The sequence below is a fragment of the Paenibacillus agilis genome (genome assembly GCF_007786455.1).
Lineage (GTDB): Bacteria > Bacillota > Bacilli > Paenibacillales > Paenibacillaceae > Paenibacillus_B > Paenibacillus_B agilis.
In genome coordinates this window covers 2,573,765-2,631,435 of record NZ_VNJK01000001.1, presented here as the reverse complement: position 1 = coordinate 2,631,435, position 57,671 = coordinate 2,573,765, and the positions used below count along the sequence as shown (strand labels likewise).

At 42.0% G+C, this 57,671-nt stretch carries 46 protein-coding genes (1 of these 46 cut by a window edge); 35 read left to right on the top strand and 11 right to left on the bottom strand.

Annotated elements, in window-relative coordinates; translation table 11 throughout:
* Together FPZ44_RS11685 and FPZ44_RS11680 are read left to right on the top strand one after the other, a co-directional pair.
* Nucleotides 1-542, top strand: partial view of a FecCD family ABC transporter permease gene (locus FPZ44_RS11685; RefSeq protein WP_144991801.1) — the 3' portion only. The gene continues 505 nt to the left of window position 1, outside the view; the window shows 542 of its 1,047 coding nt (coding positions 506-1,047); the start codon falls outside the window, past its left edge; the stop codon is at nucleotides 540-542.
* 62 nt (nucleotides 543-604) lie between these two features.
* Complete coding sequence (locus tag FPZ44_RS11680) at nucleotides 605-1,573, top strand: FecCD family ABC transporter permease (RefSeq protein WP_144991800.1); 969 nt, start codon at nucleotides 605-607, stop codon at nucleotides 1,571-1,573.
* Between the two features lie 240 nt (nucleotides 1,574-1,813).
* Here the strand turns inward: FPZ44_RS11680 and FPZ44_RS11675 are convergent, their stop codons facing one another.
* Nucleotides 1,814-2,413, bottom strand: coding sequence for a DUF2238 domain-containing protein (locus tag FPZ44_RS11675; protein ID WP_144990359.1), 600 nt, complete (start codon nucleotides 2,411-2,413; stop codon nucleotides 1,814-1,816).
* Between the two features lie 263 nt (nucleotides 2,414-2,676).
* Here FPZ44_RS11675 and FPZ44_RS11670 point away from each other — a divergent pair, with 263 nt between their 5' ends.
* The 3 genes from FPZ44_RS11670 to FPZ44_RS11660 are packed head-to-tail and all read left to right on the top strand — an operon-like array spanning nucleotide 2,677 to nucleotide 5,913.
* On the top strand, nucleotides 2,677-3,357 hold the full coding sequence (locus tag FPZ44_RS11670; RefSeq protein ID WP_144990357.1) for a response regulator transcription factor: 681 nt from the start codon (nucleotides 2,677-2,679) through the stop codon (nucleotides 3,355-3,357).
* Nucleotides 3,354-4,799: a HAMP domain-containing sensor histidine kinase gene (locus FPZ44_RS11665; RefSeq protein ID WP_144990355.1), complete on the top strand. Its 1,446-nt coding sequence runs from the start codon at nucleotides 3,354-3,356 to the stop codon at nucleotides 4,797-4,799. The genes FPZ44_RS11670 and FPZ44_RS11665 overlap by 4 nt, the downstream gene beginning before the upstream one ends.
* A gap of 13 nt (nucleotides 4,800-4,812) precedes the next feature.
* Nucleotides 4,813-5,913: an extracellular solute-binding protein gene (locus tag FPZ44_RS11660; protein ID WP_144990353.1), complete on the top strand. Its 1,101-nt coding sequence runs from the start codon at nucleotides 4,813-4,815 to the stop codon at nucleotides 5,911-5,913.
* A gap of 64 nt (nucleotides 5,914-5,977) precedes the next feature.
* Here the strand turns inward: FPZ44_RS11660 and FPZ44_RS11655 are convergent, their stop codons facing one another.
* The gene (locus tag FPZ44_RS11655; protein WP_144990351.1) at nucleotides 5,978-6,271 is read right to left on the bottom strand and encodes an RNA polymerase alpha subunit C-terminal domain-containing protein; all 294 of its coding nucleotides are present in this window, start codon (nucleotides 6,269-6,271) and stop codon (nucleotides 5,978-5,980) included.
* 382 nt (nucleotides 6,272-6,653) lie between these two features.
* Here FPZ44_RS11655 and FPZ44_RS11650 point away from each other — a divergent pair, with 382 nt between their 5' ends.
* The 3 genes from FPZ44_RS11650 to FPZ44_RS11640 are packed head-to-tail and all read left to right on the top strand — an operon-like array spanning nucleotide 6,654 to nucleotide 10,068.
* Nucleotides 6,654-7,748, top strand: a complete 1,095-nt coding sequence (locus tag FPZ44_RS11650) for a Fe(3+) ABC transporter substrate-binding protein (RefSeq protein ID WP_144990348.1) — start codon at nucleotides 6,654-6,656, stop codon at nucleotides 7,746-7,748.
* Nucleotides 7,749-7,750: 2 nt separating this feature from the next.
* Nucleotides 7,751-9,403, top strand: a complete 1,653-nt coding sequence (locus FPZ44_RS11645; protein WP_144990346.1) for an ABC transporter permease — start codon at nucleotides 7,751-7,753, stop codon at nucleotides 9,401-9,403.
* Nucleotides 9,400-10,068: an ABC transporter ATP-binding protein gene (locus FPZ44_RS11640; RefSeq protein WP_144990344.1), complete on the top strand. Its 669-nt coding sequence runs from the start codon at nucleotides 9,400-9,402 to the stop codon at nucleotides 10,066-10,068. The genes FPZ44_RS11645 and FPZ44_RS11640 overlap by 4 nt, the downstream gene beginning before the upstream one ends.
* Nucleotides 10,069-10,274: 206 nt before the next feature.
* Here FPZ44_RS11640 and FPZ44_RS11635 read toward each other — a convergent pair whose 3' ends face one another.
* The gene (locus tag FPZ44_RS11635; protein WP_186786017.1) at nucleotides 10,275-15,155 is read right to left on the bottom strand and encodes a DUF7507 domain-containing protein; all 4,881 of its coding nucleotides are present in this window, start codon (nucleotides 15,153-15,155) and stop codon (nucleotides 10,275-10,277) included.
* A 209-nt stretch (nucleotides 15,156-15,364) separates the two neighbouring features.
* Here FPZ44_RS11635 and FPZ44_RS11630 point away from each other — a divergent pair, with 209 nt between their 5' ends.
* The 10 genes from FPZ44_RS11630 to FPZ44_RS11585 all read left to right on the top strand — a co-directional run bounded on the left by FPZ44_RS11630 (nucleotide 15,365) and on the right by FPZ44_RS11585 (nucleotide 27,690).
* Nucleotides 15,365-16,267, top strand: a complete 903-nt coding sequence (locus FPZ44_RS11630) for a Gfo/Idh/MocA family protein (protein ID WP_186786016.1) — start codon at nucleotides 15,365-15,367, stop codon at nucleotides 16,265-16,267.
* Between the two features lie 156 nt (nucleotides 16,268-16,423).
* Entirely contained in the window at nucleotides 16,424-16,861 is a 438-nt protein-coding gene (locus FPZ44_RS11625; RefSeq protein ID WP_144990338.1) for a GtrA family protein, read from the top strand.
* 139 nt (nucleotides 16,862-17,000) lie between these two features.
* Nucleotides 17,001-17,711, top strand: coding sequence for a lysoplasmalogenase (locus FPZ44_RS11620; RefSeq protein ID WP_186786015.1), 711 nt, complete (start codon nucleotides 17,001-17,003; stop codon nucleotides 17,709-17,711).
* Between the two features lie 419 nt (nucleotides 17,712-18,130).
* Complete coding sequence (locus FPZ44_RS11615; protein WP_144990334.1) at nucleotides 18,131-19,111, top strand: glycosyltransferase family 2 protein; 981 nt, start codon at nucleotides 18,131-18,133, stop codon at nucleotides 19,109-19,111.
* 108 nt (nucleotides 19,112-19,219) lie between these two features.
* The gene (locus FPZ44_RS11610; protein ID WP_144990332.1) at nucleotides 19,220-20,368 is read left to right on the top strand and encodes a hypothetical protein; all 1,149 of its coding nucleotides are present in this window, start codon (nucleotides 19,220-19,222) and stop codon (nucleotides 20,366-20,368) included.
* A gap of 27 nt (nucleotides 20,369-20,395) precedes the next feature.
* Nucleotides 20,396-21,889, top strand: a complete 1,494-nt coding sequence (wsfD, locus tag FPZ44_RS11605) for a glycan biosynthesis hexose transferase WsfD (RefSeq protein ID WP_186786014.1) — start codon at nucleotides 20,396-20,398, stop codon at nucleotides 21,887-21,889.
* Between the two features lie 32 nt (nucleotides 21,890-21,921).
* Complete coding sequence (locus FPZ44_RS11600; protein WP_144990330.1) at nucleotides 21,922-23,475, top strand: hypothetical protein; 1,554 nt, start codon at nucleotides 21,922-21,924, stop codon at nucleotides 23,473-23,475.
* Between the two features lie 10 nt (nucleotides 23,476-23,485).
* A complete protein-coding gene (locus FPZ44_RS11595) occupies nucleotides 23,486-24,736 on the top strand; it encodes a glycosyltransferase family 2 protein (protein ID WP_144990328.1) in 1,251 nt (416 codons plus the stop codon).
* Nucleotides 24,737-24,755: 19 nt separating this feature from the next.
* Nucleotides 24,756-26,846: a cellulose biosynthesis cyclic di-GMP-binding regulatory protein BcsB gene (locus tag FPZ44_RS11590; RefSeq protein WP_186786013.1), complete on the top strand. Its 2,091-nt coding sequence runs from the start codon at nucleotides 24,756-24,758 to the stop codon at nucleotides 26,844-26,846.
* A complete protein-coding gene (locus tag FPZ44_RS11585; RefSeq protein ID WP_144990324.1) occupies nucleotides 26,836-27,690 on the top strand; it encodes a diguanylate cyclase in 855 nt (284 codons plus the stop codon). The genes FPZ44_RS11590 and FPZ44_RS11585 overlap by 11 nt, the downstream gene beginning before the upstream one ends.
* Before the next feature lie 177 nt (nucleotides 27,691-27,867).
* Here the strand turns inward: FPZ44_RS11585 and FPZ44_RS11580 are convergent, their stop codons facing one another.
* A complete protein-coding gene (locus FPZ44_RS11580; protein WP_144990322.1) occupies nucleotides 27,868-29,208 on the bottom strand; it encodes an aminotransferase-like domain-containing protein in 1,341 nt (446 codons plus the stop codon).
* A 281-nt stretch (nucleotides 29,209-29,489) separates the two neighbouring features.
* On the opposite strand from FPZ44_RS11580, the gene FPZ44_RS11575 reads away from it, so the two are divergent.
* Nucleotides 29,490-30,434, top strand: coding sequence for a DMT family transporter (locus tag FPZ44_RS11575; RefSeq protein ID WP_144990320.1), 945 nt, complete (start codon nucleotides 29,490-29,492; stop codon nucleotides 30,432-30,434).
* A gap of 212 nt (nucleotides 30,435-30,646) precedes the next feature.
* On the opposite strand, the gene FPZ44_RS11570 is transcribed toward FPZ44_RS11575, so the two are convergent.
* Nucleotides 30,647-31,474 carry a WYL domain-containing protein gene (locus FPZ44_RS11570; protein ID WP_144991799.1) on the bottom strand — a complete coding sequence of 276 codons (828 nt, stop codon included), beginning with the start codon at nucleotides 31,472-31,474 and terminating at the stop codon, nucleotides 30,647-30,649.
* Nucleotides 31,461-32,774: a helix-turn-helix transcriptional regulator gene (locus FPZ44_RS11565; RefSeq protein ID WP_144990318.1), complete on the bottom strand. Its 1,314-nt coding sequence runs from the start codon at nucleotides 32,772-32,774 to the stop codon at nucleotides 31,461-31,463. The genes FPZ44_RS11570 and FPZ44_RS11565 overlap by 14 nt, the downstream gene beginning before the upstream one ends.
* A gap of 176 nt (nucleotides 32,775-32,950) precedes the next feature.
* Between FPZ44_RS11565 and FPZ44_RS11560 the strand changes: the two genes are divergently transcribed.
* The 3 genes from FPZ44_RS11560 to FPZ44_RS11550 are packed head-to-tail and all read left to right on the top strand — an operon-like array spanning nucleotide 32,951 to nucleotide 37,639.
* Entirely contained in the window at nucleotides 32,951-33,736 is a 786-nt protein-coding gene (locus FPZ44_RS11560) for a nucleotidyltransferase domain-containing protein (RefSeq protein WP_144990316.1), read from the top strand.
* 32 nt (nucleotides 33,737-33,768) lie between these two features.
* Complete coding sequence (locus tag FPZ44_RS11555) at nucleotides 33,769-35,034, top strand: methyltransferase domain-containing protein (protein ID WP_144990315.1); 1,266 nt, start codon at nucleotides 33,769-33,771, stop codon at nucleotides 35,032-35,034.
* A 1-nt stretch (nucleotide 35,035) separates the two neighbouring features.
* Entirely contained in the window at nucleotides 35,036-37,639 is a 2,604-nt protein-coding gene (locus FPZ44_RS11550; RefSeq protein WP_144990313.1) for a metallophosphoesterase, read from the top strand.
* A 1,122-nt stretch (nucleotides 37,640-38,761) separates the two neighbouring features.
* Here the strand turns inward: FPZ44_RS11550 and FPZ44_RS11545 are convergent.
* The 3 genes from FPZ44_RS11545 to FPZ44_RS11535 form a co-directional block, all read right to left on the bottom strand.
* Nucleotides 38,762-39,178 (bottom strand): VOC family protein, encoded by a 417-nt coding sequence (locus FPZ44_RS11545; RefSeq protein WP_144990311.1) that lies wholly within the window; start codon nucleotides 39,176-39,178, stop codon nucleotides 38,762-38,764.
* A 110-nt stretch (nucleotides 39,179-39,288) separates the two neighbouring features.
* Nucleotides 39,289-40,515, bottom strand: coding sequence for an MFS transporter (locus FPZ44_RS11540; protein WP_144990309.1), 1,227 nt, complete (start codon nucleotides 40,513-40,515; stop codon nucleotides 39,289-39,291).
* Between the two features lie 66 nt (nucleotides 40,516-40,581).
* On the bottom strand, nucleotides 40,582-41,454 hold the full coding sequence (locus FPZ44_RS11535) for a LysR family transcriptional regulator (RefSeq protein WP_144990307.1): 873 nt from the start codon (nucleotides 41,452-41,454) through the stop codon (nucleotides 40,582-40,584).
* Nucleotides 41,455-41,823: 369 nt separating this feature from the next.
* Here FPZ44_RS11535 and FPZ44_RS11530 point away from each other — a divergent pair, with 369 nt between their 5' ends.
* From FPZ44_RS11530 to FPZ44_RS11495, 8 genes are all read left to right on the top strand, one after another.
* A complete protein-coding gene (locus FPZ44_RS11530; RefSeq protein WP_144990305.1) occupies nucleotides 41,824-43,140 on the top strand; it encodes a family 8 glycosyl hydrolase in 1,317 nt (438 codons plus the stop codon).
* A gap of 209 nt (nucleotides 43,141-43,349) precedes the next feature.
* Nucleotides 43,350-43,931, top strand: coding sequence for an RNA polymerase sigma factor (locus FPZ44_RS11525; RefSeq protein WP_144990303.1), 582 nt, complete (start codon nucleotides 43,350-43,352; stop codon nucleotides 43,929-43,931).
* On the top strand, nucleotides 43,906-45,084 hold the full coding sequence (locus tag FPZ44_RS11520) for a DUF4179 domain-containing protein (protein WP_144990301.1): 1,179 nt from the start codon (nucleotides 43,906-43,908) through the stop codon (nucleotides 45,082-45,084). The genes FPZ44_RS11525 and FPZ44_RS11520 overlap by 26 nt, the downstream gene beginning before the upstream one ends.
* Nucleotides 45,085-45,119: 35 nt before the next feature.
* Entirely contained in the window at nucleotides 45,120-46,157 is a 1,038-nt protein-coding gene (locus FPZ44_RS11515; RefSeq protein ID WP_144990299.1) for a DUF5643 domain-containing protein, read from the top strand.
* A 220-nt stretch (nucleotides 46,158-46,377) separates the two neighbouring features.
* Entirely contained in the window at nucleotides 46,378-47,160 is a 783-nt protein-coding gene (locus FPZ44_RS11510; protein WP_144990297.1) for a hypothetical protein, read from the top strand.
* Between the two features lie 108 nt (nucleotides 47,161-47,268).
* Nucleotides 47,269-47,949 carry a response regulator transcription factor gene (locus FPZ44_RS11505; RefSeq protein ID WP_144990295.1) on the top strand — a complete coding sequence of 227 codons (681 nt, stop codon included), beginning with the start codon at nucleotides 47,269-47,271 and terminating at the stop codon, nucleotides 47,947-47,949.
* Between the two features lie 62 nt (nucleotides 47,950-48,011).
* Nucleotides 48,012-49,706 carry a sensor histidine kinase gene (locus FPZ44_RS11500; RefSeq protein WP_261378296.1) on the top strand — a complete coding sequence of 565 codons (1,695 nt, stop codon included), beginning with the start codon at nucleotides 48,012-48,014 and terminating at the stop codon, nucleotides 49,704-49,706.
* An 8-nt stretch (nucleotides 49,707-49,714) separates the two neighbouring features.
* Complete coding sequence (locus tag FPZ44_RS11495; RefSeq protein WP_144990291.1) at nucleotides 49,715-50,209, top strand: hypothetical protein; 495 nt, start codon at nucleotides 49,715-49,717, stop codon at nucleotides 50,207-50,209.
* Between the two features lie 86 nt (nucleotides 50,210-50,295).
* On the opposite strand, the gene FPZ44_RS11490 is transcribed toward FPZ44_RS11495, so the two are convergent.
* Entirely contained in the window at nucleotides 50,296-52,302 is a 2,007-nt protein-coding gene (locus FPZ44_RS11490) for a terpene cyclase/mutase family protein (protein ID WP_144990289.1), read from the bottom strand.
* 247 nt (nucleotides 52,303-52,549) lie between these two features.
* On the opposite strand from FPZ44_RS11490, the gene FPZ44_RS11485 reads away from it, so the two are divergent.
* The 4 genes from FPZ44_RS11485 (at nucleotide 52,550) to FPZ44_RS11470 (ending at nucleotide 54,780) form a co-directional block, all read left to right on the top strand.
* Nucleotides 52,550-52,969 (top strand): GNAT family N-acetyltransferase, encoded by a 420-nt coding sequence (locus FPZ44_RS11485; protein ID WP_144990287.1) that lies wholly within the window; start codon nucleotides 52,550-52,552, stop codon nucleotides 52,967-52,969.
* A gap of 192 nt (nucleotides 52,970-53,161) precedes the next feature.
* The gene (locus FPZ44_RS11480; RefSeq protein WP_144990285.1) at nucleotides 53,162-53,587 is read left to right on the top strand and encodes an NUDIX domain-containing protein; all 426 of its coding nucleotides are present in this window, start codon (nucleotides 53,162-53,164) and stop codon (nucleotides 53,585-53,587) included.
* A 58-nt stretch (nucleotides 53,588-53,645) separates the two neighbouring features.
* On the top strand, nucleotides 53,646-54,032 hold the full coding sequence (locus FPZ44_RS11475) for a nuclear transport factor 2 family protein (RefSeq protein ID WP_222429811.1): 387 nt from the start codon (nucleotides 53,646-53,648) through the stop codon (nucleotides 54,030-54,032).
* A gap of 52 nt (nucleotides 54,033-54,084) precedes the next feature.
* Entirely contained in the window at nucleotides 54,085-54,780 is a 696-nt protein-coding gene (locus tag FPZ44_RS11470; RefSeq protein ID WP_144990281.1) for a nuclease-related domain-containing protein, read from the top strand.
* 144 nt (nucleotides 54,781-54,924) lie between these two features.
* Here the strand turns inward: FPZ44_RS11470 and FPZ44_RS11465 are convergent, their stop codons facing one another.
* Nucleotides 54,925-55,806 carry an aminoglycoside 6-adenylyltransferase gene (locus tag FPZ44_RS11465; protein ID WP_144990279.1) on the bottom strand — a complete coding sequence of 294 codons (882 nt, stop codon included), beginning with the start codon at nucleotides 55,804-55,806 and terminating at the stop codon, nucleotides 54,925-54,927.
* 262 nt (nucleotides 55,807-56,068) lie between these two features.
* On the opposite strand from FPZ44_RS11465, the gene FPZ44_RS11460 reads away from it, so the two are divergent.
* Nucleotides 56,069-57,671 (top strand): fibronectin type III domain-containing protein (locus FPZ44_RS11460; protein WP_186786012.1); only part of this gene is annotated, 1,603 nt, incomplete at its 3' end.

Sequence of the window (57,671 nt, the reverse complement as noted above, 5' to 3'; positions counted from 1 at the left end):
CTGGCTCTGCCTTAACCGCATTGCTGTCCGCTGCTAGTGAAGGAATCGCACTGCAATTCGGAATCGGACAAGACTTAGCGTTCTGGTATGCAGGCGGTGTATCGGGTACAGATTGGAATCATCTCAAAATCATGTTTCCATGGGTGTGTGCAGCATTAATCGGTGCTATTATGTTGTCCCGTTCGATAACGATACTAAGCCTCGGCGAAGATGTGGCAAAGGGACTAGGTCATCATGTTCGCACGATTCGAGCAGCTGGGATGCTGATTGTCCTTATTTTAGCGGGGGCAGCAGTATCGGTAGTAGGCGCAGTTGGTTTCGTAGGCTTGATTGTTCCACACCTTACGCGATATTTGGTAGGGGTTGATTATCGTTGGATCATTCCATGTTCGGCTGTGCTTGGCAGTTTGCTTGTGGTCTTTGCTGATTTGGCAGCACGCATGATTCATCCGCCTCATGAGACTCCGGTTGGTGCGCTTATTGCGTTAATTGGGGTACCGTTCTTTCTATACTTAGCTCGTAAAGAGAGGAGGGGGATGTAGGTGTGAATCAGGCATATTTTGAATTAGCAGATCAACAGAAACGTAGACGCTATCGTACCGTTATGGTTGTATTAGCGATTAGCATCGTAGTCATATTTATTATAAGTATGAATACAGGCCATATACGTCTGTCTCCTCTTGAATTGCTGCGAACGGCAGTAGGCGCAGGTACAGACAGGCAGGAATTGATCTTGTTTGAATTCAGACTTCCTCGTATGGTCATGTCGATGTTAATAGGCGCAGGGTTAGCTGTAGCAGGTACAATTATGCAAGCTGTTACTCGCAATGCGCTGGCAGACCCAGGTATTATGGGCATTAATGCTGGATCGGGACTAGCAGTTATGCTGTTTATATCGTTCTATGAAATGAATAGCAAGGCTTCTATTTTCATCATGCCATTAGTTGCATGGGGGGGAGCAGGGCTGGCGGCTGCATTGGTATTTCTATTATCGATTAAAAAACATCAGAGCTTGTCACCGACACGACTGTTATTGACGGGGGTAGCGATAGCAGCAGGTATTAGTTCCGCTATGATTGTACTTACGCTTAAACTCAATCCAGACAATTATCAGTTCGTGGCTACATGGTTGGCAGGTAGTATGAAGCATACGACTTGGAACTATGTATTGGCGTTAGTTCCATTCATTATTGTGATTATGCCGTATGTATTTTACAAATCACGAATGCTGAATGTACTGAATCTAGGGGAGCAGACGGCCACTGGACTTGGTGCTCATGTATCCAAACAACAGCTCGTTATGCTTGCTGCCTCTGTTGGTCTTGCTGGCACCTGTGTAGCGGTAAGCGGCAGCATTGGTTTTGTGGGTCTAATTGGTCCGCATCTAGCTAGACGTCTGATTGGTCCGAAGCATCAATTTCTTCTGCCAACCGCAGCAGCAGCAGGTGCACTGCTAGTTATTGCGGCAGATACAATTAGCCGAAGCTTTTCAACAGATGTGCCTACTGGTATCGTAGTGGCCATAATCGGGGCACCGTATTTCTTATATTTATTGGCTAAATCTAAATCGTAACGCGTAATGGATGTAAAATGGGAATGTGGAATCTAGCCTGATCGTGAGTAGAGCAGTGTACGATAAGGCTAACTATTGTATCACAAGCAAAGAGGCTGTATCGTAGCACTGGATGCTAGGATATCAGCCTCTTTACTTGTTCGAACCAGTCATTTTTTCAAAAAATCTAAACGCAGAGAATCCATAAAAAAACAGTTTCGTTCTTATCTCTATTTCAATGTTGAGTTGTTCATGTAGTTGCTATTTCGAATCAAAGAGAGAATTCGGCTCTCTTTTAACTTTGCACGTAAGATAGATCGCAGCAGCAATCGCACCAACGGTTCCGCATATAATGTCCAGCATCGTATCGTACAAACTTCCATTTTGAGATTTGAATCCTAACAAGCCATCAACGGTGAACTCGTAGATCTCCCATACGCCAGCCATCGCAACTGCGAAGAAAAAGGCAAACCAAATGGCAATGGAAGGAGCAACTTGGCTGTGGTGACGACGTATCATTTTCCCAAGGATGAACAGTCCGACGAAACAAAGGATAACCCCGGAGAGCAGGTGCTCGATCTTGTCCAAATGCGGTATGACACCGTACATATTAAATAAATTAGCGAGCAGCATGGCAAGCGTAATAAAAAACAGAATCGAGAAGCGCAGCGCAAAGGGAAGATCGCTTTTCGTCCATGTAATAAGTCCGCGCAGCAGCAGCAGTACGACAATAATCAAAGCCGATTGAAACACTTTCCCGCCATTTCCAATCACCAAATAATAAACAAATGTTACTAAACAAATCAGGTATAAGCTAAGTTCAAAAAGGTCGTTGAACGTCAGTTTCTTTTTTTGCTTCATATAAGAATCACCTCGTTATTAAATTGTTACCCAATAAAAGGTTGGATATTAGTATGCGGACGGATAACAACAGGTGTGATCCAGTTATTCCGAGCAAACTTGCTCGACTAAAAATGCTTATGTACACAACTAAACGAATGAACATAGATGATAAGGATTCTCAATATAGCAATCCTGATATATACTACAGCATATAGAAGATGATGTCGAATGCTGATGTCAGGTTGTGCATGATGTACACCATGTGAGGAAAGGAATCCATAATGAAAAGAATATTGCTTATTGAAGACGAGAAAAACTTATCACGTTTTATCGAGCTAGAGCTGCAGCATGAATCGTTTTCTGTAGGTACTGCTTCTAATGGTCAAGATGGGCTTCAACTCGCGATGAAGGAGCACTGGGATTTGATCTTGCTGGATCGCATGCTGCCAGGTATAGATGGGCTTGAAGTGTGCCGACAGATTCGTGCGCATAGCAGAACACCAATCATTATGATAACGGCGAAGGATCGTATTGCTGATCGAGTGGAAGGATTGGACAGTGGTGCGGATGATTATATCCCGAAGCCATTTGCCATTGAGGAACTATTAGCCCGTATTCGCGTCGTGTTTCGAAGACTAGAAGATCAGGAAGTAGATCCTCCTTTCGCACAACTAGCATTCAAAGATCTGAGCATTAATCTCGATGCTAGAATTGTGAAGAAAGGCTCTGCTGAAATTGAATTAACGAAACGAGAATATGCACTGCTTGTGGCATTGATGGAAAATAGGAACCGAGTGCTAAGCAGAGAAATGCTGTTGAATAAAGTATGGGGCTATGACGCGGTTGTTGATATGAATGTTGTGGATGGATACGTAAGATATTTGCGTAAAAAAATTGATACGCCTGATCAGGAGAGCTACATTCAGACACTGCGAGGTATCGGTTATGTGATGCGAAAATGAGGCTGAAATCTACGATAAATCTATTTTCACGAATGCCAATCAAGTGGAAGCTAACGATATGGTCATCCTTCATCCTGTTCGTTCTATTTATGGCCTATAATGCGGTTCAATATGTATATATGGAAAAGTGGATGATGAATCAAGAGAAAGTAAAGATTCAAGCGAATATGAACCAGCTACTGAACGAGCTTCTTGAAAATGAGTACGCACTGCAGAATAAGGCGCAAGCGAGCATTCGTCAATTATTTTACAGGATAAATGAACCGAACCAATTGATACGTTTAATGGATCAGCATGGGGAAGCGATCGTTACGGTTTCAAGTCATGTTTCTGATGAATGGGTGAAGCCTCATTCCGTGACGAAGTCGGAGATCGTACTAACGGAAGTAGAAGGACGTTCTTTGCTGGTGATGAGAAGTCCGATCACCGTATTTCAATTTAACGGTACAATTGAAATCGTGAAGAGTATGGATGACTTTACACAGCTAAGTGCTGCATTTACGCAAATGATGCTTATTTTTGGGCTGGTTGCTGTGGTGCTGTGTGGCCTCGGAGGAGGAATATTGGCTTGGCAAATGTTAAAACCTATTCAGTCTATGGCGCTCACGATACGCAAAGTTAAGCAAAAGGGGCTGCAAGAACGGGTTCCGATTCAAAATAAGGGTGACGAGGTTGGCAAGCTCATTGTTTTGTTTAATGAAATGATGGATCAAGTGGAGCAATCTTTTCTTCAGCAAACGCAATTTGTAGAAGATGCATCGCATGAGCTTCGCACACCGATCGCGATTATTGAAGGACATCTAGGACTTCTGCAGCGTTGGGGCAAGAATGAGCCTGCCGTCCTTGAAGAGTCACTGCAAGCGTCTATGCAGGAATTGCTTCGTCTGAAAGGACTTGTTCAAGAGCTTTTGGAGCTGAACCGTGCGGAGCATCTTGACGGAGAACCGTATCGAACGGTATCCAAGCTTGGAGAAGGGATTCAGTCGCTAATTCAGAAGCTCGTTCTCATCCATCCTGCGTTTCAATTTGAAACGGAGGTTGCATCAGTGATGGATACGTCCCTCGCTATAGGAGAGCAGCATTTTGAACAAGTGATGCTTATTGTTTTAGATAATGCCGTTAAGTACTCATTAAGTGAAGCTTCTGTCCATATTAAGGCATTGGCCCACGAGGATACGGTACAGCTTATCATTAAAGATAAAGGAATAGGTATTCCAGAGGAACATCTGCCTTATGTAACAGATCGGTTCTATCGAGTCGAACAAGCGAGAAGCCGTGAACGTGGTGGGAATGGACTCGGGTTGTCCATTGCCAAGCGAATTGTAGAGAAATATGATGGCGAGCTACTGATTCAAAGTGAGTACTCGAAAGGGACAGAAGTGACCATTTCATTACCGATTGCATCACGAAGCAAATCATCAGAACGACTATTAAAAGAATGAAAGGTATGTGCTAATGAATAAGAAAGTTTCCGTCATAACCCTATCATTGGTGGTGCTGATTGTCCTTCTGATAGGCGGTATCAATGTATTAGTGAATCGGACGGGAGAGAACACAAACGATAACATCGCTAACAAGAGAGAACAGGCTGCTGTGAACAAAGGGTCAGTTGTTAATGTATATACATCGCGTCATTATACAGTTGATCGAAAGCTGTTTGAACAATTCACGAAAGCTACGGGCATTAAAGTAAATGAAGTGAAGGGTACCGCTGACGAATTGATCGAACAGTTGAAGCGGGAAGGAGAGGACACTGAAGCAGATTTGTTTATTACTGTGGACGGTGGCTCACTGCAAGCTGCGAAGCAAAATAATATCCTTCAGCCTATACAATCGACAGTACTTGTTGAGCAAGTAGATGAGCGTTGGCGAGATGCGGACGCTCATTGGACAGCTATTTCAGCTCGCGCGCGTGTAATCGTATATGCAAAAGATCGGGTGAAGCCTGAGGAGCTGTCTACGTATGAGGATTTAACAAACGAGAAGTGGAAAGGACGTATATTGGTTCGTTCCTCCTCTAATTTGTACAATCAGTCGCTATTGGCTTCTTTAATCAAGCTTAACGGTATGGAAGAAGCGGGCAAGTGGGCTAGTGGAATCGCAATGAATATGGCACGTGAACCAGAAGGCGGCGATCGAGATCAGGCGTATGCTATCGTTGATAGAGCTGGGGATATCGCATTAATGAACAGTTATTATATAGGGCAGATGCTCAATTCCAACAAGCCTGATGAGGTAGAAGCGGCTAGCGGCCTTGGCGTTTATTTTCCGAATCAGCAAACGACAGGGGTTCACATGAATGTAAGCGGAGTAGGATTGATCAAGCATGCGAAAAACAAAGATAATGCGATTAAGCTTATCGAATATATGACGAGCCAAGCAGGACAAACGTTGTTGTCGAATGAAAGCTATGAGTTCCCTGTGAACGAGTCAGCTGAAATGCCTACTTTATTAAAGAGCTGGGGATCATTTAAGGCGCAGTCTGTTAACTATGCTGAGCTTGGAAATTATCAACATGAGGTAGCGGAGTTGTTTCATAAAGCAGGATGGAAGTAGTTCGAACATAATATTTAAACGAAAGGACCTCAATTCCACGGTATGGGAAAATGAGGTCCTTATTTTAATTTCTAAATGTGAGTCCACTTTCCTGCAAAGCAGCCCGTAGTTTAGGTAATGACGCAGGACCCATGCCATGTAGGCTTAAAATTTCTTTCTCACGATAAGTGGCGAGCTGCTGTACCGTTGTTATGCCATGATGCTCCAATGCTCTTCGTGCAGGTGCAGACAGAAGCGAAAGAAATCCGGTTTCGGGTTTGTTTTCTTGTGCACAAATGGGGCAGGAAGGGCAATCACTGCTTTTATAGTAGTTGTGTCCGTTATCACAAGTTCTTAGCGTTTTGTTTGAAGGTGCCATATTAAAATATCTCCTTTTGCATTGCTGGACGCCATTGCCGCTTCTAACATTCGACTAGCATCGTAACACCGTATTTTTAGACAGCATAATTTCGTACATGTAATCTCCTCTATTATAGAACGTACATTCGCAGTTATCAAACGATATTGTACTTCAGAACATGCTGCATATAAAAAGATGCGTGTATCAAGCAAATTTTTTGATTTTCACATCGTTTTCACATTTTCATTGGTTATAGTAACAATAGAAATTGCAGATGATTATCATTATCAATGAGAATTGAGTGAGAATGATAACGAAATGGTTAGGAACGGTGTGCTGGAACAATCGATCCAGTTTAATCCGATGAGAGTTACATTATAGACTAGGGGGATCACCTAAGATGAAGAAGAGAAACTTCAAAAAATCAATTATGCTGCTTACGATTGTCATGATTATGACGTTGTTGGCAGGTTGTGTTGGCGGTAACAAGTCCACTGCGCCAGATGCTGGACAAGCAGCTAAAGAGCCAGCAACTAAAGCAAGCAATGAAGTAAACATTTATACAGCACGTCATTACGATGTAGATGCTGAATTGTATGCAAAGTTCACAGAACAAACGGGTATTAAAGTAAATGTAATTGAAGGAAAAGCTCCAGAACTTATTGAGCGTTTGAAGCGTGAAGGTGCGAGTACACCAGCTGACTTGTTCATTACAGTAGACGGCGGTATCCTAAATACAGCGAAGACAGCAGATTTGCTGCAGCCTATCCAATCCGCGACAATTGATGCTCAAGTTCCTGCAGATATGCGTGATAAAGACAGCAATTGGGTGGGCTTGTCCACACGTGCACGTGTCATTGTATATGCAAAAGATCGTGTAAATCCAAGCCAATTGTCTACGTATGAAGATTTGGCAACAGATAAGTGGAAAGGCAAGCTGCTCGTTCGTTCTTCAACGAACTTGTACAATCAATCTTTGTTAGCATCTCTTATTTCTCTAAATGGTGAAGCAGAAGCTGAGAAATGGGCAGCAGGCATTGCAGCTAACCTAGCACGTGATCCTGAAGGTGGCGACCGCGATCAAGCGAAAGCAGTTGTAGCAGGTACAGGTGATGTTGCGATTATGAACACGTACTATGTAGGCCGTATGACTGTGTCTGAAGATCCAGAAGAAGTGAAAGTAGCAGAAAAAATTGGGGTGTTCTTCCCGAACCAGCAAACGACAGGTACGCATTTGAACATCAGTGGTGCAGGACTTGTTAAACATAGCAAAAATAAAGACAATGCATTGAAATTGATCGAGTTCTTGACAGCTAAGGAAGCACAAACGGCGGTTTCTAAAGCAAACTTCGAATTCCCGGTAAACAAAGAGGCAGAAATGCCTGAATTGCTGAAGAGCTGGGGAACATTCAAGCATCAAGGTTTGGACTTCGCTGTATATGGTGAATTAAATCCGAAAGCAGCTGAAATTGCGAATAAGGTCGGTTGGAAATAAAAATGAACAAACGACGTCTCTTCATCAATTTGCGAAAAAGAATGAATGTATGGACGATCGTTAGCCTAACAGGGGCAGCAGTTATTCTGCTGCCCATCCTGTATGTATTGTCTGGGTTGATTCGGCCAGCTAACGATAATTGGGAAACCGTAAAACAGTTCCTACTGACTGACTATGTCATAGGCTCTTTGAAACTGGTGCTATTCACCGGTTTTTTTGCTACGTCTATCGGTGTTGTGCTTGCTTGGCTTGTCGTTGGATATACGTTTCCTTTGCGAAAATGGTTTAGATGGGCCTTGATGCTTCCATTAGCAGTACCGCCTTATATCGCAGCATATACCTATGCGACGATGACTAGCTATACAGGCTTTATTCAAGCAACGCTGCGTAATCAATTTGATATTCAGGTCACTCCAGGCACGATTGAGGTCATGTCGACGCGAGGCGCCGTGTTCATTTTAACGTTATTCTTATTCCCATATGTGTTTATGATTGCGAAAATGTTTCTAGAGCGTCAGAGTGCGGTCTATATTGAAAATGCAAGACTATTAGGGCATAAACGACTATCCTTATTTTTCAATGTCGTGCTTCCCATTTCACGTCCTGCTATTATCGCAGGATTAATGTTGGTCGTCTTTGAAGTTTTGAGTGACTATGGCGTTGCGAACTATTTCGGTGTGCAGACGTTGTCAACGGCCATTTTCCAGACATGGTTTAGTATGTATGATGTTGACTCCGCGATGAAGCTAGCGGCATGGCTTATGGTTGTTATTGTTGGGATATTCGTTCTGGAGAGATATTTGCGTCGCAATCAGCAGTACAATACGTCGATGAAGCAGAATAAACCGCTAGCTCCGAAGCCATTAAAGGGAGCGGCAGCATTTGGCGCTACTGCTTTTTGTATGATCATATTTTTGTTATCGTTTGTTATCCCAGTTGTGCAGTTAATCGTATGGGCGACTTGGACGTATGAGAAAATGTGGAGTGCCGATCTGCTCGAGTTGACGCTGAACAGCTTGAGTGGTGCTGCGATTGCTACGTTTGTCATCTTAATCTTTGCCCTGTTGTCTGCAAGAACGGTGAGAACGATGTCTTCATGGCCAGCCTATTTGCTTACTAAATTGATGACAGTAGGATATGCGGTACCTGGTGCTATTATTGCAATAGGAGTGTTAGCTGTCTGTATCCAATTCGATAAATGGTTTTCTCCCATTTACGCTTCACTAGGGATGGGCGAGGGAGTGCTTTGGTTGAGCACATCGCTATTTATGCTTTTGGCAGGCTATGTGATAAGATTCATGGCAGCAGGCTATAATGCGATTGAAACGGGCTATGACAAAATTCCGCGAACCTACTCAGAAGCGGCAAGAACACTTGGCCATGGACCTGCGAGTACCTTTTTCAAGGTTGAGCTTCCATTGTTGAAAGGGTCAATTGTGACGGGCTTTATCCTTACGTTTGTTGAAATTGTAAAAGAGCTTCCGATAACGATGCTGCTGCGGCCGTTTAATTTCGATACGCTGGCGGCACGAACGTACCAATTTGCCATTGATGAACGAATCTATGAAGCAGCGCTGCCATCTTTACTGCTGATTGGAATTAGTCTGATTTCGGTGCTATGCATCCTGAAGATTGAAAAGGAGAAGACGAGATGACGTTTGTATCAATTGAAAATCTAACCTTCCGTTACAACAAAAGGCAGACGCCAATTATCGATAATCTCTCCTTTGCAATTAATAAGGGAGAGATTGTCGGTATTGTGGGGGCAAGCGGCAGTGGAAAGAGCACGTTGCTGCGCATTATTGCAGGATTGGAGCAGCCTGAGCAGGGGAGCATTGAAGTCGATCATAAAATTATGATGGATGATACACGTTGGGTGGAAACGGAGCAGCGTGGTGTAGGTATGGTGTTTCAAGATTATGCGCTGTTTCCACATCTGAATGTGGCCGACAATATCGGATTTGGGCTGCATAAGCTAAAGCGCTCGGAACGCAAGCAGCGGCAGCAAGAAATGTTGGAGCTGGTTCAGATGACGGATTATGCGAAGCGGTATCCGCATGAGCTGAGCGGAGGTCAGCAGCAGCGTGTCGCAATGGCTCGTGCTCTTGCACCGAAGCCGTCTATTTTGCTGATGGACGAGCCATTTAGCAATTTAGATGCGCATCTCAAAGCTAACATTCGCAAGGAACTGCTTCAAATCTTACGAAGAGCTGATATCACATGTTTGTTCGTCTCTCACGATCAAGCAGATATTGAGGCGATTTGTGAGCGGGAGTTTTGTATAGCAGCCAATAGTGGGGGCAATTTTTGCTCGTGTTGAAGATGTTTATGAATGTGTAAATAAGTAAAGCCAATCGAGGGTAAAAACCCCTTCGATTGGCTTTTTTAATTATTGAATCAAGTGATTAAAACCTTTAAGTCATTTCATTCCTTTTCAATGATTAGATTGCTTTATAAAAGAAGCGCCCTATAGAACGAAAGCTCCATGGGACGCTGTTATTAGTTGCAAAAGAAATTTCTATCCTTCTATTCTGAATGCTCCTCTACAGAAACGACTACCGTATTGGACACGACAGAGATTGGCTGAGCAGCGCCTTCCGGTAAGAATGAAACAGTAGCGCTGTTGCGAAGCTTTTTACTAGGCGGCTCGACCTTTTGCTTAACGCAGAAACTAACTACTACAGTCTGACCAGGAGCTATCGCGCCTAGATTAATACCACGTTCTGGATCGGCATCTTTGATGCAATGGCTGCCAATGCGAACACTGCCAGGAATAAACTTGGTACCTGTCTGAAGCAAATCCGTAAGAACGGCACTAGTAACAGGTAATTCGCTTGAATTGGTAACCGTAATCGTGAACGTTAGTTTATCACCGACAAAGACGGTTTTGCAGCTTGCTTGCTTTGTAACGGTAAGTGGGAAGCCCGTAACGCGAATCGCAGCTGTTGCATTTTGAAGAGGTGTCTGATCGGAAGCGACAAGCACAGTATTGACGATTTCGCTTCCAGGTACAGCTGTAGGCGGAACGACAAATGGAACGACTAGTGTTTGAATGGCGCCAACGTCTTGGGACACGACTACGCCGGCTAGACCCAAGAGTGGATCGCTATAGCGGATATTCGTCAGTGGAACATTACCTGTATTAACTCCTTCCAGACGGAAAAAGACGGTTTCACCTGGGAAAGCGGTTGTTGGCTGTACAATTTTGCTAATTGTAAGTTCAGGATCACTGTTTACTGTAACGGAAGCATCTACGGTCACAGGAGCTGTCTCATCCGAAGTTAACGTAGCGCTATTTACAATTACAGTGCCTCCAAGGGCATCTGCAGGAATTGTAAACGTACGTGTCGTTACAATAGAGAAGCCAGCTGGAATGACATCGACTGTTCGATCTATACCGAGTAATTCATCTACGAAATGCAAATTCGTTAACTCTGCATTGGATAAGTTTTGCAGGGTGAAAGTGAAAGTAACCGTATCGCCAGGACCTGCTGTAGTAGGATCTACTGTCTTCGTTAAATTTAATTGGAACTGTGCAAGCACGGTAAAGGATGCGGTGGAAGAGGTTGGTCCTGTCTGGTCAGAGGTTGCTGTAGCTGTGTTTGTAATTACGGTTCCTGCTGGAACAGTTGGAACTTCGAAAGGCAGTGTATACACTTGGGTAGTTCCTGCCGGAAGCACTGGTACAATAGTGCTGAAATTAAGTGTTGGATCCGTTACAGAAACGTTTGTGAGGTCAACATTGCCTGTATTTCTCACCGTAACGGTAGCAGTAACGGTTTGACCAGGTGAAGCTGATGCAGTGTCGAGCGATTTATTAATTTGCAGCCCTGGAGCGGCAATAACGGTAACCGTCGTCGTTGAATCTTCCGGATTAGTCTGGTCCGAAGTGACGACTGCCGTGTTGACGACTGTGGAGCCTGAATCTGTATTAAGGGGAACAACGAATGGGAAGGTGAACGATTGTACAGCACCTGGATCCAAGGTGCCAATTGGCTGAGAAATGCCAAGTATTTCGTCGGTCACAACCACATTTGTTAATGTAACGGTTCCAGCGTTGGTTACGGTAATCGTGTAATTAACGGTCTCCCCTGGAGCAGCTGTTAATCGGTCAGCCGATTTTACGATTGTAATGACAGGCGGCAATGGATTCACAAGCACATGTGCAGTATCTTGGACGGAGTTCGTTTGATCAGATACAGCTGTACTTACGTTTGTAATCACGGTTCCAACAGGCGTTCCAGCAGGGATGATAAAGGTAACTGTAAAGGTTTGTGATTGACCGATGGCAAGTGACGGAATGACCGTATTTAAGCCAAGCAGCTCGTCACTAACACCAACACTTGTTAACGTCTGATTGCCAGTGTTCGTCACTGTAATCGTATACGTAATCGTATCTCCTGGTAGACCATTGTCGACATCAGGTGTTTTCGTGAGCTCGATCGCAGGGGCAGGGTTGACGGTAACGTCAACCGATGCTTGCTTCGGCCCTGTTTCTGTAGGAGTGACAGTTACTGTATTGGTAAATACCGCACCTGCCAGTGCATCTTCTGGGATATCAAAAGGAATCGTTTCTGTTACCGTTGCACCAGGTGCAAGCTGATTAATGGTTTCGAGATAAGATAGCAATGGATCGGAAATGACCACGTTGGTTAAGGTGACATTACCTGTGTTGGTAATCACGAATGTAAAGTTGACAGTATCTCCTGGGTTGGCTTGTGCGCGATCGACCGTTTTCGTTAACGTAAATTCGGGTATGAGTATTTCTAATGAAGCCGAATCGGTGTCAGTCACGATTTGTGGACCGAAGCTGCCAGAGGCAGTGGCAACGTTTATGAATGGAGTAATCGTACTATTTGGAACGACAAATGGGAAGTTAATCGTTCTCGTTTCACCAACAGCTAATGTTCCTAGCGGTTGATCAAGGCCAAGCAGTGGATCGATAAGACTTACGTTTGTTAACGGTGTATTTCCTGTATTGGTAACAACAAACGTGTAGGTCACTGTGCTTCCAGGGGACGCTTCTGTTGGCGAAACGGATTTTGTTAACACGATAGCGGGCTCACCCACAACGGTTACGACAGCATTGGCTTGTTCTGGAGGTGTCTGATTGGATGTCACGGTTGCAGTATTCACAATTACATCGCCCTGTACAGCCGTAATCGGAATAGCAAACGGGGTGACGATCTGGACACTATCCCCTGGATCAAGGGCATCGAAAGTTTGATCGACTCCAATTGTCGGGTCGAGAATCCTAACATTTGTTAATGTTTCATTTCCTGCATTTGTGACCGTAATCGTATAGTTTACGATCTCTCCTGGCGCGGCAGTAGCTTGATCAACTGTTTTGAAAATAATTAAACTAGGTACGGGTGTTACCACAACAGTAGTCTGATCGGATGCTGGAGGGGTTTCGTTGGAGGTGGCTGTAGCTACGTTTGTGAAAGTAGTCCCTGCAGTAGCAGTGGCTGGGATGGTGAATGTTTCTGTGAAGGTTTGAACGGCACCTGCAGCAAGGGTAGGAATCGTTGTTGTGAATCCTGTTAAAGAGTCATTCACGGTAACGTTCGTTAGAGGAGCATTTGAATGGTTCGTTACAGTCAACGTATAAGTGACGACATCTCCTGGTGCGCCTGAGAAACGATCAGGAGTTTTGGTAATCGATAAATTAAAGGACGGTAAGATGAGTACAGTTGCAGTATCTGTTGTAGGGCCCGTTTGATCCGATGTGGCAGTGGCTGTATTGGTTAAATTTCCTGTAGGAAGGAAAGGCAGAACAAAGTCGACATTAAAGACAGAGGCTGCTCCTGGAGCTAAGCTGGAAATCGTATCGATCAATCCGAGCACGTCGTCTACAAGACGTACATTCGTCAGTGTAACCGAGCCTGTATTCGTTACTACGAATGTATAGGTAATGGTATCACCAGGAGCACCAGAGAGCGGTACTGCTGTTTTTGTTAAACTAAGTGATGGCGCTAGAATCGGAACATCTACTTCGTTAGATGGAATATCCCCATCTGTGATGACACCAGGGACACTTTCAAATTGAAAACGTGCAGATGCCTGGTTAGAAATTACTCCGCTTGGCGGTATTGATATGACCGTTACGCTAAATGTAACCTTCACGGATTGTCCTGTTGCAAGTGTTCCAACTGGAATTCCTACGGCAGGGTTTGAACCGGCTGGGGCAGGGGAACCGTTAATTAACACACTGCCAGAAACGAGCTGTGTGTTGTTTGGCAATGGATCCACAACAACCGTTGAGTTTGCTGAAGCTAGCCCCGTATTAGTGACCGTGACGTTGTAAGTTAAGGTATCCCCGACCGCAGCTTGAACCGCATTCACCGTCTTGTTGACATTGATCTGTGGGGCATTAATATCAAAATAAAGCCCTAACGCATAAATCGAATAACCGTCACCCTGTGTACGTAATTCTAGTACGGCAGAGGTTTGACTGTTTCCTAAAATATTAGAAATACTTACATTGGTAATATCCCATCCTTGTCTGCCCGCGACGACGTTGGCCCCTGGGGCTCCTTGGAGCATATTACGCGTGCCGAACGTGCCGGATGTATCCAAATTTCCGCTATCGTTGTTCATTTGCGAGGCGAAAAAGTTGTTCTGGAGGTTATTCGGTCCAGAGAGGAAGGTCAAGCTGGACGTATTAGGCCCGAATAGTACCTGATCCCCCGATTTGTTCGCATCACCATCCCCTGCACATAGCTGAACTCTTCCCGTTACAGGCCCAGTTACTGGAGTGGAGAAACCTGTAATTGGAAAATCAACAGAAGGGGTACTCGCAAACTCAATATCAACAATCCCGACATTTAGGCTTAAGTTACGGAATGGAAGAGTTGGGTCTTTGTACACGACACACAATGTCCATCCACAATGGTTACCTGAAGATGTACTTACGTTTTCAATGTTTCCGACCACACCGCCAACCGTATACGTACCAGCGCCTCCGGCCTGAATAATGGAGGTAACGTTGGCAGAACGGAAGTAGTTAAAGTTACCGTTAATAAACAGTAGTTGGGCTGTTGCAGGATCAGGGGCCACACTTAGTGTTGTATTTTGCGGCGTCGTGATGGAGACGGACTTATCGATAAAGGGAGCAAAGTTAGTAGTTCCATTGGTAACGGCATACGTACCTGCCCAAACAAGCTCCGCATAAAGAACGCTACTTCCTGAGGGTAGTCGAAGAATAGCGCTGGAATTATCTAGATTGAAATCGTTGGTGGTACCCGGTGGAAAGTTTCCTAACTGAAGAGATGTATTTGTTGTGACAAGCGCACCAATAAAATCTTGTGTTCCTGGAACACCATTCAGGCCGGATAACCCAAGCGTATTTCCTGTAAACGTAATAGCACCTACATCATTATCTGAAAAGCGAACAATAAATGGCAATGTGTCTCCTCCTTCATTTGAATCTGAAGTATGAATTAGGGTGCATGTTCCGAACAATTGAGGCTGCACGCCTATTTGTACCATATATATGTTAGGCAGTTAAATCTGTGATGGAGGCTAATGCTGATGAAATGATCTTTATACCAGTTCAAGGCCTGAAAGTGTTATGATGATATTGACTATCACCTCATATGGGAGGCAATTTTATTATGAAAATTGGAGTTATCGGTATTGGGGATATTGCGAAGAAAGCCTATCTGCCTATTTTAGGAACGAGAGCAGATGTGGAGTTATCGATTGCAAGTCGCAATCAAGAGGTTGTCAATCAAGTTGCACAGCAATATCGGGTTGCACATAAGTGTGCTTCGGTACAAGAACTGATAGCTACGAAGACTGACGCTGCTTTCGTCCATGCAGCTACGGAAGCTCATCCGATTATTGTCCGTGAACTTATCGAAGCAGGTGTGCATGTATTTGTCGATAAGCCGATTGCTTATACATTGGGTGAAACCGAACAACTTGTATCGCTAGCTAAACAACGTGGTGTTGGACTTATGGTAGGCTTCAATCGTCGATTTGCCCCGATGTATCGAAATGTAAAGGCAGAAATACATAATCCGGAGACCATTTTGCTGCAGAAAAATAGAACGGGTCCACTATCCGATATTCGTACAACGATATTGGATGATTATATTCATGTAATAGATACTTTGCTTGCTTATGTTGGGGAAGCGAATGTGGATATGCATGTGCAGGCCAAAATAGAAGAAGGATTGTTGCACTATATTATTTTAAACGTAGTCGCAGGTAACACAACGGGGATTGGTATCATGCATCGTCAGACTGGTGTAACAGAAGAACGTCTTGAAATCATGGGGAATCAAAAGAAGTTTGTGGTCAACAACATGGTGCACACGACCGCATTTGTGAATCAGACGGAACAGTACCAGCCTTTTGGCGACTGGACGACAACGTTGTATCGTAGAGGCTTTGTCGATATGATCGACCATTTCATTACTTGTGTTCGAAATGGACAGCCGTTTGAAACAAGCGGAGAACGTTCTTTACGTACACATGAGCTGTGTGAGAAGATCGTATCGGAACTTTCATAGGGAACCAGCAGATCAGTTGATTCAGTTCATGAGGAATGTTGCTAGCGGTGTAGAAGAGTAGGTATGAGCATTATCCGTGTTAATATGAAGGAATCTCTTCTATTATGTTCTATTATGTATATAGAGGTAGTTAATTAACTGGAGAAGATTATAAATATGGTGAAATCCTTTTTTCAGAAGTTTATGTTTGCCAGATTTCTAGTAGTGGGCGTAATCAATACGATAATTGGCCTGACGTCTATCTATGTCTTATTTAACGTCGTATCGTTGAATTACTGGGCTTCTACAGCAATCGGAAATATAATAGGTGGCATTTGCAGCTATATTTTAAATAAAAAATATACGTTTCAAGTGCAGTCATCTACGTCGAATGCTTCAACCGCTATTAAGTTTATTGGAGTTAATATCGTGGCTTACTTCACGGCTTACTATATAGGGTATTGGATTATAAAAATGGCAGAGAGCTTTGAGCAATTTATGTCGCCTTTGCTGTATGAAAATCTATCTATATTAATGGCTTCAGGCTTGTTCACGATATTTAATTATGTTGGCCATAAATATATAACATTTGCGAATCGAGCTGCGAAATTGTAACTATCAATTGCAATTGGTAGTGATGGAAGTTCAATTGGACATACGTTGGATAATGTCATTTATTAGAAATGTTAAAATAACCTTAAATCAGATACGTTTAAAAATGAATCTGATAACATATTGGGAGGTTAAAATCACCTTGAACAATTCAATATGGATAATAGTAGGAATTGCGCAATTATGCACAATTATTACGGCAGCATTTCAAGCTTCACAAGACGTTTCTGGACAACGTAAGTTTCCGAAGATGTTGTGCATGTTATTCAGCAGCTTGCTCGTTGTAACTTCGTGGCTAGTAGCGGCATCGGCAGATTTCGCAACACCTTATGTATGGCTGGCTGCGGGGATGTCTCTTTCTTTTATTGGAGATTTATCGATGGCTGCATTATTGCCCTGGCGTCATCCTATCATTGGCGGCATGATCACATTTGGCCTAGGACACCTATGTTATATGATTTCTTTTACGCAAATTGCTGATTCAAATGGATTAACAATTTATAATGAGGCTTTCATTGCATGTGCAATTGTTCTTATTGTAACGCAATTATACGTATGGAGACGCATCCTAAATGTACCTACACAGCCAAGAGCAATTGTGAACGGAGCAGCGGTTTATGGCTTGCTTGTTGGGTTTACGGCAGTGTATGCTGCGGGCTTGTGGCAGGCAGTAGGAGGTCTGTGGCTGCTTCCACTTGTAGGCGGACTGCTATTTGTATGGTCAGACTTCTTAATAGGATGGTTCGATATCGGTGGAAGAAAAATGAGAAATCCTCGTTTATGGATATGGATTACATACGGGATCGCTCAAATCTGTATCGTATATGCACCACTCGTGCACCTGTTGCAATAACGGGTGCAGCTACTTGCGATTGGTTATCGGTATCTGCTGGAATGATGAACGAAGACTGGAAACATTTATTTTATACCGAGGCTTTCCATCTTCAGTAGAAGTGGAGAGCCTTCATTTTTGATTATGCAACAGAAAAACGGCGCAGCGACAGGCTTGAATTCACGTTACAGGTATTACCTTTTATTTTCTGATTCGAGTTGGACTACAATGGGTACATCATTTTGTTCAGAAATTGTTAAGTCTACAGAACTATAATGATAGGGATGTGCATTATTTATCCTTGATCATTTTCACATAATTGCTGATAATCATAGGTATAAAGTATTATTTTTGTGATTGTGAAGGCGTGACGAAATGCTGAACTTATCCAGGTCGTGAGTCAGGATTCATATTTTTATAAGAATGAGAGGAGTAATAACGTGAAACTTATATCTGTCGTGATACCCGCTTATTACGAAGAGGAAGTTATTGAACATTGTTATGAAACGTTGACGGAAGTAATGAGTCGTACGAACTATGCTTATGAACTTATTTTTGTCAATGATGGAAGCCGTGATCGTACTATAGAAATATTAACTCATATTGCCCATAACGACGGTAACGTGAAGATTATCGATTTCGCAAGAAACTTCGGGCATCAGGCTGCGGTAACTGCAGGAATTTCTAAGGCTAAAGGTGATGCGGTTGTTATTATTGATGCGGACTTGCAAGATCCTCCTGAAGTTATTGTAAGCATGATCGCGAAGTGGGAGGAAGGCTATGATATCGTCTATGGCAAAAGGAAGAAACGCGAAGGGGAAACATGGTTCAAGCTCGTAACAGCAAAGTACTTCTATAAATTTCTCAATTACATGTCCGATGTAGATATTCCAAAAGACACTGGTGACTTCAGACTGATTGATAGCAAAGTGGCTCATATATTCAACCGCATGTCTGAAAAAAATCGGTTTATTCGTGGGATGATCAGCTGGATTGGATTCAAGCAAACGTATGTGGAGTACGATCGGAATGAACGGTTTGCTGGAGAAACCAAATATCCACTTCGAAAAATGATTAGATTTGCCACAGATGGTATTGTTTCATTCTCCTCGAAGCCGCTGAAATATATTATGCGTATTGGTTTCGTTACGGTTATACTGGCGCTCGGCCTATTAATTTATTCCGTATGTGCCAAATTGCTTGGATCTCCAACGGAGCCGGGTTGGACTTCTATTATGGTAGCTATTACATTGTTCAGTGGCGTACAGATGCTTTCCCTAGGTATTATTGGTGAATATATCGCCAGAATATATGACGAAAGTAAGAACAGACCTCTGTATATTGTGCAGAATGAAGTCAATTTTGAGCAAATACAGCCATCCAACAGGTCTAAAGATACGAAGTTTTCCTCGATTATGTAGGAGTATCAGCATCGTATGGAGAAGGTTTACGAATTCATTCTAGATGCAAATGGAAACAATAAGCACTCAATGATTCCTTTTTGAATCACGAAGGTGAGGTTTAATGAGGTGAACAAAAAATTGGTATTGGGTGCAGGGCTTATTTTATCTATTCTATTGCTCACATCCTGTGACCGTTCTGAGCAGGTGGTGAAACCTGTTCAGCCTGACAAGCCTGCAACGATAGCTCCGCTGCTGCCAAGAGAGAGCTATGGGGATGAGCCGCAAACCCAAGCAAATGAAGAGCAGCTTTACCAGTTTGTTTCTAAACAGTTGACGGGAACATATGGAGTGTTTACGAATTTTCATAACACGGATCAGCATGCAGAAGTAGCGACCGGGCATGAAGTGTTGAGTGAGTCAGCGGGGTTGCTCATGCGTTATTATGCCTTAACAGGGCAGAAGCAGGCGTTCGATGCGGAGTGGAATCGTGCTAAGGAGACATTCAACTTGTCAGCAGGATTTAGTTACCGATATAGTCCAGAGCAAAATAAACGCTATCCGTTAAATGCTGCGGTCGATGATCTTCGACTCATACGTGCCTTGCATGAGGCAAGCATTGCTTTTAATGATAATCGTTATTCGAAGGAAGCCGAACAATATGGCAAGCGCTTCTACGAACATAACAGTAAAGACGGACGTCTGTATGATTTTTACGATGAAACGTATAAGATGACAAACGACTTTATTACGTTATGTTATATCGATCTTACGTCATTAGGTCTACTGCCTATTTCAACATCTCAAGCAGCGTCCTTGCAACGGAACATGCTCGACATTATGCACAAAGGTTATTTATCTGACCAATTCCCATTTTATGAAACGAGATACAGCTATAAAACGGAGACGTATCAGTCAGAACGTATTAATACGGTTGAGTCACTCCTAACTATTTTATCGCTTGTTGAAGTGAAGCAACATAATCCAGCGAGTATTACATTTATCAAAGAGCAGGTGCAAGCAGGAACCCTGTTTGGGCAATATACGAAAGAAGGCAAAGCTACGACGGACATCCAGTCTACTGCTATATATGCGATTGCTGCTATGATCGGATCTGAGCTCGGAGATGAAGATTTGTATCAAGCAAGCATTCAACGAATGGAGCAATATCAAGTTCGCAATAGCGGGACGAAGCTTGATGGGGGATATGGGGACGTTGCCTCACAGCAAGCATACTCATTTGATAATTTAATGGCTTTATTGGCCTATGCGCATTAATGGAATTACAGAAAGGGTGAAGAGCTGATGACGGAGAGAGGGAACATACGCGTAAAAAGCATACTCATTTCGCTGAGTCGGTATGTATCTCCGGCTATGCTCGCAGCCGCTGGAGTTTTGCTCGTCACAATAATTGCCTTGTTTGTGCCCCCTTATATCGGGATGGCGGATAACGGAGACTATTCACGGATTATTTATAGCAACGGTTTGTATATTTTGAATCCAGACTATAAGACGCATTTCTTTGGCTATTTCGTTAAAGAGTATGGTATATTTCAGCACTTTAATGAGCATGCAGCTGCTTTATTCTCATCACATTCGTATTTTATTCGCTTAGCTATTTGGTTAAATGAACTATTTTACAGTGATCAACTATTTGATATTCGTTTTCAAACCATTATTTTTCTTGCCATGTACACGATCGCCATTTATCTATTTATCGAGAGTCTAACTTGGAAAATTCCTCGAAAATACGGCTACCCAATTGCCTTGATCGCCATCTTTATATTTGCAGATACGGCGTATACGGCCTTTTTCAATTCCTTCTTCAGTGAAAGCATCATGTTAATTATGACTATGCTTGTGTTCGCTGCGGGTTTGTTAATGTATCGCAATCGCTATAACGATTACGTGCTAATGGCTGTGTTCTTTATTAGCGCACTAATTCTAACAACGAGTAAGCAGCAAAATGCTCCTGTTGGTGTCATTCTTGCGGTTACTGGTGCTGTGCTCGTCTTTATACGTAAGGAGCGATCTTTCCGTATTTGGATGTCATCGATTCTCGTGGCTTTATTTCTTTCGGGAATTGGTACCTATGTGTTAATTCCGAAAGAATTCGTAAATATTAACGCGTATCATGCTATGACCCGTGGTGTTTTGATGGAATCAGAAGACCCTGAAGCTACGTTGAAATCCTTCGGCATTGATCCACAATATGCCGTTCTAAATAAAAGCATCTATTTTGAGCCATTCACAACTGTAGATGTGGATTCCAAAATACTAGAGGATCATTTCTATAGTAAATATGGATTCGGCTCGATATTGGCTTACTACCTTACGAATCCAAGTCAAGCGTTTAAAATGCTGGATATTGCAGCGAAACATGCCTTTACGATAAGGCCGCCTGCGATGGGTAACTACGAACAATCTGCGGGCAGGGAATTTGGAGAGAAAACCACATTCTTCTCGCTTTACAGTAATGTTAAGCATGCATTAGCACCAAAAACGTTCGGCTTCGTCATCCTTTGGGTCATTCTCATTGTTGGTTTATATATGCCATCTTTTATTACAGCTGTGAAGGCCAAGCATATGAGGCATATTCAGCGGTTGCCGCTCATTTTAGGAATGATTTTGCTGGGCTTATCCGGTATTTTCGTTTCCATTATCGGTGCTGGTGATGCGGATTTATCCAAGCATGAGTTTTTATTTACACTCGTGTTTGACTTAGTAACATTTGTCGCAATAGCTGACGCTATGCGTCGATATTTATGGCGCAGTGACGAAGATGCTGCCATTCAGTAGAAATGTATAGGACGAACGAAGGGAGGTAAGGCATGTTGTTTAAAGCAACAAACAAAATACTGCTGCTTCTTATGATTGTGCTGCTTGTCATGATCACCATCGTGCCTGCTCCCGCGGCTCATGCCGAGGCAGATAAGCCTGTTCGCGTACTGCTGCTGTATGATAGCTTGGCTAAGGGCACAACAAAATCAGGCAATGTTGAAGCACTTCAGCATGTATTAGCTGCGTATAGTGTTGCGGTTACGCTACAATCTTATGATAACTACAAGCAAGGTGACTTACAGCAGTATACGAAAGTCATTGGTATTCATAACGTACCTGATATTGCGATAACGAATCAAGATTTCGTGAGAGACTTTACACAATATAGAGGAAGCTACTTACATATTGGAACGAATGTGCCAGCTATGGTCCAAAGCAAGTTGAATTTACAGACGACACAAGTAAATGAAGACACGTTTAAACTGTCGATAGACGATTTCTCACAGCAGGCCATCCAAACGGAGGTACTCACGTATATCACAGCGCACGGGGGCACTCCTTATGGGCTTATCTCGTCTAGAAGCGGACGTCAGTCTCCATTTGGAGTCGGTCATGATGGGATAGCCTATGTTCCTTATTTTGAAAAAGGGAACTTGAGTGAACTTGCGATTGGGTATGTGCTGCGTGATTGGCTTGGATGGACACAGCAAAGCAATACGTATGTAGTGTTTAAAGAAATATACCCGTTCTCTGATTTAGAAAGATTGGAGCAGTTGTCGGACGAGCTGTATGAAGCGGGGATTCCTTTTGTCGTAAGTGTTAGACCTATCTTTATCAATCTCGATTATCCAGCAACGAAGCGTTACTTTGAGACGTTGAAATATGTGCAGTCGCGTAACGGAAACCTAGTGGTAAATGTGCCGGAAATATCAGCGATTTTGAGTCCACTTAAACGCGATTTGAATAACAGCTTTGAAATGTTCATTGATGCAATGGTTAAGCAGGGGGTTGCTCCGCTAGGTTTTGGTGCGGAAATGTACTGGACCTATGATCAGTATTTTACCAACTCTGGACTAGGTCTATTTGATACGGCTATCCTATTTGGAAATGAAGAAATTAAACATAAAGAGCAAGCTTATACGTCGAAGTCGTATCCATCTACTTTATATAGCGTGCAATTAGATTTTTTGGAGCAATTTGAGTATAGGGAAAAAGCGCTCACAGATTTTCCAATGAATACAGCCATCACATTCAACTTCAATGATAACGGGCAGGAATTGAATGAGGCCGTGAAATGGCTCCGCGACAGTTGGGTAACATTCGCTGACTTAAAGTATGGGGATCATAGCGTGGTAACACAAGCGAACAAGATTCGATCTAGTGGAGGCTCGTTATATATCAATGACCAACTGATTGATTTAGCAAGTGCGCGTGAGGAAGTCAGTGAGGAATATGAATACAAGCCTAAAGAACAAAAGAGCTTCGAACGTTGGTTTAATGTCCAAAATAAAGTTTTTATCGTTATCATTTTGGTGACGATCGTAGCGTTTGGCGGCTTCTTCATAATTGGCCACCGATTATACAAACGTAAGTATTTCAAATGAGGAGGCCGCTATGACGATTGCAGATATACTAATGATGATTGCCGTGGTTTGTATTTGGTCCCTCTTGCTAGTCAATGTGGTGCTGATTATTGCAGGCTACTTGTATTACATCGATATTGAAGGCGAAGAGGTGCCTCCAATTAAAGGAGAAGCACCCTTCGTTACCATTATGGTTCCGGCGCATAATGAGGGAATGGTAATTATAAAGACCGTCGAGTCACTATTAGCCCTGGACTATCCGCATCATAAATATGAGATTATCGTCATTAACGATAATTCATCAGACAACAGCAGCGTCCTCTTAGCAGACCTGCAAGATCGCTACCCTGGTCGCAATCTAATCGTTATTAATACAGATAAGATTACCGGGGGCAAAGGAAAATCCAATGCTTTGAACATTGGATTTCAGCGCAGCAAAGGCGAGCTGATTGCTATTTATGATGCAGATAATACACCTGAGAAAACAGCACTTCGTTATTTGGTGGGCGAAATTATGAATGATGATTCGCTCGGCGCTGTTATTGGTAAGTTCCGTACACGAAATCGCGACGCGAGTTTGCTAACACGATTTATTAACATTGAAACGTTATCGTTTCAATGGATGGCGCAGGCAGGGCGATGGAAATTGTTCAAACTATGCACCATTCCTGGCACCAACTTTATTATGCGTCGTCACATCATTGAAGAGATTGGCGGTTGGGATGTCAAAGCAATCGCAGAGGATACGGAGATCAGCTTCCGTATTTACATGATGGGCTACCGGATTAAATTTCAACCTAAGGCCGTTACTTGGGAACAGGAGCCGCAAACGCTCAAAGTGTGGTTCAAGCAGCGCACTCGCTGGGCAAAGGGAAATATTTATGTGATCGTGAAAAACATACCGCTGCTCTTTAACCGTTCAGCCAAAAGGATTCGTTTTGATATTTTATATTTCTTATCGATCTACTTCTTGCTGTTAACGTCATTAGTGATGTCTGATATTTTACTCATCTTACATGCTTTGGGTTATGTTCATACAACGATTGCTGGACTTAGCTTGTTCTTATGGTTGCTTGCGATAACGCTATTCGTTACGGGGACATTTATTACGATCATCACGGAAAAAGGTGAGATGCGCCTCTCCAACTTATGGATCATACTGCTTATGTATGTGTCCTATTGCCAGATGTGGATGGTCGTGGCAGCGTATGGATTATATGCGTATGTAAAGGACCAAATTTTCAAGCGCGAAGTGAAATGGTACAAAACGGAACGTTTTTAAGATAGGAGAGAAGCGTGTGATGAGAAGAAGCCTACTTATCGGCATCACTTGTATATGTATGCTGCTTGTACAGCTTGTTCAGCCGATGGCAGTTACTGCTGCTGAAGTTAGCAATGTAAAGGTGTACGAGACACCGATGACGAATACGAACACGTCGTTGTCGGGTGCGATGACGTCCAAACATTTTCAATTTCAAACAGAGCCTTTTTGGAAAGCAAAAAATGCAACCATTACATTGGATTACAAAGCATCACAGTTAGCGATCAACGATCGATCCAGTGTTACGTTATCGATGAATGGAACCAAGTTCTATTCATTCCGTCCTAAAGTTGCTGATCAAGTGAAACAGCAGTTGGCGGTTGTCGTTCCTGCAGAATTGCTTGTGAAGGGCAACAATACGCTATCAGTGACAGGTAGTATTCAGACGACTATTAATGATCAAATATGTGTTCCGCCAGATCGACACGATAATTGGTTGGAAATTTATAAGACATCTACGGTTGCCGTAAAGTACGATACAGAAGCATTTAGCGGCAGCATACGAGACTTTAATGCGCGATTCACGGGAATGGACACCATTCGTGCCGATTCCAATGTGATTGTGGTACCTGAGCAAAGCAGTTCTTCAGAACTGGAAGCAGCTGTGCATGCATTGTCTGGTTTCGCAAAATCCAATCGACTGAAGAGCGATACAATTCCGATACAAAAATTTGATGCAGCATCAATGGATCATAAAAAATGGATCGTAGCTGTAGCTCTTTATGATCAATTGCCAGCTGTGCTCAAAACATCCTTGGAACAGCAGGATCTGAGCAAGCAAGCGCTTATTCAAGTTGTGAGCTGGTCTGGAAAACCAACGCTTGTTGTTACTTCTCAAGATGCGAATATGCTTGTTAAAGCAGGCCGTTTAATCGCAAATCAAGAGCTCATTATGCAAATGAATGGGTCTTCAAAAATAGTAACTGAGAGCACGGATGTTAATACTGCGGCCGTTAATGTGAGCAAACAAGTAACATTGACTGAGACTGGCGATGAAGTAAAAGGGCCTATGCGTCAAGAGAAAAGTTACTTTATTGCATTGCCGGCTAACCGCTCTATTGCGGATGCAAGCAAAATTAGTCTTGATATGCGCTACGCCAAAAATCTAGACTTCGATCGCTCTATGGTAACGGTTTATGTGAATGATAAGCCAATAGGCAGCAAGAAGCTGACTTCTGAGTTGGCGAATAGTGACACGCTTACATTGACAATACCTAAAAATCTCGATATCTCAGGTAACTTTATGGTTACAGTGGCATTTGATTTGGAAATGAAGCATGGCACATGTATTCGACCACAGGATGAGATGCCATGGGCTTACATTACTAAGGATTCTATGCTGCAATTGAATACGAAGGACAAGACAGAATTGTTATTCAACAATTACCCGAGTCCGTTTTTACGCGATGGCAGCTTCAATCAAGTTGCTGTTGTTATGCCGAAGGAACGAGATAACTATACGTATTTGGCGCTTTCTAATCTATTTAATCTTCTAGGGCAGTATGCAGAAGGCAATACAGGTAATATTCACTTCTATGAGGATACAGTGGCTGGAAGTGAGCTGACGAATTATAATGTCATTGCTATCGGCAGCTATGCAAATAATAAAGTAATCCGTGATCAGAATGCTAAGCTTTATTTCCAGTACGCTGCGGATGGTGCTGGATTCATCTCCAATGAAAAGATGAGCATCGATCAAGATTACGGCAAACGCTTGGGAACGCTGCAGCTCATTGAATCTCCGTATAAAGACGGCCATGGGTTATTAGCGGTTACTGGAGCAAGCTCCGAATATTATTATTTGGCTTCCAAGCTGCTCGGCAGCGAAGAACAGAAGTGGAAAGTATTTGGCGACAGTGTAGCTGCAGATAAAGATGGACAAGTATTTGCCCATCGCTTTAAGCAGCAGGCCGAGCAAAATGAACAATCACTTGTGAGCAATATTATGGAGCGCAGCGATGTGCTTGGCTTTATGGTTGCCGTTATGCTCATCATCGTGCTCATTCTCGTATCGCTTATATTCCTGATTCGCAAATATAGAAAGAAACGGAGGCAGAACGATGAAACGTAATCAAGGTAGTCTGCTGTCCGATGGAGCTTTCTTGCTGTGGATCGTCATCACGTTTGTCAGTATCGTATTCATTGCGGGAGATCCGAACCGCTATATTTTGAATATTATTTTGTTAAATGTGGCTTTGCTCGCTGCGATTATTACGTACTTTACGTCGCTGACCATCGGGCTTATCCTAAATGTTCTGTTTATTTTCGGTTACGGTACATTCACGCTGTATCAAACGATCGTACAGGGCAGTGTCCTGGAAGGGCATCATTATTTCTGGCTGATCATGACACCTGTATTTACGCTTGTTGCGTGGATGATCACGTTTAGCAACCAGAAGATGCAGGCAGAGAATGCTCAGCTGCTTAAGAAAAATCAATCGTTAGCGACAATGGATGAAAATACAGATCTGAAAAATAGTCGATCTTTCCAAAAGGACGCAACGATATTTATGGCGTTATCCAAGCGATATCAAATAGAGCTTACGCTGCTCGTTGTAAAGGTAAGATATTGGGATGAATTGAAGCAGATGGTCACCAGAGAGCAAATGACCGACCTGATTTACGATTTGTCCAAATTGAGTGAGACGAGCATACGTATGAATGACTCCTTGTATATGCTGAATTCCGATGATCCGACATGGGGGCTGCTGCTGTTCACTGATCGTGAAGGGGCTAATATCGTTATCAATCGAATTAAGGATAAAGTCGCTTCATTTAATGCGGTTGAGTCTACAGGCAAATATAAAATTGATTTGGATTTGATTATTGGCGCGATTGAGTACGATGCGGAGACGGTAACGACACCGCTCGACTTTATTGGGCAGGCAAGAAAACAGTTGGAGTATGATGTGTAGTTTCTGATAAAGAACATAATGAATCCCCTTTAGGCCTTGCAGCTGACGCATCGAGATGATGTCGTTGCAGCATGCATGCTTAAAGGGGATTTTTGCGGTAGATGTATGCATCTATTCCGTTACTATGCTTATTTTTGCTGTTACTGCGTTTTTTTGAGTGGGGGATGTCGTTCATAGTTACCCTCGTTGTATTTCTTCCATAATGCCCTTTATACCTTGATCAATATGTTCAAGAGGTGTTCTTGATACGCTCATTCGTAGAAACTTTTCCCGTTTCAGCCAGCTAGACAAGTAGAAGGGGTTCCCAGGTGCAACTGTAATATGCTTTGAGGCGAGTCGCTTTATGAGTTGATCCATATTGATCGTTAGCGGTAATTTGAATTGCGTATACATGCTTGAATGTGTATCTGCAAGCTGTACAAGTCCTTTCTCGTTATAGTGCTTAACTGTCGCATGAAGTGCTTGCATACGGCTGCTGTATTCTTTGCTTAGAAGCTGCTTGTGACGTTGATACATGCCATTTCGGATATATACTTCGAGTGCCGCTTGAGATAAAAGGGAAGTATCACCGTAACTTTTGTACGATTGGAATGTTTCTACCAAATGCTCAGGAAGAACAGCAACGCCGAGTCTTAATCCTGGGAAAATCATTTTAGAGAAGCTCTTCAAATAAATGACGTGTGAACTTTGATTGTACGAATAAATAGGATCAAATTGTCGGTTAACCCCCAGATCTGCCATATAGTCATCTTCGACAATATACACATCGTAGGTGCTGGCAAGCTTGGCTAGCTTGCGTCTTTCTTCGGTGCTGTAAGAGGTGCCGAGCGGGTTTTGGCAGCGTGACATCGTGTAGAAGAACTTGATCTCGCCGCTGCTGAATGCTTCCTCTAGTGCTTGCCAGTCGATTCCTTGTGCCGTGCGTGCAACTCCGCGAACAGGTATTTCTTCTCTTTCTAAGTAGCGTAAAAAAAGATCGTAGCTAGGTTGTTCGACAAGTACGGTGGAGCCTTGATTCGGAAATGGCATTCTTGCTGCAATTTCTAATGCTTGGTGAATGCCAGACGTAACTATAATTTGTTCAGTGCGTGCAAATACTTGATCATCTGCTAAGAGCGATATTAGTGCTTGTTTCAGGGAACAAAGCCCTTGTGGATGGCCATAAGTAAATAAGTTGTATTTATGCGTATCGATTGCTTTGTTTATACAATGCTGGAAGTCTCGATACGGGAATAAATGTAGATCAGGCGAGGCAGATGAAAAGTCAATCCCGTCATTGAAACCGCCTCTGTTAGTTTGATCGGAGCAGAATCGATCTACTACATAGTAACCGCTCTGGGGAATCGTATAAATCACGTGGCGTTGTTCAAGCTCTGTATAGGCCTGCGTGATCGTGCTTTGGCTGCAATGATATATTTGCATGGCTTGGCGAACAGATGGCAGCTTCTGGCCTGATTTGTAATGTCCGTCTCGAATTTTAGATTCGATATCCGCAGTAATAGCTTGATGTTTTTTCATAAATGCTCCTCTATGTATGCCCTTTATCCTTTAGCATTCATTCATGTAAATCCGTATGTGAGGAAAGTGAAAGGTGTTCGCTTTCGTCCTTGTATGTATGTTACCATGTTCATTCCTTTCTGACAGCCATAACCGATATGACTGTATCGATACAGTTGTGCAATTTGTATCTCGGTTGCCAGTCAAACTTATTGTATCGTGAAACATAACGGAAATCGGATGTGTCGTTATGACTCGGTCCTCGTTATTGCTTATATAGAAGACAGAGAGGGAGAAAATGTATGAACAGAACAGAAATCAAGCTTGCTTATATTTTGGCTGTGTTGAATGCCGTTATTATTGGATTTTCGTTTTTATTTGCTAAAGTTACATTGGACTACGCAGCACCGTTAGACACACTGACTTATCGCTTTGCCGCTTCGTTTATTGTGATGTCAATACCAGTAGCATTCGGCTGGATTAAGCTTCAATATCGGGGGAAGGCGCTGTATAAAGCGCTGCTGCTTTCCTTGATGTACCCGTTAGGATTTTTCACTTTGCAAGCATTTGGACTTCAGTACGCTAGCTCGGCAGAAGGTGGAATTCTATATGCTTGCACGCCTGTTGTAACGTTAATACTTGCTTCGATATTTTTGAAAGAAAAAACGTCTTTGCTGCAAAAACTATCGATATTCTTGTCTGTTTTCGGCGTTGTATTTATTTTCGTAATGATGGGCAGCACCATCGACTTCTCGAATGTGACTGGATTGCTTCTATTGTTTATGACATGTGTTGCTTTTGCTGGCTACAGCGTAATGGCGAGATCGCTCTCAAAGCAGTTTAGTCCTGCAGAACTTACTTATCTGATGCTGGGAGTAGGGTTTGTTACGTTCCTAGTCATTTCGATGATTCAGCATATTGGTGCTGGAACAACAGATCGTTTTCTGGCTCCAATCACAAACAGCACATTTATCGTCTCGATTCTATTTCTAGGTATCGTATCTTCACTAGGAACAGCGTTGGCAGCGAACTATATTTTATCGAAAATGGAAGCCTCAAAAATGAGTGTGTTCTCGAATCTATCAACGATCGTTTCGATGGTGGCAGGAGCGATGTTCTTGGGTGAGGAGATAACAGTGTACCATCTTATTGGCTCTGTGCTTATTATTGCAGGCGTAGTAGGAGCGAATTATTTGGGCCGGAAGCAAGGCGTGCAGCAGCAGCTTTTATCCGGCAGCAGTCTTTAAAACAGCTACAGTAGACCCAGGAAAAGAATTTGCATGCTACAAGAAGCTTGGAGATGCTCGCAACATCTAAGTCTAATTTGCTGATCCTTATTCCTCAAAGGAAATGGGAAGTAATTGATGTAGATTAATAAGAAGACCGCTGGCATTAATTGAACCAGCGGCCTTCCTATTTTCTTGAAATTAGCTGAATACTACATTTACTCACAATTTAATCAGGACTCTATCGGTTCTGGCTGCATCGCCTCAATACCATATCGAGCCAAAGTCTTTGTTGAAGCTTCCAGCATTCGTTTCTTCAAATAATCGCCCTTTATCACACGAACACGTTTGCCGAGAAATCGAATCTTGGATAATAGAAACTCATATTCATCTCTAAGCAGACGGATTCTTACATGGTACTTATCTTGTTCCTCGTCATAATCCACGGCCTTCTCAAAGCAGGAAAAGGCGTACATGATTCGGGATAGCTCTTGATTGTAGTCACGTACAACTTCGATGTATACTTCAGTTTTGCGCGCATGTTGAATGAGGGACAACTTTTCTAGTATTTGCTCAGCCGTTTCAGGTGATATTGGCTGTTCGGAAAAAGAAGTAATTTGGTCTATTTTTGTACTCATAAAGGCACGATGTCGCATATGGAACCATAACAAGTACCATTCTCGCTTCACCATAGAGTACTCCAGTTTATAAGGGAATCCTCTTTGCTCTACATTTTTTCGGCCATCCTTGACGATAAAGCTTATCTTCATTCCCTTTCTATCTGAAATGAGCCGACGCAATGGACGAAGAAGTGGGTGATAGACGTGCTTCTCTTGACTTCTTGCTTTCTCAATTAAGTATTCAGAGGTATCCATGAATATATCAGTACTCAGCATTTGTTTCAACTTGAGTAGTGTGTTTGCTGTAAATGCCTCGTTTGCTTCCGGATGTTCTAGCATTGTCTTCAACCATGATCGTTCATGAGCGGTGACGACAAATGTACCCGTGTCTTCTAACCGAGTAAGTAGCTGATAATTAAAAATTTTCTCAAATGGATTCATAATACGCATGAAGCTCCTTCCATTCCTCGATCATTTCATGTCGGAGTTGTCGTGGTTCGAGTACTTCACAGCTGGAACCGAAGCTTCTGAGCCATGGTTTGATCTCATAAATTCCATTTACTGATATTACATAAATAAATGATTCCTCATCTTCTTCGACGATTTCACCCCATTGCCCTTGAAGCAGAACCCGATGCTTGATGAAGTTATGCTGTTCACCGGAACTCGGATTGTAGAAGCGGGCACGAACCTTTATAGGTTTACCGGTATCAATCAACCAACTTGTTTTGAGTTTTTCCATGAGTTCGACTGTCTTTCTCTCATATACTTCTTCTGACACGGCTTCCGCCTCTTCGATATGGGTCATGCCTTCCATACGAAATTTACGAATGCCTTCTCTATCCATACCGAGTAAGTACCAACGTCCGTATTGATGATCGTACACAATCTTCAGCGGGAATGTTTTGAGCTGCTTTCCTGCACCTTGTCGCTCGAAGAGCGGATTCGTCTGCTGTGCCGTATAGCTTTTCTCTGCCTTAGGCGTGAAGTACAAGAACTGTACTCTACGACGATCGCGGATCGCACGAAGCAAGGTGAACAGATGAACTTCATCCAGAATTCGCGAGTGATAGTGATACTTGTATAGAAAAGAATCAACGAATGAATTATCTTCGGGAAGAATGTGCTTCAACTGCTTCTTAAGCCCATCTTGCAGCAAATAACCTTGAACAGAAGGTACTTGCGTATTCGCCATCACATTGACGAAGTCGAATAGATCAGTGAGTTCATCTTCAGATAGTTCACGTAGAAGATCATTATGTAATCGATAACGGTAAGGCCGAGTTGTGCTCTCTTTACGAATAGCGCCTACTGCTTCGAGATATTTAAGATCAGATCGTATCGTTTTCTCATCAGGCATAGACAGCTCCGCAGGCATGACGCTGCTACATACGTCCATGAGTTCAACAGCTGTCATGGTCTGTTCATGCAGCACTTCTAAAATAATCGATATACGTGTAGATTCCGATTCCTTCAAAGACTTTGCTCGAAATAAGAACAACAATATCGGATCGGTTGTTTCGTAATAGGTATGACGTACAGCGTCAAGAAGATCTAAGGCCTCGGCATTGGACTGTGAAGACGTTGCTGCTGCAATGTCTTTCAGTCGGCGCGTTGTTTTGTCAAAGGTATGTACCGAGATGCCAAGTCGTTCTGCGAACTGTTGTCTATTGTAAGCACCGCTCGTGAGCATGAGCATGCGTAGAAATTGTATCTCTTTATCGAAACTCTCCTTTGCCACCCACTTGTATTCCCCTTTGTAGTAAATAGCTGTTTCATTTATTGTATCAGCTGAACATTTGAGAAGATACGGAATTTTTTATAGGTCGTAATACTTTTGCCATGTTCATGAACTGGAAAATAGATAATGATAGATCCAGAACATTCATCCGTGAATATGAAAGGGGAAATGAACAGATGTCAGATGTTCAACATCAAATTTTAGCAGGATTGCAGGAAATTGAGAACGAAGAACGCGTGGAGATTCTATACGCTTGTGAGTCTGGTAGCCGTGCATGGGGCTTCCCATCGAAGGATAGCGATTATGATGTCAGATTTATATATATTAGGCCAGAAAAGGACTATTTGTCCTTATTTGAGAAACGTGACGTGATCGAAAGACCGATCAGTAATATGTTAGATATAAACGGTTGGGACTTAAAAAAGGCATTAGCCTTGTTTCGCAAGTCCAATCCGCCGCTGCTGGAATGGCTTCAATCGCCCATCGTGTATCGAGAGAATCATAAAGTAATCAAGCAAATTCGAGGACTTTCTGCGTTAACGTTCTCACCTAAGTCCTGCATGTATCATTATTTGCACATGGCCAAAGGGAATTATAGGGAATACTTACAAGGGGAACAAGTGAAGATCAAGAAATATTTCTACGTGCTGCGACCGTTATTGGCTTGCCAATGGATAGAACGATACAGAACAATGCCGCCGATCGAATTTCCGAGCTTAATTGAGTACTTGGTTCCAGCGGATAGCGAGCTTTACTCAGACATCCAACAGTTGTTAATGCGGAAAATAGCAGGCGATGAACTAAACATCGAGCCAAGAATATCCGCCATCAATGATTTTTTGGAAGAGGCAATTGCCCACTATGAACAAGTCGCTGCTCAACAGTCTGTGTCTGACGCAGGCAAATATGATATGCAACTAGATGAACTATTTCGTTCAACAATTTCCAATCAAGAATTCTAATTAAAGAAATGAGATAGAGAGGGGACTCTGAAATGGCTATCGTACAACTTACATCTAGCAACCCTCGATTTACGTTCCTCATTCGGAAAAATCCGCATAACGGAATGATTTTGAGAGAAGTCCGCAAAGGAATCGCATACGGCTGGTATAAGGATTTAAGCACATACAACGTCTATTTTAAAGACGCAGATAATGAAATCTCATACAAGCAGCATAAGCACGAAGTGTTTGAATACTTAAATGTATCTCGTTACAATACGCCTTTGTTTCCGTTGAATGCGTTAAACGAATTTTTCTCAGCTCCCTTGAAGGAGAAGGGTGAGCATGATGTGGAGGGCTATGTGCATTCTTTCTCTATCAATATGATTCATATTGATAGATTGCGGTACATTGAATTTTTCCAGAAGCATTTGAGTGACTATACTTTTGAACTGCAACAGCGCGCAGATAAGAGTTATGCATTGAAAGTGACATCGGAAAAAAGCTTATATGAACTGCTGCATGTCGTTAGTGTGCTCTGTTTATTTCTTGCGATGTTCGGCAACGAAAATATCGATATTTCTGACAGCATCATTGAGAAATATATTAAGAGCATGAACATTATTGATGCACCTTACTATATTCGCAGTTTATTTGTTCGCATTTTTCTATCTTCCAAGGATCGTTATCGAAAGTACAAAGCGCAGTTGGAAGCCACAAGCCGCTACCATATTCAGTTCGAGCAAGGCGGTACAGCCATGCAACGAAGAAACTTCATCGGAAATATTTTACCGTTTAACAAATCCATTTTGGATGTTGGCTGTGGCGAAGGATTCTATGCGATTCCTTATGCAGGGAAAGTAGATGCTCACTATTATGCGGTTGATATTAATGAAGATTTGCTTCAAGTTGTGCAACGAAAGGCAAATGCCAAAGAAATAGATAACATCGCGACGTATAGCTCGATAGATCACTTTGTAGAGACGTATAACGGGGAGCAAGTCGACGTTATTTTAACGGAAGTCATTGAACATATGAGTGAGAAAGAAGCCAAGCAGTTAATTCAGTATATTTTCACGCAAATTGACTTTGATCATTTTATTGTGACTACGCCAAATGCTGATTTCAACTCGTTCTATGAACTTTCTGAATTCCGTCATGATGATCATCGATGGGAAATGGGCAAGCATAACTTCGAGGCTTGGTTCGCGGAAGTGGCATCAGCCTATGAATATCCATATGAATTTGCAGCGATCGGAGATCGTGTGAATGATATAGCGACGACACAAGGTGTCATTGTAAAGAAAAGGGGGGATTAACATGGAGATTCGTACAAATATACATACCATTTTCATGATGATCGGCCCGACTGAATGTGGGAAGACGACATTTGCTAAAGAAGTGTTGATCCCACAGTTAAAGGGAGATGCAGCCGATCCTGTACGAACGAATATTCAATATTTGTCTTCTGATGCCATTCGTCAAGAGATTTTAGGGTACGATTATGATAAATATGATCAAGTTATGTTGGAGGCTAGTGCTCAAGCATTTCAGATGCTTTTTGAAAAATTGAAACTCGTCACGTCATTCCCTATTAATGCGGAGTTTGTTATTTTAGATACGACGGGTCTTGCAGAAGATTTTCGCGCGAAAGTAAAAGAGATCGCACACAACAATAACTACCGGGTAGAGGTCATCTTGTTCGATTATCGTAAACGAGATGACTACTATGCTTCAGAACGATCTAAGAGGCTCATCTCGAATCATATGAATCGCTTAAAGAAGGACGTACTGGGATCATTAGCTAGAGAAGGCTATGATAGTGTGCATCGTGTGCGTGCGAAAGACTTTTGCTCGTTCGAATATCAGGCTGTGCAAGTAAATCCAGATTATCGCGTCATTGTTGAAGATCGCAGTGATTATTTGGAGACGTTCCTGCCGAAGGATCAGAATTATATTATCGTCGGAGATGTGCATGAGTGCGTTAACGATCTGCAAGGTCTGCTTCGCAGTTATGGTTACACTATCGAAGCGGGTAAGCATGATATTGGCAAACTCATAGCCACAGAGCGGGTTAAAGAAACGAAGATTGTTCTGCTAGGGGACTGGATTGACAAAGGGAAAGCAACGAAGGAAACGATTGAATTCCTATATGACAATCAGGAGCATTTTCGATTTGTGTTAGGGAACCATGAGAATTTTGTCTATAAATATATGAAGGGCGAAATTAAAGGTGCTGACCCTGAGTTGATTCGCACATACTTTGACTCGATTCAAGTATTGATGAACGATCAAGAGTTGATGGAGAAATTCCGGCATTTGGTGAGTATGTCTAAGCCATTTTACCAGTATCGAAGTTCGGATTCTCCGTCCTATTATGTTACGCATGCTCCTTGTAGGAACAAGTATATTGGGAAGTTGGATACGAATTCCGTTCGACATCAACGTAACTTCCGCATTGATCGAGATGATTCATTTGAGGAACAGTTGAGTTTCTTGTCTGAAGAAGCGGTAAACAATCAACCTTATCATATTTTTGGCCATATTGCGGCTAAGACAGCGTTCCGTATTAAGAATAAGATTCATCTGGATACCGGCAGTGTGCATGGAAACAGACTAACAGCAGTCACTATTTCATTCAAGCCGTTCTTCAAATCACATCCAGCCAAGCAAGCTGTTATTCAGGAAGAGCTGCCAACATTGTTTGAAGTGAAGCGCAAAGTGTCTGTTCAGGAATTAGAATATGAAGAGGTCCGCAGGCTGCATCACTGTTCACAGAATAAAGTGAACTTTATTTCTGGAACAATGTCACCAGCGGATAAAGATTTAGAGGTGCATGAGCTGGAGTCGTTGAAGCGGGGGTTGGCGTATTTTGCAGAGCGTCAAGTTGATAAGGTCGTACTGCAGCCCAAATATATGGGATCAAGATGTAATGTATATCTGTATCGGGATATCGAACAGTGCTTCGCTGTTAGTCGAAATGGATACCGAGTGAATCAAGTAGATTTGACGGATATTTATAAGCAATTGTTGGAGAAATTCAATGCATATATGGATGAGCAGCAAGTATCGATGCTTGTTCTAGATGGGGAACTACTGCCTTGGAAGGCGATGGGGGAAGGGCTGATTCAGCGTCAGTTCAAGCCGATTGCGTCTGCCTTGGAGAGTGAGCTTTCATTTTTAGAGGCTAGTGGCTTCGAAGATGCTTTGACCACCCTCGTAGGATCGTATCAGGAAAGCGGATACGAGAAAGATCAGCATCATATGGCGAAAGCAGCATTAAGTGAGAAGTATGGAAGTCACGTTTATCAAACGTATAAGCATGTTCAACAGGTGCTGAAGTCGTACGTACCTTTGAATGACCACAAGCAAGCTTATGAAACTTATAAGAAGCAATTGGATTTGTATGCAGAGGACAGCAAGTTGGAATACAAGCCATTTGCAGTGCTCAAAGTGGTATATGAATCGGGTGAGGAGAAAATTCCAACAGATAGCACGTCTGATATGTATCGCTTCTTATCGAATGATGAGTTTCTCGTGTTGGATTTGGCACAGCAAGATTGCTATGAACAGGCAGTGCAGTTTTTCTCGATGCTCACGGTAGAGAATCATATGGAAGGTGTCGTCATTAAACCAGAGACTGTCGTGAACAATGCTGTACCTTACATGAAGGTTAGGAATGCGGATTATTTATCCATTATTTACGGTTACGATTACCGTTTCCCGCATAAGTACGACAAGTTAATCAAGCAGAAGAACATTACACAGAAGCTCCGTACATCGTTGAATGAATATCGATTGGGGCAGCAAATGCTAGCTGTCAAGTTCGATGAGATCTCACCTCAGCATGAGGAATATCAAGAAGTAGCAGCTAACTTACTATTTGAAACAGCCAAAGAGAAAGAAATTGATCCGAGGTTGTAACCTGGTGGCTATCGGTAAGGGTGTAATCGACGCGCTAGAGTCCGATTCAGAATTTGTGTATGATGAGGATACGGTTTGGACTTCTCTACCTTTTGTCTCCGCAAAGATCGTGGTTTCTTCAAATGAATATGTTTTTTAATAGAATGACAAAAGACTGCCTTGTGAAACAGAACGATCGATCTGTTGAATCTTTTCATAGGCTCGATCTTGGATGAGAATAAACGCCAAATCTGCAAGTTGTCGATTGCATTTTTGAAGGACAATTTCGAGTGATCTTTTAAAGAGTTGAAAGGTAACCTCTTTAGCTTTCTTTGGAAACGTTGAATAGTTGGTTGGCGAAAGTCCACTCAAAGTGGTACGATTTGCACCATCACGAAAGCCGTTCCATTGTTCGCACGCGGTCTGTGCCCAATATTAAAGTAAGGTGTATTCGGTGCATGTGCGTTCTTTATCATGATGGCTGATTAACTCGATTATCGATTCAATTTCTTCAGATATTAAAGAGTGAAGCTTCACTTGGAACATGGTAGACCATGAGCTGGCTTCTTTCTATTCTGAATCTTTAATAGCACAAATGATTTTACGGAAAAGGCGGCTTTGTTGCTATATATTTTATGTATATTATTGGCTAATCAACAGGTATGGTTTTTATGAAGAATTTAAACATGTTCTTAATGAATCTGTAAGTTCTTGAAGTTCTCACTGGAACACTAATGTTTCTTGAAGATATGTACAACAGACAAGATAGTTCCGAAAATACAAAGAAACATTGAGATAGCTAAAATAAAACCAGAGTCATTATAGACAAACTGCCCAAGTAATAAAATGAATATTGCTAATATGGTCAATTGTATGCCTAAGAGAATGGCTTGGAGAGGTTGGAGCTTCCTTGAAATGAACCAGCAAAATATTATCAGAAGGATGAGTAGTACAGGCAATACTGCTAATAACGATATCAATTCGTGAGGCCTCCTCTGAGTTTGAATTTAAGTTTGATTATAGATGATCGTAGTATTACTTCATTTTCATAAATTGTCTAGATTGAAAAAACAAAAGAACCGAGTGGGCAAGGACAACATTGTCTTTGCTGCTCGGTTCTTGATCGTTCATGCTATGCTGTGATTAGGATTCGCTGTCCACTAGATTAAGCTGCCATGTCACACCGAATTTATCGGCCACCCATGCAAACTTCTTGCTGAATGGATAAGCGGCTAAAGGCATCATCACTTTTCCATCTTGAGACAACTTTTCGAAAGCGTGATCAACTTCAGCCTCTGTATCGCAATTGACGAATAAGGAGATAGCCGGCGTAAAACCAAAGTCATGCTTCACGAAGCTGTCAAAGAACCTAAACTGCTGCCCATGTATAGACATGATTGCCTGCATGACAGTGCCCTCCGGGCCATCTTCGTTTGGTCCATAGTACTTCGCTTCCACGATTTCGGCATTGTCGAAGATGGACATATAATAGTTCATAGCCTCTCGAGCTTGACCAGTAAACATCAGAAACGTAGAAATTTTTTGCATGGAATTGCTCATCGTTCATTCACTCCTTAGACACAATGAATATAGTATGCTTCATTCAAAAACAAAACATACGTTCTCATAATATTTATTATCTAAGAATTAGCTGAACGTGTCAAATCCTATTATTTTACTTGATATTTGATACCTTTCAGGACAGCATTTCCTCTTTCTGAACCAAATAGCATCGCGATTATAAAGAACACGACGACATATGGCATAATAGCGATCGTAGTTAGTGATGCCGCCCAGCCGAGTAGAGGAGGCAGCAAGGTAGCACCCGTATAAGCGACAGCCATTTGATAACCCATAAGATGTTGAGATTGCTCTTTTCCAAAGCGCACGGGTGTTTCATGCAGCATACATGGATAAATGGGCGCGCAGCCTAATCCGACCATTATAAAGCCAATCAACGAAAATGTAGTTGGCAAAGGCAGCAAGAGCATGAGCGCACCAGTCAGCGCAATAAATTGTCCGGAACGAATCAAGATTTTGTTGCTCACTTTTAAAGTGATAAATCCGGTGATGAATCTTCCAACTGTAATTCCTGCGTAATACATGGATACCCACTGTGCTGCTACGGAAGCGGGTAAGCCTTTCACATTTACGAGAAAGCTACTGCCCCAAAGTCCCATCGTTGCTTCTGTTCCGCAATAGAATAAGAAGGCAAGCAGCGTTGCTTTAACACCTTTCATTTTTAAAGGACTAACTTTTTTGTTCTGTGCATCGTGAGTAGATATCGTTGCATCAGTCTCGTTATGATTAGCAGTTGTGTCAGTGGCAGACTCATCGTTCGCCTTATGCACAACTCGTTTCCAGAGAGGTAGAGTGAGCAGTAAAATAATAACCAACGCAAATTGAATCATCGCGATTGTAAAATATCCATCTCTCCAGCCGCTCTCTCCCACTAAGTGATAAGACATAATTATCGGACCAAGTGTAGCTCCTACGCCCCAGAAGCTGTGAAGCCAGCTCATATGATGGGCTTTGTAGTGAAGAGCTACATAGTTGTTTAAAGCCGCATCGACAGCTCCTGCACCTAAGCCTAAAGGAATAGCCAATACAATCAGCCACATTAACGATGGTGCATAAGCAAATCCAAGTAGTGCAGCAGCGGTCATAAGACTGCTAATAAATGTTACTTTTCCAGTTCCTAACCATTTAAGCATGAGACCGCTCATTGAACTGGAGACGATCGTACCGCCTGCAATAATCATGGAGAGTAAGCCAGCGGTTTCGAACGATGCGCCGTATTCTTTGTGCATAATAGGCCATGCAACCCCAAGCAAGGAATCGGGCAATCCTAAGCTAATAAAGGCTAAATAAATAATAAGTAAGAAAAATGTTGCCATTACCTGTGAAGCCACCTTATGTTTATTTTCTTGACGATGCAGAGAACAGCTAGTAGGGCTGCTTACCTACATAGTCGCAGATTCCGTATACGATGTAATCCATTTGTAGAGCTTTGATCCTAATTGTGTTTCTTGGGTAACCAATGAGATAGAACGATTTGCATCCATGTCCACGATCGGAAGTGCGAGCAATTGGAGATGTCCCAGGTTTCGAGCGTTCAATTCGGGAATGATAGTGATGCCCATTCCAGCTGCAACAGCACCAAAAATAAAGTCTCCAGATGCAACTTCGGTCATTGCAGAAGGGGGACAACCAGCTGCTTCGAACTGTGCCAGAATGAAATTTCTCGTATCACATGGTGCTTGATGTACGAGCAAGGACTCTTCGCATAGATCTGTGAGCTTAATAGAGCTGCGTGAACGAAAATGATGATTCATGGGAAAGACTGCACAATATCCCTCATTAAATAGTTCTCTTTTCCAAAGCGATTCAGTGACATAAGAACTATCAACAAATACAGCGTCGAGTCTTTTCTCTCGTAACGATTGAATGAGCTCAGCCGATGTATTTTGTATCATGACACGGATGGATTGATCAGGTATCGATGAGTGAATCGTTCTTTGCGGCAAATAATAGGTTGCTAGACTAGGCAGAGTTCCTATTACGATTGGTGTTGCTTTATCGTATTCCCGCATTTCTTGGTGTATGTCGAGCAGTTCTGCAAATACAGGTGCAATGCGGGTATGAAAATGTTTACCTGCTTCCGTCAGTTCAATCCCGATCGATGTACGATGAAACAACACCAAGTTATAGTGACGTTCAAGATTGCGAATGTGCTTGCTTATCGCAGGCTGGGAAAGGTTCAGCGCATAAGCAGCTTTGGATAAGCTCTTTTGTCTTGCAGCTTCTATAAAGCTTTGCAGCCAATCTATATTCATCGATTTCTCACTCCATTGGACAGTTACAGCTAGTTAGTTTGGTTCATTAGGATAAACAACTTTTTGGCACATGCATACGTAATCTTTTACTTATGTACACGCCTTCCATCATAACATGATGTTAGGTATTCGTGTTGTGAAGTTGGTATGTTTTATTTGAATAATCTACGTATAGATTATGTTTACTTACCGAGCAACAATCCACTTTGAGGTTCTCTGTCTATTTTAGAAAGAGTCTTTAGCTAGATTTTATGAAAATGTAATGATTCATGCATATGATTCAGTGGTGATCTAAAGATAGAATAGTAGTGTAAGCGATTTAATTTTCCGACAAATCGCTTAAAATCTCATTTGAAGGAGTCGATATTCATGAAGAACAAAGCCAAATGGTTACTTTGCTTTGCGCTTATCATCGGTTCTTTGCAAGCATTACTCGTGCCAACAGCTTCAGCTAACGGTGACCCAAATGAGACCTTCGAGGCGGAGGCAGGAATATTTGCGGCTCCGCAACGGCCATTCCCGCAGCATACCAGCTATGCAGCAGGTGTAATTAAACCAAGTAACGTAACACAAACCCAGATGGACAACGAAGTTAAGCGACTTTACAACGAATGGCGATCAAGATATTTGAAGAAAAATCCGTATGTGAGCAATCAATATTTCGTTCACTACAACCTGAATCAAGAGTCAGACGACAATCCACAAGTGGTGACAACGAGCGAGGCAAATGGATATGGCATGTTGTTAACCGCAATTATGGCAGGTCATGATCCGAATGCGCAGCAGTATTTTGACGGCTTGTATCGTTTTTACAAAGCGCATCCAAGCAGTATCAATTCGACTCTAATGGCATGGCAGCAAATCGATAATGGTTCTGCAATTATAAATAATGTCGCGGCAGGTGTTACTGCGGCAACAGACGGGGATATGGACATTGCATATGGATTGCTTCTTGCGGATAAGCAGTGGGGAAGCTCAGGTCCGATTAATTACAAGGCAGCTGCGATACAGATTATCAATGCAATTATGGCAAGTCAAGTACATCAAACGGCCTGGCATTTGAAGCTAGGAGACTGGGCACAGGATTCTGATCCGCAATGGGGAAAAGGTACAAGACCTTCAGATTATATGTTAAACCATCTGCGAGCATTTAAAACGGCAACGAACGACAGCCGTTGGGACAACGTGCTCAATCAAACCTTTACAATCATTAATCAGCTGTACAACAAATCGACTGGCTTGCTACCAGACTTTGCAACGAAAGAAGCTAGTGGATATAAACCGCCTCAAACGACATATTTGGAAACGATCTATGACGGTAAGTATTATTACAATGCAAGTCGTACTCCATGGCGAATTGCAACGGATTATGTACTTACAGGTGATACACGTGCCAAAGCACAGTTAACAAAATTGAACCAATGGATCAAGAGCAAGGTAAACAACAATCCTGATCAAATTCAAGCAGGGTATGATTTAAGCGGCAATGTAATTGGTACGTACTTTGACTTGACGTTTGTTACTCCATTTGCAGTAAGTGCTGCGATTGACAGCAGTAATCAAGCCTGGCTGAATGCACTTTGGACAAATACTGTTTCGAAATCGACAAATCAAAATACGTATTTCTCCAACAGCATACGTATACTTAGTCTTATTACCGTGTCCGGCAACTGGTGGAGACCATAGTATCGTAGTTTATAGGTGAAAATAAGCCGAGGGGGAGCCCTCGGTTTATTTTTGTGCTGCTTTAGAGTCTCACTTAGCGCCTCATTTCCCAGTTTTCATATGCATTTGTTTATCAATCTGGTAAATTTTAATGGCTGGAAGAAATGCGAATGTCACAAAATGACCTATTCATATTGTTATATATAGTAAATAAACAAGGAGGTGGTCTTTTGGCACATCTCATCCCCGGGGAGAAAGATAGCAAGCAGCATATCGAATGGTTGGTAGAACAAGTGAAAACTGGCGACCAACAAGCTTATGCAGATATTATTCGTCACTTTGAAAAACAAATCTATCAATATTGCTACTATCTCCTCAAAAGTCGAGAAGAAGCAGAGGACGTATTGCAGGATATTTTTATAATCGCTTATGACAAGATCGGGCAGTACGAGCAGAGAACTTCTTTTTCTGCATGGTTGAATAAGATTGCCTATCATCATAGCTTGAACGTGATGAAGAAGAGAAGTCGCTGGAATCGATTGTTTTCCCGTTATAAACAGGAAGTCGTGCAGCGCCCCGTCTATGTCAATCATTATGAGCAAATGATCGATGAGATGCTGGATTGTCTTTCCATTGAGGAGCGACATGTACTCTTGTTAAAGGCAGTGGAACAGTACAGTTTTAATGAAATTGCTGAAATTATGGACAGCAATCCGGCAGCGATACGGAAGCGATATGAACGAATACGCAAGAAATTGATAAGTGCGAATAAGGAGGCTGCGGTGAATGGAGCGTTGGTCGAATCAGGATGAGTTAGCGGAAACCCAGATGAAGCATGTCGAGCGTCTCATTCGAGAGACGCAAATGCCTGTTAGCACGTATAGTCATGGAATAATGAAAAAGATAGGAGAGAGGCGTGGGCGTAAAAAAACGAACATATGGAAAAAAGCCCTTATTGGTACTACGGTAGCAGCTGTGGTAGGCGGAATATTATTGGGGAGTGGATTTGTCTCACCAGTTATGGCAGAAGCGCTGAAACATATCCCACTCATCGGAAGTGTATTCCAGAATCATAATGATGCTGGTTTGAAACGGGCAGTAGAAAAAAATCTGGTAGCACCGCTTCAACAAAGTGTAACGCATGATGGAGTAACGCTTGCAGCAAAAGAAATGATTTATGATGGAAGTAGACTCTCATTGGTTCTTGAACGATCAGGAGAAGGCTTTACAGAAACGTTCCTTGGTGAGTTTGATGCAGATGGCCGTACGTTTGGAGCGGGTAAAGGCGTGTTAGATCATATTCGTTTTAAAGTGAACGGTGAAGAACGATTTATGAGCCTAACCTCACTACACCCAGTTAATGAACATACGATTATTGTCAAATTTAACGATGCACGCCCTGTGTTGTCACCTGGTGCTGTGAAAGGAATGGATACTACAATTAAGCGTTTCCCAGACCAATTCGATCTGACAATTGAGGCGACATTGACAGAAATCATGACTCCATTTTCAATGACTGTGCCTGTTAAGAAAAATACAGAGAATATAGTGCTAAAGCCAAGTATGAAGTCCACTTATAGTAACTTTAGTCTAAGCTTAGAGCAAGTAGAGCTCACGCCTATTACAACTCGTATGCAGCTCGTTGGTAAGGGAGAGATTGAAGCACTTCCAGAAATATATATAGCTCCAAAAGGCGATTACTACGAAGGTAAACTAAATCTGGGCGCGGATATCGTGGATGAGCATGGAAACAGCTTAAAAGGTCTGAGCTATCATGGAATGGGTGGAGGAATTAACTTCTATGAGGGGATCTACTACCTGGATTTTATGTATAATCCATTTTCTGAAAAGCCGGAGCAGATTACGATCAAACCATATTTGTATGAGGCCATTACGTTAACCAACCATACCGTAACGAAAAAGTATATTCCTGAGCTTGAATTTATCGTTCCTGTACCGAAATAACTTGTTACGTTCATATGAAACGGAGAGATCACGTAATGATAAAACGAGATAAAAGTTACTCATTTATAAAGAAAACAGCTCTTGGCGTATCAGCCGCTGCACTAATTAGCGGTTTACTGTGGAGCAGCGGGCAGATGTATGCGTCAGCACTTGAATCTTATGAGGAAGCTAAGCGGTTTGAATCGTTTGCAGAGCAAATTCATGGTACGACTTCAACGTTACAAGCCATTGCATCGAAGTCGCAAAGTAATACCCAAGACGGGATTACACTTACAGTGAAAGATGTGAAGCATGATGGCAGACATATCGAAATTGAGTTGGGACGTTCAGGGGGCAGCAACTTGTCCAAAAGGTTCCTAGGAGAACCTTTGCCAGATGGTAGAACGGACTATTCCAAAAAAGGTGTACTGGATGATGTGGAAGTGTATATCAATGGTGAACTATATCGTTTTGAAAACGGATCCCTGTGGCCTGGGAAAGATGCTAACAGCGTTATTTTAAAATATGGAAATGCTAAGGATTGGTCTAACCCAAAATCAAGGACATCAAAATTAATTCCTGATAAATTTGAGCTTACGATTAAAGCAACTCTCAGTAAGGTAAAGAAGCCATTTATTATGAAAGTACCTGTTCAAGGGAAAGCGAAAAGTACAATAGTTTCACCAAATATAACGAAATCATACGATGACTTTGAATTAACACTTGAACAGATGGAAGTAAGTTCGTTAGGAACCTACATACACATTGTTGGAATGGGAGACATTAAAGATTTACCGCAAAAGTATCGTAGTAAAAAGGGCGAGCTTAATGAAGGTCTTATGCAAATGGATTTTGATATTTTGGATGAAAAAGGGTATAAAGTGAAAGGCTCATTCTTGTTTGACTTAGGTGGGGCTAAGGCTCAGAAGGAAGGCGTATACCAGTTTAACTATGTTTATTCGCCGTTCAAATCGACACCTAAGACAATAACGATCAAGCCATATTTATTTGACATAAGTGATCCTAAAAAGGGGAAAGTCGACAAAAAGTACATTCCAGAGCTCGAATATAAAGTATCGTTATCGAATTCTTAGACGATGCAGTATGTCGCTCCTTTCGACCTGAATGGATGAGCGGTTCACAATTCGAATAACCTAGTGATAAACAAACATCAAAATGCCGACCTCCAATAAGGATGTCGGTATTTTTGTATCTGATGCTAAAATACCTTCTAATCATCACACTGTATACACACGTTGGTCACAGGAGGATTTTATACTTAGCTTGTAACTACGAAATGGAGGAATTATCATTATGAAAAAAACAGCATTATTCATCAGTGTGGCTATTGCCGCAACCACTTTGGTAGGTCAAGTATGGGCAGAACCGACAGCAACGAATACGGTAGAACCAACGAAGTCCATCGTCCAAGAAAATAAAGTGTCGAAGGAATTTGAATCCTTTCTTGAGAACTTGCAGAAAGCTATAAAAGAGGATAATCACAATGATGCAGCTAATTTAATGTCTTATCCATTAAATATAATCAAAAGCGGTAAGAAAATAACGATTTCTACCAAGAAACAATTTGTACAAAAATATGATCGTATCATTACTAGTGATGTTAAGAAACAGGTGCTCAAACAGAAAGCCAAACATACATTTCATAATCAATACGGCTACATGATTGGTGATGGTGTGATGTGGGTGAGCGAAATCAACAATCAAATGCTCGCATATTCTATCAACACGTTTGATAATCCATATGAGGTAGCGGGCATTGATGACCCAGCAGCATTCGTGCAATTTTTGAGTGATTTGAAAAAAGAAGTGGCTGCCAACAACAAAAAAGCGGTAGCGGGTATGATCGATTACCCGTTGAATGTCAACAAAAATGGTAAGACAACGAAAATCAAAACAAAACAGCAATTTATTAAACAATACAACAAAATTATGACAAAAGAAGTGAAGCAAAAACTTCTTGCACAAAAAGCAGATCGTGTATTTGTAAATGCTGAAGGAGTTATGATTGGTGATGGAGAAATGTGGATTAGCCAGTTCGGCACTAAAATTGCTGTGTATGCGATCAATTTGCAATAAAATTGTAGTAGGCTCTGCCTATTTGTAGGAAGTTGTAGTTTTGACATGCTTCTCCCATATCCAATAAAATGGAAAGGTAATTATTAGGGAGATGCGGAGAGTGTAACAATGATCCGAACTATATTGCTTGTTGAAGATGATATGTTAATGCGTGAATTTATAACGGATTATTTTAAGAAAGAACAATGGAAAGTTTACGAAGCTGAAGATGGACGACAAGCGTTAGAAATGTTCGAGCAGGCTGCTATGGATCTGGTTGTGCTGGACATAATGATGCCCGAAATAGACGGCTGGACTGTATGTAGGCGCATTCGTCAGAAGTCGGATGTGCCTATCATAATTATTACGGCTAGGACGGAAGATGATGATCAAGTGATGGGATATGAACTAGGTGCAGATGAATATGTAACGAAACCATTTAGTCCAAGAGTGTTGGTTGCCCGTGCGAAGGCATTATTGAAAAGATCAGAAGGATCGATCGGTCGTGAAGGAGATATGATGAGCTATGGCGAACTTGCTATCAACAAGCGCTCACATACGGTATTTGTAGGAGAAGAATCAATCAATTTATCTCCAAAAGAATATGAGCTGCTATTATTTCTGACCAAACATGAGGGTGCGGTGTTGTCGCGGGAGTATATTTTAAATGCGGTATGGGGATTGGATTACTTCGGAGATCTGCGTACTGTAGATACTCATATCAAAAAACTGCGAGCTAAGCTGGGAAATGAAGGGCGATATATTCGTACCGTCATTCGCGCTGGATATAAGTTCGAATTTGAGCCATGAGAAAGCATGGTATAGTCCTCAAACTATTCATTGCGACATCTGGTTTAATAGCAATAATATTTATGCTGATCATGCTAGCGCAAGGACTATTTTTTGAACGCTATTATCGTGAATTTAAGGTTAATGAATTGAAACAAAGTATGATTCAATTAAGTAAGCAATATGGAAAGGGGGATGCGAGTGAACGTGAGGTTTCCTATTTGCTTGGACAGTTTTCAAATGAAACGAGTGCAAGTATAGCCATTCTAGATGAACAGATGAATAGAATTAGGATAAACCCGTATTTTATCGAACTGCAAACTCCAACTAAATTGGTCACGATTCGACTTCAAATTGAAGCGATGTCGATGAAAGATATTCCTCAAGGATTGCACATCGGAGAAAGTCTGACAGTAGACGGTATTTTTATGGATCAACAATCTACCATCTTGTCACCCGTCAAATTTCAATCACAACAATCTGAATTAGTAGAAGGATTAGTCCGCGTAGAAGGAAAAATTGTTGAAATGATGCTGCCCGAGCAGCACTCATATAATCCGTATTACCAAGATACACTCCTAAATGATGCACTTTGGGATTGGATGATACGAGCAGATCAGGATGAGTCTCATATGCAAAATGGAGAACCTATTCAGTCGGAATGGATGGATCCTTGGAGCGGTGTGAAGTATGTTGTTGTGACTATGCCATTCTCTAACGTAGAGCAAAATGGAGGTTACTTATTCGCGCTAACATCTCTACAACCTGTTGGAGAGGCAGTAGTGATACTCGACAAATATATGATTTATTTGGCGTTTCCGATATTGCTGCTCGTCATGTTTCTTTCTTTTGTGTTCTCTAGAATAGTATCGAAACCTTTACTAACGTTAAATCACACGGCCACGCGTATGGCGCAATTGGATTTCACCGTACCAGCTGATATACATTCGAAAGATGAGTTCGGTGAACTTTCCCAGAGCATGAATACGATGGCGCGGAATTTGGATACAGCCCTGCAAGAGCTTACAGTAGCGAATGCCAAACTGCAGGATGATATGGTGGAGAAACAACGCCTAGAACAGCTTCGTAAAGAGCTAATCGCGAATATTTCGCATGAGCTTAAGACTCCTTTGGGTATTGTTAAAGGATTTACGGAAGGTCTGCAGGATGATGTGGCGGAAGAGAAGCGAGAGCGTTATTTATCTTTAATACTGAATGAAGTAGATCGCATGAATGCTCTAATTATGGAAATGTTGGAGCTATCCAAATTTGAGGCCAAAGCCATACGCTTAGCACCTCAGACGATTGAACTGCCAATGCTAGTGCAGAAAGTGTACACTTCATTTGCTCTTCAATTGGAAAGTAAGCTACTGCAAGTCCAGATAAACGGAGAAGCTTCCGTAGTCGTTTCCGCTGATCCCAAATGGATAGAGCAGGTTATTGTGAATTTGTTGAGCAATGCAATTCGGCACGCAGTAGAACAAAGTGTGATAGGAATTAACATATATGAAACAGGGTCGGGTCAAATGATGATCTGTATCGAAAATGAAGGCTCGTCCATTGACGAAGAAGATATGCAGCGCATTTGGGATCAATTTTATCGAGTAGAACGTTCCAGAGATCGGAAATTAGGAGGAACCGGACTGGGACTTGCTATGGTAAAGCATATTTTAGAGCTTCATGACAGTGATTACGGTGTGAAAAATACGAATAAGGGCGTTATGTTTTATTTTACTTTGAAGAAGAGTGAAAACATCGTCCTCGATAATAGGAGTTGATGATACCGATGAAGAAAATAAAATCGATGTATGTATGGGGAATAGTCGTTATTTTGCTGTTGACTAGCGCATGTGGGGGAGCAGCACAATCCGGATCTCCGGCTTCGCCGCCCGCTGAACAAAAGCCTGTTGATCAACAAGTAAAGAAAGAACGAACGCAATCACTTATTAAGCAGGTACCTATTTTGATGATCGTTGACCAGACCAAGCAAGAGGGCTTTGAAGGGAACATGTTTTATTTTACAGTTGAACAAGTTCCTGAAGGATATGCGCTTGCAGAAATGAAGTGGATATCCGATAATCATCAAATTGTAAGTACATTTGAAGAAGCGTCTAAGAATGGAGCTACTGGAGGAGATGGATTCTATTTAAGCGGCAATGGTCAATACTCTGGGTTTATTTATGACGATAAAATGAAGGGCGAACAAGGCCAAGTTGTATTTGTATTCCGCAATGACGACAAGGAAGAATTAACTTGGAAGCAGAATATTACACTTAAATAGCCATCCATCTATTTTATAAGTAAACATTTATTACAAATGCAAAAGGCTACCATTCGCTCATTCCTTGCGATAGCAGCCTTTTTATTTTATCCCAATGGGGGCGAGTATTTTCGTTTATAATTGGCCAGCGTTAGAAGGGGCCAAATGTAATTATAGCTATGATAATAAATATAGAAGTTTCCGGGCAGGCCCGCACCAGTCGGATACGTATTTGATTGCTTATTTGGATGCTGGAGCATGTAGAGCAGATTCTGGATTCCACGTTCAATTTCTTCAGTTGGCTGTGGAGAAACAGCGATAAGTGCATCCAAGGCCCATGCTGTCTGCGAAGGTGTGGATAGATGCAGCGGGATATATGTTTTTTTACGATCGCTCTCACACGATTCACCCCATCCGCCATCTTGATTCTGTATCCGAGATAACCAACGTGCTGCCCGTACTAGAGCTGGGTTAGATGCATCTACTCCTACAGCCGCCAATCCTGTTACCGCAGCCCAAGTACCGTAAATATAACTAATTCCCCATTTCCCATACCACGATCCGTCTTGCTGTTGATGATTCATTAACCAATCTGCACCACGGCGTACAAAAGCATGTTCCAGCTTAAGTTGAGCTGTACTTCCCAAATATTCTAATGTTCTCCCTGTCAAATCAGCAGTAGAAGGGTCTGTAAGTGCAGCATTCGCACCGTCATAAGGCAGCCACGTCAATATCGTTTTATTCGTATTTTTCTCAAATGCTGGCCAACCGCCATCATCATTTTGCATCGACAACAGCCACTGAAGACCCTTATCATAAGCAGCAGCATAAGAAGTGTTGCTGCTTGCCAGCTTATTTATAGCACGAAGGGCAGCGGTCGTGTCATCGATATCGGGAATAATGGTGTTAATATCTGAAAACCCCCAACCACCAGGAGGTGTATTCGGATTATGGAACTGCCAATCTCCGAATTTATGCTGCTGACGTGACAATAAGTATGCACCTGCGCGTTGAATGGCTCCATGTTGAACGGGCAATCCAGCTTGCTGAAAGGCGTGGCTGATAAGTGCGGTATCCCAAATGGTAGGCGGTGAGTTTTGAATATGCCAGTGTTTATCTGAAGGGCATACGAATGATTTGAGCCCTTGAATAGCTTTAGTGATACGAGGATGGTTCCGATCGTATCCAAGTGCGAGCAGAGCAAATATCATCAAAAAGGTAGCACTTGCATAACTGTACAACGTGCCGTTTGGTTCAATTCGATCTAACATGAAGCTTTCTGCTTTATTGCGAGCCTCTTGCTTAACGGATTGTGGGGAAGGTAGCAATTGAAATAATTCTCTTTTTACATTTTGAAGTAGAGATCGGTGCGCTTCTCCCGATTGTATCACAGAGTTGTAAGTTGACTGAAAATTTGAAAAGTCATATGCGAAGTAATCCTCGTACAAGCACTGCTGTTGTTGAATATCGTCAGTATGATTAAAGCTTTCACTCTCATACTCCCAACTTCGATTTGGCAAAATTAAATCGGAAAGATCAGGAGCTCCTTCAGGTATTGTTGTATCAGGTAGGCTGCTCATGATAAGAATTGGGGCGATATGTACTCTGGCATAGCCCACAATATCGTAGAAACTAATCGGCGACCATTCGGGAAGCAGCAGGAATTCAATAGGCACCGTATAGGAGCGAGGCCATGGGCGCTGCCCTGTGGCTGCTAACATCGTTTTTGTTAGCACACTGTTAGCTTGCTGCATCCCACCATTGCTTAAAATATATGCCTTTGCTTTTAATAGGATAGGATCATCTTTTTTCATCGTCCCAGAATAAAGAAGCGCGTAATAGGCCTCTACTGTAGATGATAAATTGCCGTTCGTTTCGTTCGGATATACGCTCCAGTAGCCCTCCGGATGCTGCCTAGATACTATGCGTTGGCTTAATTGCTTCACTAACTCATCCTCAGAAAGCTGCAGCACGCGTACGATAATAATCATATAGCTGTCTGTCATCGTCCCGCTCTCAAAACAAAACCTCCATGAGCCATCAGGAGCTTGGGCCATCAGCAGTTGTTGAATGAGACGATCGATTCCCGACTCTATGTTCGCCCTTCGGTTCATTGCTTCATCCCTCCAATAGTCATGGTGAAAAATCTTTCTTTTGTATCTTTATTGACAATATTCATTTTCACTCTGTCCTATTCGAACATTGATTTGGTAAAATTTATTGTTTATTTTAAATTTATAAATTAAAATTGAATTAGAAAGGGGGATGAGCAACATGGAGCATGCACACTACAATTTAAATTCATAATGGTGGTTGTTATCGATAGCGACCACCCAACTTAACAGAAAAGGTGGTTTATATATGCACAACAAACAATACGAGATCATCGAGCGTCGTCCAACTGTGTTAGAACATAAGACACTATGGGAAGCAGTAGGCTGGGGGAACGTTAATATAGACATGACAGAGCGATCGATTGATAACTCTGTGTACGCTGTAGTTGTCATAAGTGATGATCAGGTGGTCGGTATGGGACGAATTGTTGGTGACGGAGCCATGTATTACTACATACAAGATGTTGCTGTATTACCTGACTATCAGAAATTGGGCATTGGCCAACAAATTGTAGACAAACTGATGCAGTACATCCGTCTACATTGTGTTGGAGCTGGTTTTGTTGGTTTATTTGCTTCACAAGGCGAAGAGCCATTCTATGAAAAATTGGGATTCAAAGACTATTCGCCAGGAATGACAGGGATGTTCACGGTAATAGAGAAATAGGTAAGCAGCCGGTTATTGGCGCGTCAGAATAATAGTCCGATTTGACGCCGTGCAGGATACATTAAAGGGAGGAACGTAATTCAGGTCCTCTCTTTTTCATTACATTTACAGGGGAAAGTGATTTGAAATTAAAGGTGATACGTAATGTGTGCGGCTTTGATCCTGGAAGAGAAAAAGGAGAGGAGAATCAAGATGACTTCGAAGTATTTACTCCCACGGATTGGTGTTGGCGCAGTAATTTGGAATGAGAAGAATGAAATTCTATTAGTGTTGAGAAATAGAAACCCAGAAAAAGACAAGTGGAGCATTCCCGGTGGCAAGGTAGATCCTTTTGAAAGTTTAGAAAGTTGTGTTATCCGAGAAGTTATGGAAGAAGTGAATCTTGAAATAGAGATTCAAGGTTTGCTGTGTATGGCTGAAACGATTCGACCCGAACACGAAGAACATTGGATTTCCGCAATTTATGAAGTAACTGTGAAAAGTGGAGAAGCTCGCAATATGGAGTCAGGTGGAGCAATCGCAGATATGAAATGGTTTAGTCTCGAGGAACTGCCTGCAAATTTAGCTTGTTTTACGGTACCTGCTATTGAACAGTTACAACATCGACGCACTCTGTAAATAGCAGCGAGGAATTAAGAGCATATCAGAGCGTATACGCGTAGCTGGGGGCTGATCTATCATCTTTTTACAAAGAGAAAAGATCATCGAGAGTTATTTCACGGCATGGATACATAAAGATGCCACTGCATTGGAGGAAATTTTTAGTTCGGACATCATTTACAGCGAGTGTTATGGTCCCAAATATCGTGGCATTGAGCAGGTAAAACAATGGTTTGCGGATTGGAACTTACAGGGGAGGGTGCTAGAGTGGAGGATTAAACAATTTATCCATCAAAATGATACATCTGCTGTTGAATGGTACTTTCATTGTGAACACGAGGATGTGAGTCATCAATTCAATGGTGTATCTATTGTTTTATTTACCGCTGAAAATAAAATTTCAAACCTTAAAGAGTTTCAGTCGCAATCAGAGCACCATTATCCGTATGGGGAAAGTGAGTAATGTCTATAGCCTATTTACATTGTAAATAAACGTTGAAATGGAAAGGATAAACATGATAAAAAAGCTGCTACGTTTATTTGGAATCGGAAAGAAACAAAGCTTAAAGCAAGGGACAACTACCGTAAAGAAGACGGCAAGTAAGAAATCAAAGATTGAATCTACTCGTATTGGTGAGATTGGCGAGTATAAAATTAATATTCAATTGGACCAGTTACCAAAGAATTGTCTATACGCAAGCGACATAATGATACCTAATAAAAAATCTCGCTCTGGGTATGCTCAAATTGACCATATTATTATTTCACCGTATGGCATATTTGTTGTTGAGACGAAAAACTATAAGGGCGAAATAAAAGGGAGCAAGTCGGAGAAATATTGGACTGTAGATCGCAGGTTTAAGATGTACAACCCCCTCATGCAAAATTATGGACATATAAAAGCCCTTGAAGGGCTTTTGAAAAACGAGTCTAATGTACTTTATATCTCCATCATTTCTTTTACGATGCGCTGTCGTTTTGCTATTGATCCGGAGTTGCGTAAAATTGAATCAAATGAGTTGGTTGTGTACGATGTTGAGTTATCTGAATTTATTAATCGCAAGTTAAATAGACTTAAGGCAACAACGGGCGAACCGCTTCTTTCGCATGAGAAAATACAACAAATGTATCAAGCTATACATAATGTTAATATTACCGATCCAAAGACTAGGTCCGCTCATGTTGCAGCCTTGAAGTCGGTATCTAAATAAAAAATAGCCTCAAACTCGACCTATGAAGTGATTGCAGCGGCTAGTTAGGGGCTATATTGTGTATTTGTACCGAATACTTCACATAATCGAAAGAATTATAGTTATGAAAATTTTGAAGTATAAACAATCTTGACTTCGCTAGTATTAATAGATCTCCCGCGCATCTTCTGGCAACTCTCTCACTCGTTTTAAATATGCAGTCATATTCGTATCATCATCCAAGCAGTATGTATATGAATAGGCTGCAGCTACCTCTTGTGCTATCGTCCTAAACAACTCGCATGTGATAAAGATAGCTTCCCACATCTTTTCGTAGTCCGCATCCGAATAAGTTGCTTTATACATATTCCAATACACTGCCGGTAGATGTGTTTTGAAGTATTTTCCCATCTTGCCCGTTGAAACTTTGAAATCATGCTTAGTGCCGATCCACCATGACACCATTTCATCTAAAGGAGTTCTCGATGTGTGCTCGTACATGAGTTTCGCATACGGCAATTCGTCTCGCCATATTCCTTTCACCACGTTTTGTTGACACCACCAGAATTCATTGCAGCAGTTCATAAACTCCGCTTCAGTAGGCTGCTTTACATAGTAGATGCTGTCTGTGGGGGCAGGAATAGACGGTAGTATATTGTCCTTGTCCAATAATGGAACAGTAAGACTATCTTCCATATAGGTCTCAAGCATAGCCTCTTTTGTTTGAAGGCGAAGGTCGATACGATTGCCATCTGTGAATAGCATTAGGTAGATATATGTACGATCATAATGAGTCTCTATACCCGCAGCTTGATCATTTTTATCTGGCTCTTGCATCATTAACCGTTCGCCAAACACATCAATCCACTTCTCATCTTGTAAAAAGGATTCTGTCTCAGTTACGACATAAACGATATCATAGTCTTGAAAAATATCTTTTGGTGCATTAGGGTTCGTTCTGGAGCCATTCATATAGACAGCTCGTACACGTTCGTCTTTGTTAGCGACACCGAGTATTAAGTCAAACATTTCTTGCTCATTTCTCAATATGAATCACCTCGTAGATACTGTTGTTGATGTACTGATTTTCATAATAACATAGATACTTAATATAGGCAGTTTGTTAATAAATTGGATTTGGACTGTAATAAGCCGTACAGTGAAACATTGGAAATGTGACATGATGGTTACATTTTTGATTTATATGACAGAAGAAGTGTATTTTTCAAGTTTAATAGTATATTAGTATTATTTCTTGGCATATTTAACCGATATATATAGTTCATATACATAAAAGGGGATGACATCATTGAGTAATAAGGCGAACTTATACGGGTATTTAGCACTAATTGTTATACTCTCTTCAGTTCCTATTCCGAATCAGGCAAATGCTTTGGCAAATGGTGCGCTTGATGGAAAGGGAGTCTCAGTTACTACATCTGTTTATAAAAACGGTGTAGAAGCTAGTCCAAGAAATATGTTCAATGTAATGACAACATCAGCTCCGCAAAATTTCGTCGTAACGAAACAAACGGATGATGAAGTAGATTTTGCATGGGATGGGGTACAATCACCTGAACTAGACTACTATTGGGTGTATGTAAATGGCAACAAAATTACGGATGTACGCGGTAAAACAAGCGTTAATTTATCTGGATTCAGACCGGAGGAACATAAGGTTTATGTGACAGCGGTATACAAAAATGGAGTCGAGTCTGCTTCAAGTAATGTCCTTACGATAGATACAACACCAATCCCGAAGGAACTCACGGTGCGAGGGCAAACAGCGACGAGTGTAGATCTAGCCTGGAAAGAAGTACCTACACCATGGAAGCCAAGCAATGCAATCGATGTGTCTTACTATTGGGTGTATGTAAACGGCAAGCGTGTAGCTGATGTGCATGGTAAAAATGAAGTGACATTAACAGATATGCCCACGGGTCAAATGAATAGTATCTACATAACAGCGGTGTACAGCAACGGTACGGAATCAAAGCCAAGTAATATGATTCAAATGAACGCAACACCAGCTCCGCAAAATCTAGTCGTGACGAAGCAAAACAAGAGAGATGCAGAGTTTGCATGGGAAGCGGTACAATCGCCTAAACTAGCTCACTATTCCATCTACGTAAATGGCAAGAAAAATAATAAGGTAGCTAATAAAACGACGATTGCGCTGTCTGGTTTCCAGCCGGGCAAGCACAGCATTTATGTAACGGCGACGTACAAAAATGGGGATGTTTCTGGTGTAAGCAACGTGGTAACGATAATTGTAGAGGGAAATGTAACGACAACATCAACTCCGCAAAATTTCGTCGTAACGAAACAAACGGATGATGAAGTAGATTTTGCATGGGATGGGGTACAATCACCTGAACTAGACTACTATTGGGTGTATGTAAATGGCAACAAAATTACGGATGTACGCGGTAAAACAAGCGTTAATTTATCTGGATTCAGACCGGAGGAACATAAGGTTTATGTGACAGCGGTATACAAAAATGGAGTCGAGTCTGCTCCAAGTAATGTCCTTACGATAGATACAACACCAATCCCGAAGGAATTCACGGTGCGAGGGCAAACAGCGACGAGTGTAGATCTATCCTGGAAAGAGGTACCTACACCATGGAAGCCAAGTAATGCAATTGATGTGTCTTACTATTGGGTGTATGTAAACGGCAAGCGTGTAGCTGATGTACATGGTAAAAATGAAGTGACATTAACAGATATGCCCACGGGTCAAATGAATAGTATCTACATAACAGCGGTGTACAGCAACGGTACGGAATCAAAGCCAAGTAATACGATTCAAATGAACGCAACACCAGCTCCGCAAAATCTAGTCGTGACGAAGCAAAATAAGAGAGATGCAGAGTTTGCATGGGAAGCGGTACAATCGCCTGAACTAGCTC

Excerpts from the sequence above, each read along its gene's own strand:
- FPZ44_RS11680 (WP_144991800.1), top strand. The coding sequence starts at position 605 with ATGGTTGTATTAGCGATTAGCATCGTAGTCATATTTATTATAAGTATG.
- FPZ44_RS11675 (WP_144990359.1), bottom strand. The coding sequence starts at position 2,413 with ATGAAGCAAAAAAAGAAACTGACGTTCAACGACCTTTTTGAACTTAGC.
- FPZ44_RS11670 (WP_144990357.1), top strand. The coding sequence starts at position 2,677 with ATGAAAAGAATATTGCTTATTGAAGACGAGAAAAACTTATCACGTTTT.
- FPZ44_RS11665 (WP_144990355.1), top strand. The coding sequence starts at position 3,354 with ATGAGGCTGAAATCTACGATAAATCTATTTTCACGAATGCCAATCAAG.
- FPZ44_RS11660 (WP_144990353.1), top strand. The coding sequence starts at position 4,813 with ATGAATAAGAAAGTTTCCGTCATAACCCTATCATTGGTGGTGCTGATT.
- FPZ44_RS11655 (WP_144990351.1), bottom strand. The coding sequence starts at position 6,271 with ATGGCACCTTCAAACAAAACGCTAAGAACTTGTGATAACGGACACAAC.
- FPZ44_RS11650 (WP_144990348.1), top strand. The coding sequence starts at position 6,654 with ATGAAGAAGAGAAACTTCAAAAAATCAATTATGCTGCTTACGATTGTC.
- FPZ44_RS11645 (WP_144990346.1), top strand. The coding sequence starts at position 7,751 with ATGAACAAACGACGTCTCTTCATCAATTTGCGAAAAAGAATGAATGTA.
- FPZ44_RS11640 (WP_144990344.1), top strand. The coding sequence starts at position 9,400 with ATGACGTTTGTATCAATTGAAAATCTAACCTTCCGTTACAACAAAAGG.
- FPZ44_RS11630 (WP_186786016.1), top strand. The coding sequence starts at position 15,365 with ATGAAAATTGGAGTTATCGGTATTGGGGATATTGCGAAGAAAGCCTAT.
- FPZ44_RS11625 (WP_144990338.1), top strand. The coding sequence starts at position 16,424 with ATGGTGAAATCCTTTTTTCAGAAGTTTATGTTTGCCAGATTTCTAGTA.
- wsfD (WP_186786014.1), top strand. The coding sequence starts at position 20,396 with ATGACGGAGAGAGGGAACATACGCGTAAAAAGCATACTCATTTCGCTG.
- FPZ44_RS11600 (WP_144990330.1), top strand. The coding sequence starts at position 21,922 with ATGTTGTTTAAAGCAACAAACAAAATACTGCTGCTTCTTATGATTGTG.
- FPZ44_RS11595 (WP_144990328.1), top strand. The coding sequence starts at position 23,486 with ATGACGATTGCAGATATACTAATGATGATTGCCGTGGTTTGTATTTGG.
- FPZ44_RS11590 (WP_186786013.1), top strand. The coding sequence starts at position 24,756 with ATGAGAAGAAGCCTACTTATCGGCATCACTTGTATATGTATGCTGCTT.
- FPZ44_RS11585 (WP_144990324.1), top strand. The coding sequence starts at position 26,836 with ATGAAACGTAATCAAGGTAGTCTGCTGTCCGATGGAGCTTTCTTGCTG.
- FPZ44_RS11580 (WP_144990322.1), bottom strand. The coding sequence starts at position 29,208 with ATGAAAAAACATCAAGCTATTACTGCGGATATCGAATCTAAAATTCGA.
- FPZ44_RS11575 (WP_144990320.1), top strand. The coding sequence starts at position 29,490 with ATGAACAGAACAGAAATCAAGCTTGCTTATATTTTGGCTGTGTTGAAT.
- FPZ44_RS11570 (WP_144991799.1), bottom strand. The coding sequence starts at position 31,474 with ATGAATCCATTTGAGAAAATTTTTAATTATCAGCTACTTACTCGGTTA.
- FPZ44_RS11560 (WP_144990316.1), top strand. The coding sequence starts at position 32,951 with ATGTCAGATGTTCAACATCAAATTTTAGCAGGATTGCAGGAAATTGAG.
- FPZ44_RS11555 (WP_144990315.1), top strand. The coding sequence starts at position 33,769 with ATGGCTATCGTACAACTTACATCTAGCAACCCTCGATTTACGTTCCTC.
- FPZ44_RS11550 (WP_144990313.1), top strand. The coding sequence starts at position 35,036 with ATGGAGATTCGTACAAATATACATACCATTTTCATGATGATCGGCCCG.
- FPZ44_RS11545 (WP_144990311.1), bottom strand. The coding sequence starts at position 39,178 with ATGAGCAATTCCATGCAAAAAATTTCTACGTTTCTGATGTTTACTGGT.
- FPZ44_RS11540 (WP_144990309.1), bottom strand. The coding sequence starts at position 40,515 with ATGGCAACATTTTTCTTACTTATTATTTATTTAGCCTTTATTAGCTTA.
- FPZ44_RS11535 (WP_144990307.1), bottom strand. The coding sequence starts at position 41,454 with ATGAATATAGATTGGCTGCAAAGCTTTATAGAAGCTGCAAGACAAAAG.
- FPZ44_RS11530 (WP_144990305.1), top strand. The coding sequence starts at position 41,824 with ATGAAGAACAAAGCCAAATGGTTACTTTGCTTTGCGCTTATCATCGGT.
- FPZ44_RS11520 (WP_144990301.1), top strand. The coding sequence starts at position 43,906 with ATGGAGCGTTGGTCGAATCAGGATGAGTTAGCGGAAACCCAGATGAAG.
- FPZ44_RS11515 (WP_144990299.1), top strand. The coding sequence starts at position 45,120 with ATGATAAAACGAGATAAAAGTTACTCATTTATAAAGAAAACAGCTCTT.
- FPZ44_RS11510 (WP_144990297.1), top strand. The coding sequence starts at position 46,378 with ATGAAAAAAACAGCATTATTCATCAGTGTGGCTATTGCCGCAACCACT.
- FPZ44_RS11505 (WP_144990295.1), top strand. The coding sequence starts at position 47,269 with ATGATCCGAACTATATTGCTTGTTGAAGATGATATGTTAATGCGTGAA.
- FPZ44_RS11500 (WP_261378296.1), top strand. The coding sequence starts at position 48,012 with ATGCTGATCATGCTAGCGCAAGGACTATTTTTTGAACGCTATTATCGT.
- FPZ44_RS11495 (WP_144990291.1), top strand. The coding sequence starts at position 49,715 with ATGAAGAAAATAAAATCGATGTATGTATGGGGAATAGTCGTTATTTTG.
- FPZ44_RS11490 (WP_144990289.1), bottom strand. The coding sequence starts at position 52,302 with ATGAACCGAAGGGCGAACATAGAGTCGGGAATCGATCGTCTCATTCAA.
- FPZ44_RS11485 (WP_144990287.1), top strand. The coding sequence starts at position 52,550 with ATGCACAACAAACAATACGAGATCATCGAGCGTCGTCCAACTGTGTTA.
- FPZ44_RS11480 (WP_144990285.1), top strand. The coding sequence starts at position 53,162 with ATGACTTCGAAGTATTTACTCCCACGGATTGGTGTTGGCGCAGTAATT.
- FPZ44_RS11470 (WP_144990281.1), top strand. The coding sequence starts at position 54,085 with ATGATAAAAAAGCTGCTACGTTTATTTGGAATCGGAAAGAAACAAAGC.